The 57,671-nt window shown below is 43.2% G+C and carries 52 protein-coding genes and 5 pseudogenes (1 of these 57 running past the window's edge); 38 read left to right on the top strand and 19 right to left on the bottom strand.

The features are described from left to right. Positions 1–91, top strand: the 3' portion of a protein-coding gene (locus N667_RS19310; RefSeq protein ID WP_084278896.1) for a DUF3986 family protein. It extends 71 nt beyond the left edge of the window; the window shows 91 of its 162 coding nt (coding positions 72–162); its start codon lies off the left edge, out of view; it ends in the stop codon at positions 89–91. A 293-nt stretch (positions 92–384) separates the two neighbouring features. Here the strand turns inward: N667_RS19310 and N667_RS0104590 are convergent, their stop codons facing one another. After that, the gene (locus N667_RS0104590) at positions 385–672 is read right to left on the bottom strand and encodes a hypothetical protein (RefSeq protein WP_027408483.1); all 288 of its coding nucleotides are present in this window, start codon (positions 670–672) and stop codon (positions 385–387) included. 69 nt (positions 673–741) lie between these two features. Then, positions 742–1,032, bottom strand: a complete 291-nt coding sequence (locus N667_RS0104585) for a hypothetical protein (RefSeq protein ID WP_027408482.1) — start codon at positions 1,030–1,032, stop codon at positions 742–744. Between the two features lie 224 nt (positions 1,033–1,256). Here N667_RS0104585 and N667_RS18295 point away from each other — a divergent pair, with 224 nt between their 5' ends. Then, the gene (locus N667_RS18295) at positions 1,257–1,709 is read left to right on the top strand and encodes a hypothetical protein (RefSeq protein ID WP_051529962.1); all 453 of its coding nucleotides are present in this window, start codon (positions 1,257–1,259) and stop codon (positions 1,707–1,709) included. A 382-nt stretch (positions 1,710–2,091) separates the two neighbouring features. Here the strand turns inward: N667_RS18295 and N667_RS18290 are convergent, their stop codons facing one another. Next, positions 2,092–3,624, bottom strand: coding sequence for a flavin monoamine oxidase family protein (locus N667_RS18290; RefSeq protein WP_051529961.1), 1,533 nt, complete (start codon positions 3,622–3,624; stop codon positions 2,092–2,094). Positions 3,625–3,760: 136 nt separating this feature from the next. Then, positions 3,761–4,279, bottom strand: coding sequence for a CBO0543 family protein (locus N667_RS19065; protein WP_051529960.1), 519 nt, complete (start codon positions 4,277–4,279; stop codon positions 3,761–3,763). Positions 4,280–4,660: 381 nt separating this feature from the next. Here N667_RS19065 and N667_RS18280 point away from each other — a divergent pair, with 381 nt between their 5' ends. Together N667_RS18280 and N667_RS0104555 are read left to right on the top strand one after the other, a co-directional pair. Next, entirely contained in the window at positions 4,661–5,296 is a 636-nt protein-coding gene (locus N667_RS18280; RefSeq protein WP_051529959.1) for a diguanylate cyclase, read from the top strand. A gap of 625 nt (positions 5,297–5,921) precedes the next feature. Beyond that, complete coding sequence (locus N667_RS0104555) at positions 5,922–6,425, top strand: hypothetical protein (protein ID WP_027408481.1); 504 nt, start codon at positions 5,922–5,924, stop codon at positions 6,423–6,425. Positions 6,426–6,539: 114 nt separating this feature from the next. On the opposite strand, the gene N667_RS0104550 is transcribed toward N667_RS0104555, so the two are convergent. Further along, entirely contained in the window at positions 6,540–7,175 is a 636-nt protein-coding gene (locus N667_RS0104550) for a YczE/YyaS/YitT family protein (RefSeq protein WP_027408480.1), read from the bottom strand. Between the two features lie 114 nt (positions 7,176–7,289). On the opposite strand from N667_RS0104550, the gene N667_RS0104545 reads away from it, so the two are divergent. The 4 genes and pseudogenes from N667_RS0104545 to N667_RS19730 all read left to right on the top strand — a co-directional run. After that, complete coding sequence (locus tag N667_RS0104545) at positions 7,290–7,742, top strand: MarR family winged helix-turn-helix transcriptional regulator (protein WP_027408479.1); 453 nt, start codon at positions 7,290–7,292, stop codon at positions 7,740–7,742. A gap of 18 nt (positions 7,743–7,760) precedes the next feature. Continuing rightward, a pseudogene (locus N667_RS0104540) lies at positions 7,761–7,898 on the top strand (GNAT family N-acetyltransferase); the annotation flags it as partial. Positions 7,899–8,030: 132 nt separating this feature from the next. Further along, positions 8,031–9,203, top strand: coding sequence for an RNA-guided endonuclease InsQ/TnpB family protein (locus tag N667_RS0104535; protein WP_027408477.1), 1,173 nt, complete (start codon positions 8,031–8,033; stop codon positions 9,201–9,203). A gap of 183 nt (positions 9,204–9,386) precedes the next feature. Further along, a pseudogene (locus tag N667_RS19730) lies at positions 9,387–9,548 on the top strand (FMN-binding negative transcriptional regulator); the annotation flags it as partial. Between the two features lie 276 nt (positions 9,549–9,824). Here the strand turns inward: N667_RS19730 and N667_RS0104525 are convergent. Then, entirely contained in the window at positions 9,825–11,063 is a 1,239-nt protein-coding gene (locus tag N667_RS0104525; protein ID WP_027408476.1) for an aminopeptidase, read from the bottom strand. A 48-nt stretch (positions 11,064–11,111) separates the two neighbouring features. Then, entirely contained in the window at positions 11,112–11,384 is a 273-nt protein-coding gene (locus tag N667_RS0104520) for a winged helix-turn-helix transcriptional regulator (protein ID WP_051529970.1), read from the bottom strand. A 428-nt stretch (positions 11,385–11,812) separates the two neighbouring features. Here N667_RS0104520 and N667_RS0104515 point away from each other — a divergent pair, with 428 nt between their 5' ends. Genes N667_RS0104515 through N667_RS0104500 form a run of 4 tightly spaced genes read left to right on the top strand, consistent with a single transcriptional unit; the run spans position 11,813 to position 13,905 of the window. After that, entirely contained in the window at positions 11,813–12,091 is a 279-nt protein-coding gene (locus N667_RS0104515; RefSeq protein WP_027408474.1) for an autorepressor SdpR family transcription factor, read from the top strand. Continuing rightward, a complete protein-coding gene (locus N667_RS0104510) occupies positions 12,088–12,732 on the top strand; it encodes an SdpI family protein (protein ID WP_027408473.1) in 645 nt (214 codons plus the stop codon). Before N667_RS0104515 ends, N667_RS0104510 begins: the two co-directional genes overlap by 4 nt. 22 nt (positions 12,733–12,754) lie before the next feature. Then, complete coding sequence (locus tag N667_RS0104505; protein WP_027408472.1) at positions 12,755–13,537, top strand: YhfC family intramembrane metalloprotease; 783 nt, start codon at positions 12,755–12,757, stop codon at positions 13,535–13,537. Next, positions 13,534–13,905, top strand: a complete 372-nt coding sequence (locus tag N667_RS0104500) for a VOC family protein (protein WP_027408471.1) — start codon at positions 13,534–13,536, stop codon at positions 13,903–13,905. Before N667_RS0104505 ends, N667_RS0104500 begins: the two co-directional genes overlap by 4 nt. A 75-nt stretch (positions 13,906–13,980) precedes the next feature. Here the strand turns inward: N667_RS0104500 and N667_RS0104495 are convergent, their stop codons facing one another. Together N667_RS0104495 and tnpB are read right to left on the bottom strand one after the other, a co-directional pair. Continuing rightward, positions 13,981–14,760: a GNAT family N-acetyltransferase gene (locus N667_RS0104495; protein WP_027408470.1), complete on the bottom strand. Its 780-nt coding sequence runs from the start codon at positions 14,758–14,760 to the stop codon at positions 13,981–13,983. 180 nt (positions 14,761–14,940) lie between these two features. Next, on the bottom strand, positions 14,941–16,044 hold the full coding sequence (gene tnpB, locus N667_RS0104490) for an IS200/IS605 family element RNA-guided endonuclease TnpB (protein ID WP_027408469.1): 1,104 nt from the start codon (positions 16,042–16,044) through the stop codon (positions 14,941–14,943). A 217-nt stretch (positions 16,045–16,261) separates the two neighbouring features. On the opposite strand from tnpB, the gene N667_RS19060 reads away from it, so the two are divergent. Further along, positions 16,262–17,320 (top strand): DnaD domain-containing protein, encoded by a 1,059-nt coding sequence (locus tag N667_RS19060; RefSeq protein ID WP_027408468.1) that lies wholly within the window; start codon positions 16,262–16,264, stop codon positions 17,318–17,320. Between the two features lie 248 nt (positions 17,321–17,568). Here the strand turns inward: N667_RS19060 and N667_RS0104470 are convergent, their stop codons facing one another. Then, complete coding sequence (locus N667_RS0104470; protein WP_027408467.1) at positions 17,569–18,042, bottom strand: CBO0543 family protein; 474 nt, start codon at positions 18,040–18,042, stop codon at positions 17,569–17,571. 158 nt (positions 18,043–18,200) lie between these two features. After that, entirely contained in the window at positions 18,201–18,485 is a 285-nt protein-coding gene (locus tag N667_RS0104465; protein WP_027408466.1) for a DUF2642 domain-containing protein, read from the bottom strand. A gap of 167 nt (positions 18,486–18,652) precedes the next feature. Here N667_RS0104465 and bioF point away from each other — a divergent pair, with 167 nt between their 5' ends. The 4 genes from bioF (at position 18,653) to N667_RS0104445 (ending at position 22,319) form a co-directional block, all read left to right on the top strand. Beyond that, positions 18,653–19,822, top strand: coding sequence for an 8-amino-7-oxononanoate synthase (gene bioF, locus N667_RS0104460; protein ID WP_156936083.1), 1,170 nt, complete (start codon positions 18,653–18,655; stop codon positions 19,820–19,822). Then, entirely contained in the window at positions 19,819–20,511 is a 693-nt protein-coding gene (locus N667_RS0104455) for an alpha/beta fold hydrolase (RefSeq protein WP_027408464.1), read from the top strand. The genes bioF and N667_RS0104455 overlap by 4 nt, the downstream gene beginning before the upstream one ends. Next, positions 20,504–21,289, top strand: coding sequence for a malonyl-ACP O-methyltransferase BioC (gene bioC, locus N667_RS0104450; RefSeq protein ID WP_027408463.1), 786 nt, complete (start codon positions 20,504–20,506; stop codon positions 21,287–21,289). The genes N667_RS0104455 and bioC overlap by 8 nt, the downstream gene beginning before the upstream one ends. A gap of 289 nt (positions 21,290–21,578) precedes the next feature. Further along, a complete protein-coding gene (locus tag N667_RS0104445; protein WP_027408462.1) occupies positions 21,579–22,319 on the top strand; it encodes an MBL fold metallo-hydrolase in 741 nt (246 codons plus the stop codon). A 146-nt stretch (positions 22,320–22,465) separates the two neighbouring features. On the opposite strand, the gene N667_RS0104440 is transcribed toward N667_RS0104445, so the two are convergent. After that, positions 22,466–23,101, bottom strand: a complete 636-nt coding sequence (locus tag N667_RS0104440) for an FMN-dependent NADH-azoreductase (protein WP_027408461.1) — start codon at positions 23,099–23,101, stop codon at positions 22,466–22,468. 378 nt (positions 23,102–23,479) lie between these two features. Here N667_RS0104440 and N667_RS0104435 point away from each other — a divergent pair, with 378 nt between their 5' ends. Continuing rightward, entirely contained in the window at positions 23,480–24,313 is an 834-nt protein-coding gene (locus tag N667_RS0104435; RefSeq protein WP_027408460.1) for a pirin family protein, read from the top strand. A gap of 313 nt (positions 24,314–24,626) precedes the next feature. Here the strand turns inward: N667_RS0104435 and N667_RS0104430 are convergent, their stop codons facing one another. Beyond that, positions 24,627–24,833: a heavy-metal-associated domain-containing protein gene (locus N667_RS0104430; protein ID WP_027408459.1), complete on the bottom strand. Its 207-nt coding sequence runs from the start codon at positions 24,831–24,833 to the stop codon at positions 24,627–24,629. 167 nt (positions 24,834–25,000) lie between these two features. On the opposite strand from N667_RS0104430, the gene N667_RS0104425 reads away from it, so the two are divergent. From N667_RS0104425 to N667_RS0104410, 4 genes are all read left to right on the top strand, one after another. After that, entirely contained in the window at positions 25,001–25,912 is a 912-nt protein-coding gene (locus N667_RS0104425; protein WP_027408458.1) for a YIEGIA family protein, read from the top strand. Next, on the top strand, positions 25,913–26,119 hold the full coding sequence (locus N667_RS0104420; protein ID WP_027408457.1) for a capping complex subunit for YIEGIA: 207 nt from the start codon (positions 25,913–25,915) through the stop codon (positions 26,117–26,119). It abuts the gene before it with no gap. Between the two features lie 297 nt (positions 26,120–26,416). Then, entirely contained in the window at positions 26,417–28,264 is a 1,848-nt protein-coding gene (locus N667_RS0104415) for a monovalent cation:proton antiporter family protein (protein WP_027408456.1), read from the top strand. A gap of 202 nt (positions 28,265–28,466) precedes the next feature. Next, positions 28,467–28,862: a hypothetical protein gene (locus N667_RS0104410; protein ID WP_027408455.1), complete on the top strand. Its 396-nt coding sequence runs from the start codon at positions 28,467–28,469 to the stop codon at positions 28,860–28,862. Positions 28,863–28,970: 108 nt separating this feature from the next. On the opposite strand, the gene N667_RS0104400 is transcribed toward N667_RS0104410, so the two are convergent. Beyond that, positions 28,971–30,338, bottom strand: a complete 1,368-nt coding sequence (locus tag N667_RS0104400; protein WP_027408454.1) for a S8 family peptidase — start codon at positions 30,336–30,338, stop codon at positions 28,971–28,973. A 333-nt stretch (positions 30,339–30,671) separates the two neighbouring features. On the opposite strand from N667_RS0104400, the gene N667_RS0104395 reads away from it, so the two are divergent. Beyond that, on the top strand, positions 30,672–31,337 hold the full coding sequence (locus tag N667_RS0104395) for a DUF975 family protein (protein WP_027408453.1): 666 nt from the start codon (positions 30,672–30,674) through the stop codon (positions 31,335–31,337). Positions 31,338–31,488: 151 nt separating this feature from the next. Here the strand turns inward: N667_RS0104395 and N667_RS0104390 are convergent, their stop codons facing one another. The 3 genes from N667_RS0104390 to N667_RS0104380 all read right to left on the bottom strand — a co-directional run bounded on the left by N667_RS0104390 (position 31,489) and on the right by N667_RS0104380 (position 34,996). After that, on the bottom strand, positions 31,489–32,679 hold the full coding sequence (locus N667_RS0104390) for an MFS transporter (RefSeq protein WP_027408452.1): 1,191 nt from the start codon (positions 32,677–32,679) through the stop codon (positions 31,489–31,491). Positions 32,680–32,848: 169 nt separating this feature from the next. Continuing rightward, positions 32,849–33,238 carry a zinc ribbon domain-containing protein gene (locus N667_RS0104385; protein ID WP_027408451.1) on the bottom strand — a complete coding sequence of 130 codons (390 nt, stop codon included), beginning with the start codon at positions 33,236–33,238 and terminating at the stop codon, positions 32,849–32,851. Between the two features lie 288 nt (positions 33,239–33,526). After that, the gene (locus N667_RS0104380; protein ID WP_027408450.1) at positions 33,527–34,996 is read right to left on the bottom strand and encodes a S8 family serine peptidase; all 1,470 of its coding nucleotides are present in this window, start codon (positions 34,994–34,996) and stop codon (positions 33,527–33,529) included. Between the two features lie 352 nt (positions 34,997–35,348). On the opposite strand from N667_RS0104380, the gene N667_RS0104375 reads away from it, so the two are divergent. Further along, on the top strand, positions 35,349–35,675 hold the full coding sequence (locus N667_RS0104375) for a nucleoside triphosphate pyrophosphohydrolase (protein ID WP_027408449.1): 327 nt from the start codon (positions 35,349–35,351) through the stop codon (positions 35,673–35,675). Next, positions 35,668–38,106: a DEAD/DEAH box helicase family protein gene (locus tag N667_RS0104370; RefSeq protein ID WP_027408448.1), complete on the top strand. Its 2,439-nt coding sequence runs from the start codon at positions 35,668–35,670 to the stop codon at positions 38,104–38,106. Before N667_RS0104375 ends, N667_RS0104370 begins: the two co-directional genes overlap by 8 nt. Before the next feature lie 192 nt (positions 38,107–38,298). Here N667_RS0104370 and N667_RS18270 read toward each other — a convergent pair. Continuing rightward, a pseudogene (locus N667_RS18270) lies at positions 38,299–38,800 on the bottom strand (transposase); the annotation flags it as partial. A gap of 910 nt (positions 38,801–39,710) precedes the next feature. Between N667_RS18270 and N667_RS18265 the strand changes: the two are divergent. Next, positions 39,711–40,319, top strand: coding sequence for a hypothetical protein (locus N667_RS18265; protein ID WP_051529958.1), 609 nt, complete (start codon positions 39,711–39,713; stop codon positions 40,317–40,319). A gap of 13 nt (positions 40,320–40,332) precedes the next feature. Beyond that, positions 40,333–40,755, top strand: coding sequence for a hypothetical protein (locus N667_RS0104350; protein WP_027408445.1), 423 nt, complete (start codon positions 40,333–40,335; stop codon positions 40,753–40,755). Positions 40,756–41,044: 289 nt separating this feature from the next. On the opposite strand, the pseudogene N667_RS20125 reads toward N667_RS0104350, so the two are convergent. Next, a pseudogene (locus N667_RS20125) lies at positions 41,045–41,669 on the bottom strand (transposase); the annotation flags it as partial. 145 nt (positions 41,670–41,814) lie between these two features. Between N667_RS20125 and N667_RS0104330 the strand changes: the two are divergent. From N667_RS0104330 to N667_RS19295, 11 genes and pseudogenes are all read left to right on the top strand, one after another. Continuing rightward, positions 41,815–43,755, top strand: a complete 1,941-nt coding sequence (locus N667_RS0104330) for a hypothetical protein (RefSeq protein ID WP_051529957.1) — start codon at positions 41,815–41,817, stop codon at positions 43,753–43,755. Next, the gene (locus N667_RS0104325; protein ID WP_027408442.1) at positions 43,745–44,590 is read left to right on the top strand and encodes a hypothetical protein; all 846 of its coding nucleotides are present in this window, start codon (positions 43,745–43,747) and stop codon (positions 44,588–44,590) included. Before N667_RS0104330 ends, N667_RS0104325 begins: the two co-directional genes overlap by 11 nt. 1 nt (position 44,591) lies before the next feature. Then, entirely contained in the window at positions 44,592–45,371 is a 780-nt protein-coding gene (locus N667_RS20120; RefSeq protein ID WP_232223880.1) for a DUF6339 family protein, read from the top strand. A 153-nt stretch (positions 45,372–45,524) separates the two neighbouring features. Continuing rightward, entirely contained in the window at positions 45,525–46,382 is an 858-nt protein-coding gene (locus tag N667_RS0104310) for a hypothetical protein (protein ID WP_027408441.1), read from the top strand. 246 nt (positions 46,383–46,628) lie between these two features. Next, entirely contained in the window at positions 46,629–47,588 is a 960-nt protein-coding gene (locus N667_RS0104305; RefSeq protein WP_027408440.1) for a winged helix-turn-helix domain-containing protein, read from the top strand. A gap of 72 nt (positions 47,589–47,660) precedes the next feature. Then, positions 47,661–48,470, top strand: a complete 810-nt coding sequence (locus N667_RS0104300) for a hypothetical protein (protein ID WP_051529956.1) — start codon at positions 47,661–47,663, stop codon at positions 48,468–48,470. Positions 48,471–48,743: 273 nt separating this feature from the next. After that, positions 48,744–50,612 (top strand): N-6 DNA methylase, encoded by a 1,869-nt coding sequence (locus tag N667_RS0104295; protein ID WP_035098057.1) that lies wholly within the window; start codon positions 48,744–48,746, stop codon positions 50,610–50,612. Between the two features lie 53 nt (positions 50,613–50,665). Next, on the top strand, positions 50,666–50,884 hold the full coding sequence (locus tag N667_RS19300; protein WP_084278890.1) for a hypothetical protein: 219 nt from the start codon (positions 50,666–50,668) through the stop codon (positions 50,882–50,884). Positions 50,885–51,349: 465 nt separating this feature from the next. Next, positions 51,350–54,535, top strand: a complete 3,186-nt coding sequence (locus N667_RS0104290) for a helicase-related protein (protein WP_027408437.1) — start codon at positions 51,350–51,352, stop codon at positions 54,533–54,535. Beyond that, positions 54,532–57,369: an Eco57I restriction-modification methylase domain-containing protein gene (locus N667_RS18250; protein ID WP_051529955.1), complete on the top strand. Its 2,838-nt coding sequence runs from the start codon at positions 54,532–54,534 to the stop codon at positions 57,367–57,369. Before N667_RS0104290 ends, N667_RS18250 begins: the two co-directional genes overlap by 4 nt. A gap of 111 nt (positions 57,370–57,480) precedes the next feature. Then, positions 57,481–57,671 (top strand): annotated as a pseudogene (locus N667_RS19295) (IS701 family transposase); the annotation flags it as partial.

Genomic DNA, 57,671 nt, shown 5'->3' with positions numbered 1-57,671 from the left:
AAGGCTCGATGACGGTACTTGGGACGTGTATTTTGAAGCTATCAATGCGAACGAATATGAAGCACTGTTTCGCTTCTCGACCGCCTATTGAGATGATAAGTTCGGGGTGTTTCTTTTCAACACAACGGAGGAAGAAGTAGAAGCCAAGTTTACAAGATGGGTTTTAGACGTATTACTGCCTGTGAGAACGAACGTTAAATGTGTTTAAAGTGAGCTTTGAGAAGGTTGGGGCCTTGTTTTATTTTGAGGCGTTTTTAAATTTTTATGATACGGTAGGCCCCATCCTTATTAAACTAACACGCTCGTTAACTTAGCAAGTAATACAATGTTTTATAGGTTGCGCACGATGCAGCATTACAGTTAGTTAGGCATTATGCTTTATTACTAATTCATAACTTTTCCCTCTGCATTTTTCACATACACTTTATAGGATAGGGGGGCTGAAGCATCTTTAGATCTTATTAATTCTTTCACTTTTTCTTCGATTTCTTTTGCTCTCTCATGCCCATTCTTATTAAAGCCTTTTATTTTTGTCTCAATAGTAATTGATTTCTGATCGTCGACTTTTATATCTTTTACTTCATTGTAACTTTTCAGACCTTCCATTAAAGTAGAGGTTAAGTGTAAAAGTTCCTTGTTTCTATTTTTGTCTTCTTCAGAAACGGAAGACATATCCATTCTCTCGACAACAACCGTATATTCTTTCAATGGGGATGATTTAATGGCGTTTGTTGCAATGGACTATATGTCATTTTTCACAGAATTAAAATAATCTTGGTCTCCTTTAACCTGTATAACTAATTCCTTCTCTGAATTCATGCTTACAACAACAGACTGATATTTCTTGTGAATCTTTGCAGCTACCCTTTCTAAAGTATTTATCATTTGTTCTTTTTCTTTCGTAACTACACGTTTTTGTTCCTTTTGATTTTCAACAGCAGTATCGGCTTTTGACGGTTTATTGATAAGACTATATGAGGATGTTCCTAAAATGATAAGTATTCCAGCGCTGATTAATATCTTTTTGAACATATAATCCCTCCCATTAGGAAGGTATGTTCCACAATCATCAGTTATTCCTGTAATCAACGGGGATAAAATGGTTCTTATGTGCTTTTGGTCAATGATTGCCTATCATTTTAGCCAAAGACAATTTGCAATAACTTTATTGGCTCACATGCAACACAATGACATAAACAACAACATTCCTTCATTATCGTAAGGGCTGTTTAATTTAGTAGGAGGGGGGAATTGAGTTGAAGTTATTTTCTAAACGATTGATCATATCATTTTTAGTTTGTTTATTCATGGTATATCTAACAGAACTGTTTACTATGGAGCCTAATGTAATTTCAGGAAATGGCAACCTGGGGATTGTGTTTGTTATATTATCTATACTTTCGTTTTTTTTCTTTGGAAGGGAAGTATGGAAAGCCCTTGCTAACACGGGTTGTTCAAAGAGAAAATGGTTGCTTATGATTATCAGTTCATTATTTATTTTAGGCTTGTCTGCTTTTTTGGAAGTTACATATGTTATGAACGTAATCAAACAACTAGGAGGTCCTCCGTCGAATATAAATTCTAAAATCTATCGTTATAATTGGTTGAATCAATATACAAACGCTTTGTACGTTAATACTTATACGTTTTTTATCTTGATCTCAAGTATTATTTTTGCTTACTCTATAAAACAGTTTATACAAAAATAGAATGATAATATGTAAAATTTTCTATGCTTGAACATAAGAATTTAAGCGGATAAGGATAGAAAAAGCCATCCGCATGAATTGCCGATGGCTCTTTTTTTCCTAACAATCATAGCATCTGAAAACAGCGAACGCCAACAATTTGACCGTCGGCATTTCGTACCGCGGAAGCAGTAGATGTATCCGGCGTCATCACATCGTCTCGATGGATTTCGGAATCTTTTAAAAGAACGAGTGTGGCTACGACAGTATTCTTAACAGGATCAGGCAGCCTTTCGATATTCGTTTCTGTTTTTTAAATAAGTTCCATGAATCTCTCCCGTCTACACTCCGTTTCAAGACGGGAAACTTCTCGGCGGAAATGTTAAATAAAGAGTTCCCTTTCTCATCTCCCCACATTATTTATAGCCGGATCGGGAGGATCGTTTGTTTCTGATTCAAAATACGTTTTCGGCAGATCGTTCACCTCATAGGCGGTGCTTATTCCCGATTCGATGGCGCCTTGAATCCAGCCGTGGGTTGTCGAGGCGTGCTCGCCCGCAAAATATACTCTTCCTTCCGGTTTTGCAATATATTCTGAGAGTTCTGTGATTTGTTCCGGCTTAAACATCGTAAACGCGCCGCCGGAGTACGGATAGCGCACCCAGCTGTGGCTTAACCCTGTTGCAAATTCGCGGTACACTTGCCGTCCGAAAATGACTGCAAGATTTCTTAACGTATACTCCAACCGATCCTCATCCCTCAAGCTGTCCCACGGAATCGTATCGTCTTCCCATGTGTAGCTTGCCAAAATAACACCCGGGCCGGATGTGCCGAATCCGTGACTTGGGAATTGTGAATATTTGATCGGCAAGTCGGTCACCATTTGGCCGCCAAACAGCCCTTCTTTTTCCCAAAATCTGTTTTTGAACTGAATCCCGGTTTTCGTCGATCCGACGTAGTGAAGTTCGCGGATCGCTTTCCATTTATTTTGCGAAAACGAATCGCGCGGCTCAATCTCGACAAATTGCAAGATAGAAAAAGGAATGGTAACGATGACGAGATCGCCGGTAATTTGAAATGGCTCTAAAATTTTTGTATGCACTGAATGAACCGTCACTTGATTGTTATGTTGCTGGATTTTGCGCACCTTTTGCCCATATAAAATATTATCTTTTAATTGGTTTACAAACGCTTTTGGAAGCTGGTCGTTCCCTCCGGTAATTTCGTAAAACTTGATGTTGGGGGTGAATAAAATCGTCAGCTCGCGAAACATTTCAAGAAAAGAAAGCTCCGGGAACCCCTCTAAAGAAAGCACCGACTTAATCATATCAATGGCGCCTCGGGACAATCTAATGCCGAACGGGTTATAGCGCAAATAAGTGTCTAACGAGTATTTATCGAGTTCTCGAATGACGATCGGCCAGTGCTGAACGGGGTTTTGTCGGATGAAGTCGCTCACCGGCTTAATGGCCATTTGCAGCAATTCTGATGCCGTTTTTCCCCGTTCATGCGGGGCGACTGGGAAACCAAAGATGCCTGGATTTTTTTCGTACTCTTTAGAACGGGCTTTAACTCCGCGAAGGTAAATAATATCATTGGGGCTGCTGTTAATAAACGGATTAGTAGGAAGTTTAAATTTCTTAATATACTCAAGCGTTAAATAGTGGGTATGCGGAATGCGCATGGCACCTGCTTCAAGATACTGATCCTCGCGAAAATTGGATCGCAGCGTATATACCCGTCCGCCGACTCTCTCGGAAGCTTCCAGAATGGTCACTTCATGTCCCGCCTGTTTCAATAAAGAGCCGGCAACAAGACCGGCCATGCCTGCGCCGACAATAATGATTTTTTTCGGAACAGATGTTTTTTTCAAGCCATTTTGGATAATCGAAATCATTTGTTGGGAGGATAACTTAGGGAACACATAGCTGTACATACTTTTCCCCCTCTACGGCACTCTTCACGCTATCGGTGAAGAGAGGTTTTATTTTCATCTTATTCGAGGGGGATATATGTATATGATAAAAATATGTATTTCAAGCCTTTTAACACAAGGTAGGATCAGGAGGCGGCTATGGCAATTGGTGGATCGGAACGCGGAAGATGATACATAGCATAATGGTAATTAAAAACGAAAGAAGCAGCGTAAGAAGCGGCATGCTTTGGTATAAGCGAATAAAAGGATACATAATGCAGTTGAATACAACCGACGTCCACATGGTCCAACCGTTATGAAATGTTTGCCGTCCTTTCCACGTCATCAATGCTTCAATGCCGGAAAGAATAGTGATAAATAACGCAGTCCAAGCAACACCGTTCCAAAATTTTTTTGGAAATCTGCCCAAATACACTAAAATAACACTTGGAAACACAATAAACCCGAAGGCGATGCTTACAAGACTGTGGTTGAATAGAAAGGGAAGAGACGGATCTTTTTCAAATTTCCACATCGGGTAATCCGCACAGAGGATTGTATAGATGAGGCTGAAGACAATTGTATAGTAAATCGCTCCCTCATATTTTCGCCAATTGCGCCAATCTCCCCACTTCCAAGCTGCAAGAATGAGCAAAATCCACACAGTTAATCTCATCGAAAATCCCCTTACACTTTTTTCTATATATGATTTTCCATTTCATGCAAAATATACTTAACATCGGAAACAATATGATTTTTAGTAACCAAGCAGGGAATCGCTATGAATATACTTGTGGCTAAGGTCGATTGTAATCATTTTTGTTGTCTGTTTCGCGACGGGCGAATTGATGTTAGGAGGGCAATGGATTCAGCGACTATTATTTACCATTCAAACAACAACGTAATGAATCCGACATAAAAAATAGAGGCGCATTATTATAACGAAAAAAGCAATGAAAAATGACAATCGAAAGGGGGCCCTAGCGAACAAGTCCGCCATATCAATTTAAAGATGAAATGATGGGTTCGGGCTTCGGGAATGGCTAGGATTTTTATGATGGGATATCAAGGCAGGATTGTTTCATTTTTAGCAAGTCTTTCCTTGTTTTGTTTATACATGGTCATGCATCGCCTTCAGTCGGAATGGCCGATGCTTTTTCTCTCCGCTTTTTACGTCATGTTGAGCGTCTGGCTTGGGGGACGGTATGACGCGATGAAATATAAGGCGGAGCGCGATGTGTTGACGAAGCTGTACAATCGCTCATTCGTCTACGACCGGTTGCCGAATTTGCTGAAAAAGCACCATTCTTTGTCGGTGTTTATCATCGATGTCGATGACTTTAAACGAATTAATGATACTTATGGCCACGATACGGGGGATCAGGTGCTTGCGAGAATCGCCTCCGTTTTGCAACGGCAAACGCGAAAAACGGATATCGTCGTGCGCTGGGGCGGAGACGAGTTTCTGCTCATTATGCCGGATGCGCCTTCAGCATTTGCCGCATCGCTGCGCGGGGGAATTAATATCGCAATGCGGGAACTTGTTCACGAATTCGGCTTTGAAGTGAAAGTCAGCGTAGGAAGCTGCAACGCCAACAACGCGATGCAAATCGAGCAAATGATCAAAGAAGCGGATGAAAATATGTACTGCGAGAAACAAGCGAAATGGTTCAACCGCCCGCAAGTGGAATAGAGAACGATACACCCTCTTATCGACTAAAAAAGCGGTAAGGGGGTTTTTTATATATATCCCCAGCCCCGGCAGGAACGGTATAATATTATATAGCTCCATCAACCAAATATATAACGGCGTTAGTAGTTTGAGAGATTTTTCTTTCTAGTAATCGGGAACGGTCAATGGGGGATAAGAGTTTTATAGAATCCAGCAAAGCACTTCGAAGTTTGTTCTCGCAAAGGAATGACATATGGTAAGGAGGGGACAAAATGATAAAGGAACAGATCAAGCAATACATAACATCGCAGGATCGAGCCCTTTTAGAGCAGGTTGTTTTTGAGCTTGCGTTTGATGAGGGGAGCATAAGCGCTTACGCATTTGTTTGTGATCTACTTCGGCATTGCAGTGAATGGGAATCGGAATGGTCCCTGAAAATATAACAGCATCTGTGGCAAGGGCGGATAGGAGCAAAAATGCAGTGATCGAAATAGTCGCCGTTAACAAGTGATAGAGTTCTCATTTTGGGGCATGGCTGTTCAAGGATGTATCAACTAACGGATGCGTTTCTGTAACAAAGCAGTAAGCTCTTTCAATTATGAAATAACTAAAATAAATAATTAATAAAGTTAAAGGCGGGGTAAACTTGAAAAACATTTTAGCTGCATTACTGGTTTTATTTGCGGTTTCTGGATGTTCTGAATCTAATAATGATGAATTGAGATATATAAAATGGTTCAAAACTGAACAAGAAGCTATCGATTACGGCATTAAGGAAGAATGGATCAAAAGAGAAGATATTCTGGGTAAGATCGAACAAAACCACGAAACATTTGTGTTCTTCAAAGAAGAAGAAAAAGAGGGGACAGCCATTAGTTTGGCCAACATCATCAAGCAAGATAAACAATATGCTTGGGATAGAATTAAAATCTCCTGGCTGATAAAGCCTCATAATGACAACCATTCTCACGAAGTTAGCTGGGAGTTTGAAACGCAATCAAAGAAAAAATTCATCGTATATACCGGTACAACAGAAAAGCAAAGCATTTCTATAAAAACAAAAAACGGAGCTACAGTCAAACCTAAAGTCGATACAGATTCGGGGATTTACTATTATATTCGGGGATTTACTATTATATCGAATCTGTAAACTGAAAAATAAATAGAATAAAAGTTTAATATATCTATAGGGACATCGCCCATCTGTTAACGGAGTGTAAGTGGGAGGGGGCATCTATATCCAATAAGGACAATAAAAAGCATTCTATATTGAATGCTTTTTATCTTTGCTATAATTTGGCGATGTTGTTAATACGCAGTCTATTACTTTTCCAGCAAAAGGCATACAGCCATTCAGTATGAGCCCCCCTAAACAAACGGTTAATAAAGTTCCGACGCCAATCGGTCCATTCAAAACCATCGCCATTACCAAGAATACGAGGTAAATGAGTGTTCTCGAAAAAAATAGATTGGTTCTAGTTAATTCTTGCAGGATTAATGTTAATCGGTCAATGGGCATCGGGGCAACATTTGTGTGCAAATATATTGCGGTTCCTAATCCGATCACAACTAAGCCGATGCCAAAGCAAACGGCTTTGCTGTACCATAGTTCAGGTGTGATCCAATGGTGCAACAACAAAAGCCACATATCAATCCCAACACCCGTTATAAACGCCGTTAATAACCCCAAAACTTCTGGCCGCTCTCTTCGTAAAAATGCATTACAGCCTATTAATATTGCAGCTATTATGATTTCCCAACTTCCCACAGTCAGCCCCACACTTGCAGACAGTCCTACCAAAAGCGCATCAAAAGGTGAAGTTCCAAGGTTTGATTGTATAGTGAGAGAAATGCCAAAGGTTAATATCAAAATTCCTAATACATATAAGACGTATTTCACATTACCCGCCCTCTTTATCATATTTTTTGTTGCAAATGCAACAAATTTAGGTTAAATTTAATATATATCAATTTTATTGCATTTGCAACAAAATCCGCACCAAGGAGGTCATTCATGACGGAAATTCTTCGTGAAATCGGAATGATAGCAAGGGCGTTAGATTCGATAAGCAATATCGAATTCAAAGAGTATGACCTGACAAAAGGGCAGTATTTGTATCTTGTGCGAATATGTGAAAATCCAGGAATCATTCAAGAAAAGCTCGCTGAGATGATAAAAGTCGATCGGACCACAGCAGCCCGGGCGATCCAAAAGCTTGAGATGAACGGCTTTATTGAAAAGAAAGAAGATGAACATAACAAAAAAATTAAAAAACTGTTTCCGACAGAAAAAGGGAAACAGGTCTTTCCTATTATCAAAAGAGAGCACGAGCATTCGAATCGCGTCGCATTATCCGGATTTTCCGAAAAAGAAGCCGAAATGCTGCTTCATCTTCTGCAACGAGTGAGAAAAAATGTAGAAATTGACTGGGAATTTGTTAAAAAGGGAAACAAAAGAATTTATTAATAGGAGTTGAGTGGGAAAATGACTGTACAAATCAAAAAATGTCACCTTGAAGATTTACAATTGCTCCAAGAAATCAGCATTGAAACATTTTACGACACATTTAAAGATCAAAACTCACCTGAAAATATGAAAGCGTATTTGGAAAGGGCATTTAACACATTCACCGAGAAGTCTCCCACCTCTAAATGGAATGTAGGTGGGAGATGAATCGGGCGTTTTGGCTTTTCTAAACAGAACGTATGTGCTATAATGGTCTTAGCCAAAATGCAGAGAAAGGGAGGAATGACGATGCTCCGCGGTCAAAAAGTCGCCTTTCGTGCCTCCAAGAGGGATCTCGAACGGCTATGGGCCTGCAACCGAGAGTCGGCTCGCGTTTGGAATGAGTGCCTCCGGCTCGCCAAAGACTATTTCCTTCAATACGGCCGCCGCATCTCAAAAAGCGAACTGCAAAAGCAAACGAAAGGCCGCTTCCATCTTCACAGCCAGTCGATCCAAGCGGTTTGCCACAAATACCTCTTCGCACGACAATCAGCACAAGCCGCCATTCAAAAAGGACTTCACCATGCTCGCTACCCGTACAAACAAAAGAAACTCTTCAACACGAAATGGGCGAAAGATGGGTTTAAAGTGTACGAAAATGGAACCATTGCGTTATCGATGGGTATCCATGATGGAACAAGAGAAGAACCGATCCTCGTCCATGTCTCCCACTTGCCGAAAGGAACGATCAAGGAAATCGAATGTTGTTATAACCACAGTTGGTATTTGGCCATCACCTACGACGACGGTCGGGAAGCGAAAGCGTATCAACCGGGTCGTTCCGTCGGTGTCGATCTCGGTGAAATTCATACGATCGGTGCCTTTTGTGAAAACGGGCAAGCGCTCTTGATTACAGGGAGAAAGGTGCGCTCGCTTCATCGGCTGCGAAACAAGAAGCTCGCTGACATTCAACGACGACAATCCAAATGCCAAAAAGGCTCCCGAAGGTGGAAAAAGTACGAACGAGCCAAACGATACCTCTTATCCAAATCCGAACGACAACTGCGGGATGCGCTTCATAAAACGACGAAGCAATTCGTCGATTGGTGCCTTGCGCAATCCGTTTCCGACGTATACATGGGAAATGTGGAGGGAATCCAACGAAACACGAAAAAGAAAGTTCATCGGAAGCAGGCGCAAAAACTCTCCAACTGGTCATTCGGAAAAGTGAAGCAATATTTGGCTTACAAACTAGCCCAACAAGGCATTCGTCTGAAAGAAATTGATGAATCGTATACAAGTCAGACATGTCCTGTCTGCCAAAAGAGAAGAAAAAGTTCCACCCGAATCTTTGCCTGTTCTTGCGGATATCAAGAACATCGGGACATCCACGGCGCCCGCAACATTTTGAGCAAGGCGCTCTATCAAGAGATGGTTCCTTGGGATATGCCAACGATGCTCACGTATCTACGGATTGCCTAAGCAAGAAGTAGTAGACGGGTCGGACCGCCCCATCGGTGACCTACCGATGTTGCTTACCAAATCGGTCGGGAAGACTTCCGATACTCCTATCGAGCCGAAGAAGACCGCCTTCTTCTGCGTTGAAGCTTCTTCGATCGAGTGGTAAGAAACTCCCACCTCTAAATGAAATGTAGGAGGGGGAGGTTCATGATTAAGGTGGAAGAAATCGAGGCGGCCTATAAATTAAGACAAAACCGGAACGAAACGGATTATAGGAACATCATCAATCAATTAAAAAAGGAAGGGGATGCCAATTCGAAACAAATCGCGGAGCTGATGGAAAAAAGATTAAAAAACAACATATAATCCCGCTTTTATTCAACACTCATATGTAAGAAATGAATCTCTCCTATCTCCACTACGTTAAGAGATGGGAGACTTCTCGATAAGTATGTTAAAAATCAAATAAGTGAACAGAATTTCGTCCATTCCGATCGCCAGTCAATGTCTAGTGAAAAATCAACCGCAAGCACTATAGCGCCTTCAATAAAAACAGCCGCGCCCTTCCAATTATATGGAAAGGGGCGGCTGTTTTATTCGGTTTCTATCATTTGCGGGTGATGATGGTTTTGACTTGCATGCTTACCATTCAATCGCCCAGTTGCCGTTGCGGAAAATCGGTTCGCGCTTGCCGTCGTTGGTGACGCCGTCGATGTTCAGTTCGGCGGAACCGATCATGAAATCTTCGTGGACGAGGCTATCGTTGACGCCGCGCGCGTCTAATTCTTCTTTCGCAAGCGCCGCCCCGTCTTGGATGTTTGTCGGATACGCCTTGCCAAGCGCGAGATGGCACGCCGCGTTTTCGTCAAACAGCGTGTTGTAGAAAATCAAATTTGACTCCGAAATCGGCGAGCGGTGCGGCACGAGCGCGACTTCGCCGAGGCGGCGCGCTCCTTCATCTGTCTCAAGCAAGTGTTTGAGCGTGTCGTAGCCTTGCTCAGCCGTGAAATCGACGACTTTGCCATCTTTGAATGTGAGCGTGAAGCCGTCGATCAAGTTACCGCCGTAATTCAGCGGCTTCGTGTTGCGGACCGTGCCGTTGACGCCGTCTTTATGCGGCATTGTGAACACTTCTTCCGTCGGGATGTTCGGGTTGAAGCGCACGCCGTCTTCGCTCACCGCCGCTCCGCCGTGCCACACATGGTTTTCGACGAGATCGATCGTCAAATTCGTGCCCGGTGCTTCATAAATAAGCTGTTTATATTGCTTATTGTTTAAATAGTCGACGATGTGCGCCAGTTTTTCGTTATGCTCGTTCCATGCTTGAACCGGATCTTCCGTAGAAACGCGCGTCACGTCAAAAATGACATCCCACAGCTTGTCGATGGCTTCTTGTTCCGGCAAGTCAGGAAAGACTTTTTTCGCCCATGCCGGCGTTGGCGTAGAAATGAGCGACCAACAGTTTCGATCGGCCATCAAGGCGCTGCGGTAATTTCTTAACGCTTCAGAAGATGTTTTCATAAATGTCGCGATCCGTTTCGGATCGACATCTTTCAACAAATCCGGATTTGGGGCGTAAATGGAGAGGAATGCCGCGCCTTCTTGCGCCATTTGTTCCATTCCTTGCGCCCGCCACATCGGGTATTCGGAAAACGCTTCCTCAGGCGCATGTTTGTACTTGATGTATGTAAGCTCTTCGTCGTTCCATTCGACATATACGTGCTTGGCTCCTGCTTCATACGCTTTTTGAGCGATTTTGCGCACGAGCGGCGCAGCCTCAAGCGGCGCGTTGACAACGAGCGTCTGCCCTTGTTGAATGTTAACGCCCGTACGGACGGCCAGCATCGCATAGTTGTCCAGCTTTTTTTCGAAATTGTTCATTGAAACATCCCCTTTTGATGATAATTTTTTATGATTGCGGCACAAACGTCAGCGCTCCGCCCATAGTTCTGCCCATTGTTCAATCGCCTCGATGACGGGTTGCAGCGCACGACCTTTGTCCGTCAATACGTACTCAATGCGTACAGGCGTTTCCGGATAGACGTTTCGTTCGACAATGCCTGCTTCCTCAAGCTCTTTAAGTCGCTCGGACAATAGCTTTCCACTAATCGGCATCGCCGATTCAATTTCGGAAAACCTCGTTTTGCCTTCTAGCAATTGGCTAATAATCAATCCGACCCATCGTTTGCTTAACAATGTCATGGCTGCTTCAAATTTCGGACAAAGACTTGATGGATTGCAAGAGATCGATTTTTTTCTTTGCCCATCCAATTCTTTCACCTTCTATCCGCTCAAATGTTCTACCTTATTTTCTCATAAATACGGCGCCGCATCAATAGAGGGAAAGGAAAGAAATGGACAGTCTTTACGGAAACAGAGAGTATATTGCCCGCTACTCTGTCAATCAGCATTCCATAGGCGGCTATTCTTCGTTACGGAAGGCGGCCCATTTGTAATAAAGGTCATTGACAATCAGATGGAAATGGAATATTCTTTAATTAGAAAGATGTCTAAATATCTAATTTTTTTACCTGGTATTTAGATGATTTTCTAAATATCTAAATTTTTGTCCGATATTTAGAAGGTTTTCTAAATATCTAACTACAATAAGCTGCGAGGTGGGATCATCATTGTCATTTAACGAAGCGTTTAAAGCGATTGCCGATCCGACGCGCAGAAAAATCCTTTCCTTGTTGCGAAAAGGGGATTTGACGGCTGGGGAAATTGCCTCGCATTTTGATATGCAAAAGCCGAGCGTGTCGCATCATTTAAAAATTTTGAAGCAAGCGGATTTAGTGCAAGACCGGCGTGACGGACAGCATATTTACTACTCGCTAAATACGACAGTGTTTCAAGATTTGTTGAGCTGGTTTTACGATTTTGTCGAGAAGGAAGGAAAGAAACAATGAAAATCAATCGACTCGCGATTATGTTTACAGTTTTTGCATATATTTTAAGTTTGATCGCCATTCCATACTTGCCGGAACAAGTGGCGATCCATTGGAACGCATCAGGCGTGGCGGACGGCTTTGCGGGCAAATGGTTTGGCGCATTCCTTCTACCTTTATTGATGACGTTCATCGTCGTTCTTATGAGCGTGCTGCCTAAGTTTGATCCGAAAAAAGCAAACTACGGCAGCTTTCAGAAAAGTTACAGCATCTCGACAGTGGCGCTTTCGCTCTTTTTCTTCGCGATCCATATCGTGATGCTTGCGTTCAATCTTGGTTTTCCGGTCGATGTCGGCTTGGTCGTGCTTGTTGGCATCGGCGCGTTGTTTATCGTGCTTGGCAACTATATGCCGAAAATCAAGCACAATTATTTTGTCGGCATTCGCACGCCGTGGACGCTTGCGAGCGAAACGGTTTGGAACAAGACGCACCGTCTCGGCGGCAAAGTGTTTGTCGCTATGGGGATTTTATCGATGTTGACGGCGCTTTGGCACGGGGAAATGCAGTTTGTCTTGTTTATCATCATTATCGTGATCGGCAATTTATATTTACTAATTCAATCGTATCTTTATTTTCAGCAAGAACAGCGCAAGCGTCTATAAAGGATAGAAAGGGGAGGATCACATGAACATGGCGGGCCCCGTCGTCCAGCTTCTGATTTCTTTGTTTGTTCCTGTTGGGCTTGTGTGGTACGGAAGGAAAAAAGGATGGCTTTCATGGAAGCCGCTCGGTGTTGGCGTTGTCGTGTTTCTTGTTTTTTCGCAAGTGTTGGAAAAAGCGTTGCATGTGGCGGTCATCGATTCAAGCGGCACCGCGCTGAAATGGACGAACAGCACCGCGCTCTTTGTCACCTATGCGGCGCTGGCAGCGGGCGTATTTGAGGAAATTGGGCGCTACGTCGGTTTTCGCTGGCTTCTAAAAAAGCATCTCGGTTACGGAGACGGTCTGTCGTTTGGGATCGGCCACGGCGGCATCGAGGCGATTTTGCTTGGAGTGTTTGGCGCCATCACTTCGATTGTGTTGATGAACCTCATTCAATCCGGAGCGTTCGATCATACCATCGCTTCGTCGCTGCCGGCAGATCAAGCGGCGCAGTTAAAAGAGCGCATAAAAGAGACGACGTTTGCCATGTATGTGCTTGGGGGACTGGAGCGCGTGTTTGCGATTGCCTTTCATATCGTCATGTCGCTTCTCGTCTTGCTTGGCGTGCGCAAGCGGCAGTTTCGCTACGTCATCTATGCGATTTGTGCGCATGCGCTTTTAGACGTGGCGCCGGCGTTGTATCAAGCGGGAGTTGTGACCAACATTTGGGCGATTGAAGCGATTTTATTCCTAGCGGCCGCAGCCTCGTTTGTTTGGGTGCGCCGTGTAAAAGTACAATTTGAAAGCGAGGGGGAATCGCGATGAACATTGTTGTCAAACGGCTCGACCATGTGCAAATTTGCATTCCAGTCGGCGCGGAAGACGAAGCGCGCGCCTTTTATACCGATGTGCTCGGCTTTGTCGAAATTGAAAAGCCGGAAGCGCTGAAAGCAAGCGGCGGGCTTTGGTACAAAGTCGGCGACATTGAACTGCATATCGGCGTTGAAAACCGCGAAGGCTACCGAAGCAAAAGCCATCCGGCCTTTGAAGTCGAAAACATCGAAGCGGTGCGCCGCTATTTGGAAGAAAAGGGCATCGCGACACAAGACGAAAAACCGATTCCCGGCGTCGTTCGCTTCTCCTGCCGCGACCCGTTTCACAACCGAATTGAATTTTTAGCGAAACAACAATAAGCGAGGAACATCGTCCTCGCTTTTTTGTTGGCTACATGGTCGTCTGCTTCGGCTTTGTTGCAAAGGGCATATGCGCTAAAGTTCAATCGGGGGCGATACGCATGGATACGAATAGCCGAGGCAGGTGAATCCTTTTTTCTCTAAAATCGGGCGGCTCATCGGGCTGGCATCGACGGTCAAAAAGCGATAGCCCCTGTTCCAAGCATCTTGCGCCCGCGCGGCAATGAGCGAGGTATACAATCCTTTTTGCCGGTAATCCGGCAAGGTCGAACCGCCCCAGAGGCTGGCGAAGGACGTACCTTTATGCAAGTACATCCAAGCGGCGCTGACCGCTTTTTTGCCCTCGTACACCGCGTATAAATAGAGATGGTCAGGATCGTTTTTTAAATCGCGCTTCAACCGTTCGCCAAGGCTTCCGTGCGGTTCCCCCCACACTGCTTCTTCTAGTGCGATAATATCGTCGATGCCGGCTTCGCTGTCAATGCGGTGCACGTAATCGGGGAGTGAAGCGGCAAGAAGCGGGTGCTCTTTGGCAAGTTCCATTACCATCAGCGCTTCCGGTTCACCGACCGAAAAGCCGAATGATTGAAGCCTCTCCTTCAAATCCGCCGGTTGGTCATAATCGTATACTTTCCACTCAAAGCGTTGGCCGAGCTGTTGAAAATAGTCGAGTTGTGTGCGAATCGCTTCATCCGCCATTTCGTCTTCGAGGCGGGAGTAGCTGATAAACCCGTCTTCTTCGGTCAGCGACACATGCCGGATAACGGTCCCGTCCATCTCGCGCCGAAACCCGGGAAAATCGATCTCGATTCGCTGCTGTTGATTAAACTGTTGAATCAGTGCTTCTCGATTCACGCAAGCACCTCCTTACTTCTTCAAATACGTATTCTCCTTTTCCGTCTCGTCTCCTTTTTTGTTCGGACATTGAACTACTCCCACTTTCATTTTGTTTCAAAGTGGGAGATTCCTACGAACACCGAAGCCTCCTTCGGTTCTCTAAGTAGGCGATCCCCGTCGTCCCAACGGTTCCGTTGTCTAACACGACAACAAGCGCAGTCCTTCTTTTAGAATATTGATACTTGCATTCTGATCCCGATCGTGATAGGTTCCGCAAGATGGACATCTCCATTCACGAAGGCGGAGATTTTTCACGTCTTTGTGTTGGTAGCCACAGCACGAACAGAGTTGGGAAGAGGCAAAGGTCTTCGATACAACGACCACTTGTTTCTCGTACCATTTCGCTTTGTACTCCAACATGGTGCGAAACTGTGACCAAGACACTTCATGAATCGCTTTGGCTAATTTGCGGTTCTTCATCATGTTCGACACTTGCAACTCTTCCAACGCAATGATGTCGTGGTTTTTGACGATCTGCGTTGAAATCTTTTGCAAGTAATCGATTCTTGTGTTGGTGATTTTTTCGTGAATGCGAGCCACTTTGATGCGCTGTCGATGCCAATTCGAAGAACCTTTGATCCGCCTCGATAGAATACGCTGGGCCCGAATGAGTTTTGGTTCCATGTTGCGTAGCCATTTTGGGTTTTCCAATCGTTCGCCGGTTGAAAGAATCGCCAACTCTTTCAATCCTAAGTCGATGCCCACCGCCGAACCCGTTTGGGGAAGAGGATTCACGTCCGTTTCTACTAAAAGAGAGACGAAGTATGTTCCACTTGGATTCCGGCGAACGGTCGCACTTAAAATCCGACCTTCGACTCCCCTTGATTTGGCAAAACGAACGAACCCTAGTTTGGGAAGTTTGATGTAGTTTCCTTCGATCGCCATATTTCTGTTTGTTTGTTTCGTGGTATACGATTGAACCTTGTTTTTCTTACTCTTGAAGCGCGGTGGATCGTTTTGCTTCTTAAAAAAGCGAGAAAAAGCATCCGCGAGGTGTTTTAGGGAAGATGGAAGGGCCGTGCTGTCCACCTCTTTTAACCAGACCCCTTCTTTTTTTAGTTGAGTGAGTTGGGAGGAGCAAGTGTGGTACGACCATCCTTTGCCAGTTTCCTTATAGGTGCGATCCCATTTTTCTAGAAAATAGTTATACACAAACCGGCAACAACCAAACGTCTTTTTGATGAGCTCTTCTTGTTTTTGGTTGGGATAGATACGAAATTTGTAGGATTTGTGAATCCTCATGAGGTTCACCTCCCTTTATGGTATACCTATTATACCATGACTGCATGGATCTTTATATCCTTTTAGAGCCTTGTCCGAAGGCGATTCCTCTCCCATCTACTCACGTTCGTTCCTTGAGGTGGGAGTCTTCTCGCCTAAAATGATAAATTTTTCAAGAACGTATCTATCTTTTTTGACTCACTGGAGCGATCAATAAAGTAGAAAAGGAGGGTGGCACATGATGCGTATCTCGCCGCAGCTTGCTTGTCAAATCGGGCTCAATGAAAGCATCGTATTAAGCGAAATCCATCGGCTTTTACAAGAGGCGCGCACCGATTGGGTCATGCTGACATATGAAGAGTGGCAGCGCATTGTTCCGTTTTGGTCGACGAGCACGATCCGCCGCGTAATCAAGAAGCTTGAACGGCTTGGCTACCTTGAGTCGGCGAACTTGAATAAAAACAAAATTGACCAAACGAAATCGTATCGCATCAATTATGAAGAGCTGCGCAAACAAAATATTGTTCTAAATGACCAAACTGAACATTTCGAACAAATCGGTCGATCAACGGACCATGCCGAACAGGCGAATGGTCAAAATGACTATCGAGCGCAGCAAATGGACCAGCCAGCAAACGATCGGAACACCGCGCAAGTCCGAATCACCCAGTGCGAGCAAGGATTGCTTGGGCATGATCCGGCCACAAGAGCTACAGACGAGCTCGGGCGATGCGCTTCGGCCGTTAACGAGCATCTAGACTATCTTACTGCTAGAGAGAAATATTTTCCTCGTAAATCGAACATTGTTCTAAATGCACAATTAACAAATGAACAGACGGAACAGCAAGAGAACGGTTCAAATCACTCAATGGATTATACATATATAAATCAAAAAGAAATGGAAAAGAAGACTGTATTTGATTTTTATCAGCAATATCATTTTTATCCGTATAACGAGTATATTCAACAACAAATGAACAAATGGATCGATGAAATGAATGGACCGCTTGTTCTTGAAGCGTTGAAAACGGCTCTGGAATACGGGAGTACATCATGGAAGTATGTAGAAAAAGTGCTGTTGGATTGGCGGGCAAAACGCTATCAAACGGTTGAAGATGTTAAGCATGCGAAACGAAGAAAACAGCGCCGCTTTGTTTCAGTAAAGCGCGCGCCCGTTCGTACTGAGCTTGTTCCGGATTGGCTTAAAGAATATCAAAAACAGTGGGAAGCTCCTTCGCCGCCTGAGCCGCCAGTCGATGTCGAAGCGCTGCGCGAGCGGCTAAAAAAATACCGATAGCACCTTCCTTACAACTTTTGATGGAGATGTTGTTCGGTTCAAAGACGAATAAAAAGTTCCATCCGCGCTCCGATGTTGGGATTTCATTTCTTTTTTACAATGAAATTGTCAAAACAACAAACGGAGCGTGAGGAAGATGATGATTCACGATGTTATTCATAAATTCATATACGATTTGGAACAAAAAAAGACCGTCAGCAGCAAGGTGCGAAAAAACGCCGGCAATGGATGATAGGTTGGCGTTCGAATTATTTGCGTAACGGTTGCTTTTTGTTAATCCATACCATCATCATTCGAACGGAAAAAGACAACACAAACATGGTCAAAAAGGAATACCACCATTTCCATGTATTGTAGTGAATTAAGCTTGTGTATTTTTCAAACAGCACTTCAATCGCTGTCAGCACAGAGATATACAGCGTACATTGCCCCACAATTCCTAAAAAAGACGAACGAAGCGTCGTTTGATAAAAAAAGACACAGACGACGGGATACAACAAATATTCGAACAAAATGCTCGTATCAAAATATTGAGACAAAATTCTAACAGGATAGTCGAGCATATGCATCTCAACCACGATAACGCCGAAAAAAGTGGAAAAGTACGCTTTCAATAAAAACGCCAGCATCGAATCTTTTATAATTTCCGGCTTTCTTAACAAGCCAAAAAGCAGCAAACCGATCCCTAAAACAAACAACATCCATAACATCATTTCATCCATGGCTGACTCGTCTCCCGCCTGTTCATTCGATTATCGGTTAGTATGTCCTATTAACAAGGAAATATGAAAAGCCCGGCAAAACGGCCGGGTTTTTCGGACATTTAACATAATCCACCGAGAAATCCCTTGCCTCTAGGCGGCGTGTAGGCAGGAGAAGTTCATTCATCATCCGCTTCAAGCAAATACTGTTCGAGAAGATCATCGTCATCCATAGATGCAGTATGCGAAGATTCGTCTTCTAAAGAAGTTGGTTCTTCGGAGCGCGACAAAGCAATAATGGACTCCAGCCGGATGAGAAGGCGTTGTTCATTCCGATTGTGCCGCACTCTTATAACAAGAAAATCGCTGCCGACGGATAATAATGTTCCGGTGAAAGTATCATGCGCGGTCATGACCTTTACATGGTGCCCGATGGACTGGCGGGCCTGGTGAATAAAATTCATCGCTCTTTTCCTCCCTTCAACTTAGTAAATGTGAAAACGACTGTCGAGGACATGGACAGTGTTACCATTTTTTATTTATACCTTCTTGTTGTTGCCAAACGTTTCCTATGATACGATAAATGTAAACCTTTTATTTTATTAAGTTTACAAAAAGGGGAGAGGCACATTTGTGGCATGAGTTGTGCAGACAGCTGCAAGCATTAGAAGAGAAAACGCAAAAAAGGAAGCTCGTAAGGACGGAATCCGCTGGAGCCTGGGCAACGATCAATGGAACTACGATGTTGAATTTGGCGTCGAACAACTATTTAGGGCTTGCGAACGATAAGAGGATTATTGAAGCAGGCGTCCAAGCAGCGCGAACGTATGGAGCGGGGGCCACGGCATCGAGGCTGATCGTCGGCAACTGCCCGCTTTACGAAGAGGTCGAAACAGCGGTGGCGAAATGGAAAGGAAGCGAAGCCGCGCTTGTGATTAACAGCGGCTATAACGCCAATGTCGGCATTATTTCGGCGCTCGCCGGGCGCGATGGCGTTGTTTTCAGCGACAAACTGAACCACGCCAGCATCATCGACGGCGCCATTTTAAGCCGCGCTGAAGTCAAAAGGTATCGTCATAACGATATCGACCATTTAGAAGAGCTTTTGCGGAAAACAGACGAACGGAAACGGAAAATCATCGTCACCGACACGGTGTTCAGCATGGATGGGGATGTCGCTCCCTTGCGTGCGCTCGTTGAACTGAAAAAGAAGTACAATGCCTGGCTAATGATCGATGAAGCGCATGCAAGCGGCGTTTACGGAGAAAAAGGGGAAGGATTGGCGCATCATGTAGGCGTCAGCGAGCATGTGGACATCCATATCGGAACGTTCAGCAAGGCGCTTGGCGTGTTCGGGGCGTATGTGGCGGGAAGCAGGACGCTGATTGACTATCTTGTCAATCATATGCGCCCGCTCATTTTTACGACCGCGCTGCCGCCGGCGGTGCTTGGCTCGATCCAAGCCGCTGTTGCCATCGTACAAGAAGAAAAAGAGCGGCGCGCCCAGCTCCGTGAGTTAAGCGCCTATTTTCGCAACACCTTAAAGGAATTGGGCTTTAATATCGGCGCGAGCGAAACGCACATCGTTCCGATCATCATCGGGGATAACGAGCGGGCCGTGCGCTTCAGCGAACAATTGCAAGCATCCGGCATTGCCGCTGTCGCCATTCGTCCGCCGACCGTCCCGGAAGGTTCCGCCCGCATTCGTTTTTCGCTCATGGCGACGATGACGAAGCAGCAGCTGGACTGGGCGCTTGAGAGCATTGTCCGCGCTGGCCGGGCGATGGGGGTGATCGGATGAACATCGTTTGCATTCCGGGATGGGGCATGAAAGGGAGCATTTTTGCGCCGCTTTTGGCACAACTCGCGCCGGCGAAAGACGTTTCACTTGTCGAGTGGATCGACATTGACACGGTCCGCTGTTTTCGCAAACGTGCAGAACAAGCGCTTTGTGCGCCATCGCTTGTCATTGGCTGGTCGCTTGGCTCGCTTGTTGCTCTTGAATTGGCGGGCGCTTATCCAGAACGGGTGAAGCGCCTCGTTCTAATCGGCGGGACGAGCCGTTTTATGACCGATGATACATATGAAGCAGGGTGGCATCGGCGCATCGTCGAACGAATGAAAAAGCAGCTATACAAGCGCCCTGATGAAACGATCGCCGCATTTTTGGCATCGTTATGGGCGAAAGGGGAAGAGGCGGACATTTCTGCATTTGTTCATCATGAGCGCATCAATGAACTTGCCATTGGGCTTGATTATTTGCTGGAGGCGGATGCGCGGCCGTTTTTGCCGGAACTTGATATGCCGCTCCTTCTAATCCATGGCGTTAGTGATACGATTTGTCCGCCGGAGGCCGCGCGTTACATAGCTGAACAGGCGCGCAATGCGAGATTCGCTTTGCTTCCAGATGCGGGGCACGTCCCGTTTGTGACAAACGCGGCCGAATGCGCCCGGATCATTCAAACATGGGCAGGTGGAAGCGATGATTGACAAACAATTAGTGCGGAAACGATTTAGCGAACGAGCAGCGACGTACGACCGATTTGCAAACGTGCAAAAAAAGATGGCGGATGCCCTTGTTATTCGAATAGCCGTGCGTCCAACGCGCATTCTTGAGGTCGGGTGCGGCACCGGCTATTTAACGGAACAGTTAATTCGCACGTTTCCAGACGCACATCTGACCGCTGTCGACATCGCTCCGGGAATGATTGCCGCCGCGCAACAGCGTCTTGATAACCGCATTACGTGGCGGTGCGCTGATATTGAAGAAATGGCCATCGATGAACGGTATGACCTGATCATTTCTAACGCGACGTTCCAATGGCTGAATGCCCCGGAACGGACGATCAATCGGCTAGCGCGCGCTTTAAATCCCGGCGGACAGCTTCTTTTCTCGACGTTTGGCGCGGACACGTTTCAAGAGTTGCACGCATCGTTTCTAGCCGCGCTCAAGCAACACGGCATCGCTGAGCGGTTTTCGATCGGCCCATCCTTTCCGGGGCTGTCCGATTGGCTGAAGCGGTGCGAGCATGCTTTTCCAAAAGCGGCGGTGGCGGCGGAAGAAACGTGGGAAACGGAGTACTTTCCAACGGTCCGCGACTTTTTCTTATCGCTACGCCAGATCGGTGCGACTAACAGCACAGATGGGCGCCATTGCCAGCGACCGTCCGTGTTCAAAACGATGATGGACGAGTACGAGCGGCGCTTTTCGAAAAATGGCCAAATTCCAGCGACGTATCATTGTTTATTGCTTGATGTTCTTGTCTGACCATGATGCGTGGATGCAGCTAAATAGAGGCGGGCACAGGAGTTCTGTTTGCCGCCTCTTCGTTTTTATGTCCATCAGAACGGTTTCTATAGCTGTGGAAATCAAGCAATCAATTCGCTGGAGTTCGGTCTTACCAAAACATAAAGCAACGAGTTTTTCATAAGAAAATAACAAAACTATTTACAAATTAAATATTTTATGATATAATAAAAATTTATATTTACAAAATTAAAGATGTGTGGTAAAAAATATATGTAAGGTTTAGCAGAAGTGCAAAGGAGGCTAGCAAATGAAAGTGGCTCATGGAGTGGAAGTGCTAGAACTACAAGTCGAGGCTTTCGGTCAACGGATGGTGTTCAATCCGACGCTGATTTGGGATGAAGAAGGAGCGGTGTTGATCGATACTGGGGTGCCTGGACAGCTCGAAGCGATTCGCCGGGCGATGAACCAAGCGGGTGTTTCTTTTGAGCAATTGAAGGCAGTCATTATCACTCATCAAGATATTGATCACATCGGCAGTCTTCCCGCTATTCTTCAAGAATGCGGCGAGCGCGTCAAAGTGTATGCGCATGCGCTTGAAAAGCCTCATATTGAAGGGGAGCGTCCTTTATTCAAGCTCGATCCGAACCGGATGCCGAAAGAAAGATGGGAATCGCTTCCGCCAGCCATGCGGGCTTTAGCGGAAAACCCGCCGCGGGCGAAAGTCGATGAGGTGTTAGCAGACCATCAAGAGCTTCCGTATGGCGGAGGGATTCAAGTCATTTTTACGCCGGGGCATACGCCAGGTCATATTAGCCTCTACTTAAAGAAACATAAGCTGCTTGTCGCTGGGGACGCGATTGCGTGTTTAAATGGTGAATTATTAGGGCCTATGCCAGAGACGACCTTGGATATGGCGGAAGCGGTGCGTTCGCTTGAAAAGCTTGCTGATTTAGATGTCGACTCCGTGATTTGTTATCACGGCGGTTTGTGCCATCACAATGTCAAAGAGCAGCTGCGTCGTCTTGTCGAGCAAACCAAAAGCGAGTAAGTTGCCTTGTTGGCCGGCCTAAAAAGCGGAAAAACGGATGAAAAGAGTCCGTTGTCCTGCTTGAGCGAAAAATACAGGGAGAACGTTTAGAAAAGCAACAGCCTGAACCCTTATAAATAGGATTCAGGCTGTTTTGCTGTGTTGAATTAGAAAGTTTGAGCTAAATCTTTGGCGCGCGCGATCGCCTTTTCTTTAATTTCCCCAGCTTTGTCAGGCATGGCGTTATGTCCTTCAACAAACAATCCTTCAAAAGAAGGCACGCCGAAGAACTGCATGATGGCGCTTAAGTAGCGATGTCCCATTTCCATTGCAGCTGCTGGACCTTCGGAATAAATGCCGCCGCTTGCTTGAATATGGAGAGCTTTTTTGTCTGTTAATAAGCCAACTGGACCTTGTTCGGTATATTTAAACGTTTTGCCCGCAACAGCCACAGCATCAATATATGCTTTCATCACTGGCGGGAATGAGAAATTCCACATCGGTGTCACAAACACATATTTGTCAGCAGAAATAAATTGGTCGCATAATTCCGATAGGCGTCCCACTTTTGCTTTTTCTTCCGCGGAAAGCTCTTCAAACCCTTTGCCAGTTCGAAGTTTTCCCCAACCGCTAAATACATCGGCATCAATTTGCGGAATGTCTTCTTTGTAGAGATCGATATGTACAATCTCATGATTTGGATTAACTTCCTTGTAAGCATCGATAAATGCTTTTCCTACCGCCATGCTGTAGGATTGAGTGTGATCGTGTGGATGAGCTGTGATGTAAAGTACTTTTGCCATTTTGCATCTTTCCTTTCGTGTAGTTTTGCTGTTGTAGTTTGTGTAATAAACTAAAAGAAATACAAATGTCTCAATTTGGGATATTTTTAATTCAAAATAATTCTACTAAACTCTATCATATATTGCAAGCAAATAGCCTCGTGAATGGGCCTCTCCCAGCTACATTCCGTTAAGAGGCGCGAGACTTCTCGGCAGTTATGTTAAAAATATACATGCAAGCAATGTTCCGATATGTTTTTATATTTACTAATACTAAATAATGCTATTCCAATCGCAAGCTGTATAGTTAGGAAAAATGGTTGTCTAAAACATTTGCCTTTCATTTATCCAATAAGGTACGATACAAGCGAAAGTTTTGCATAAAAAGGAGGGGATCGTATGGCCGTACAGCGCAGCATTCGCTATGTGCGAACCGTACAAATGCAAATGAACAGTCCGATCCATCAAAGCGGTCCTGTATTGGAGCCAGGCAATTGGCAAGAATATGACCCGTTTTTATTTTTGATGGAAGATATTTTTCAAAAAGGAACGTTTGATTTTCATCCGCACCGCGGCATTGAAACAGTTACCTACGTGATCGACGGACAGTTAGAGCACTACGACAATAAAGCTGGTCATGGAACGCTTGGTGCGGGGGATGTACAATGGATGACGGCAGGAAGAGGCGTCATTCATAAAGAAGATCCAGCGCCGGGTTCGACGGTTCATAGCCTGCAGCTATGGGTGAACTTGCCGAGCGCGAAAAAAATGACCGAGCCGCGTTATCAAAATTTGCGGGCGGAAGATATGCCGGTCCGACAAGAAGAAGGGGCGCTCATTCGCGTCTTTTCTGGATCGTCGAAAGGAGTGACAGCGCCGGCGCTCAATCATGTTCCGGTGACGATGGTGGAAATGATTTTGGAACCGGGAGCGAGCATCGTGCAAGATTTGCCGGGCCGCTATAACGGTTTTCTTTACATACTCGAAGGACGCGGAACATTTGGAGCGGAGGCGACCGAAGGAACCGCAAGGCAGGCGCTCTTTTTAAGCCGGCATGACGATAGCGAAGAAAGCGAGCTGACCGTGACAGCGATCGAGAAGCTGCGCGTGCTCCTTTATGCCGGCGAGCCAGTCATTGAGCCGGTGGTCGCTTACGGGCCGTTTGTCATGAATACGCGCGAGGAAATTGTTCAAGCCATTCGTGATTATCAGGAAGGAAAATTTGCCGAATAAAATCGAGGGTGTCGCAAACGAGACACCCTTTTTCTTATCCAAATGCAGGTGTGTTGATGATCTAATAAAAACCAATTGGCATTGCTTGATTCCTAGCTTTTCTGCCGTAGTCAACTGAACATGCCTATAGAATGCCCTCCTCGAACAACGAACGCTTTGCGGGCAAATGCATTTGCAGGCTAGCGTTCTTGTTCGAGGGAAGAGGCAGAAAAGCTTGTGTCTAGCTATATCATTCCATATTTTTAGTAAAATAATGGATCATCAACACTTGTGATCCGAATGTTCCCTTTTTGCGTGTACAGCCTCTCAGTCATTAGTGCACGCGAAAGTTATGCTGCTGCAAGGTGATGATAATGCGTTCTTTCGAGATTTTCCTCTCGTCAAACTCGATCTTCACTTCGCCGTCAGCGGTGTCGATTAGAACCCGCTGTACGCCGTCAAGCCCGTTTAGCAGATGTTCGATTTGCTGAATCGGCTGTTGCGATGCCGCTTCAGCGACAAAAATCGTCGTTTCAGCCATAGACCATGCTCCTTTTCCGAATTGTTCGTTCTGTATTGTACCCAATATCACGCTATTTTTATCGGCACGAACCAAACAAAAAGGTATTTTTCGCTTTCAGCGGGAATAATTGCGTTGAAGTTTTAAAAAAATAATCCAGATATCGATGTTTCGGGAGGCTCTTTTTCATGAGAAGCGATATGATTTCGTCGGAGCATTTGGCGACTATGGTCACGGCGTTAATTGTCGGCTTTTTCGCCCGGCTTGTTACGATTAAAGAAGATTACCGGCAATATCCGAGCTATCCGAACGGTTATTTGATTCATTTAGTGACGGGATTTGTGGCCGCGGCGCTCGGAGCGGTGGCCATTCCAGCGATCATGACAAAGAATTTTGTCGCGGTCACGTTTTTGACGCTGGCGATCCAGCAATTCCGCGATGTGCGGAGAGCGGAGCGCGATAGTTTAAAGGATTTGGAGAACACGGAGTTCACGCCGAGGGGAGATGCATATATCGACGGCATCGCCAAGACGTTTGAGGCCCGGAATTATTTCGCGCTTGTCGTCGCTTTAGTGACAGGAGTGGCAATGCAGCTTTCGTCCCATCTCGCGCAATGGGCGAGCGTTTCTATCGGCGCTGTGGTCGGACTCATCGTTTTATTCATATTAAAGCGTTTTTCGAAAGGAAAAACGGTCGGCGATATTGCCGATGTGAAGCTCGGGAAGGTGGAAGTCAAAGATTCCGAGCTGTTTGTCGACGGCATGTTTGTGACAAACCAGCTCGGCACGGACCGCGCGAGAGAACTGTTCGAAAAAGAAGGCATCGCTGCGGTGATTGTGCCGCGCGAAGAGCATTTCCGCATCACATTGGACCACTTCGGCCAGCGGCAAGCCATCCTATTTGAAGCGACGAGAGCCGTCGGGGTGAAGCGGTACAACTTTACGCGCAAAGACTATGAACAAGGACGCGTCATCGTGACGCTCGTGCCGATCGTCCGCAGCGAAAAAGCGTTCATTGAAGCGATCAAAAGAACGCCGCTTCTTGAAAGCACGAAAAAGAGCCATTCGGTGATGAAAACAAATTTTTGGGGGGAAGAGTAAATGGGTAAAGAAGCGACGACGAAACCGCCTTATCAAATTCTTGCGTACGTTACACTCAACCGCGAGCGCGTGCTTGGCGGCAACGTGTTGGCCCTACTTGCGGCTAATGAAGAAGAGCAGAAGCAAATCACGCAAGATATCGCCAAAAGCTTAAAAGCCGAGGTGACGCAGCTAAAATGCGGCGATTATCTTGTGTATAGGATATAAGACGCGTTAACAGTCGAAAGGGGGAACCTTTCTTCTAGAGAGGTAGAAGGCGAGCGCCATCAAATTGGCAATGGTTATAATAAATAGAAGATAGATTCCCCGTTCTAATAAGCGGGCGGCGCTTCATTATCGCCTGCAACCCATACATCAAAAATGAGATGTCTTCCTATGCGTTTTGGCATAGGATTTTTTTACAATAATTTACGGTGCAGGGACATTTGTTGTTCAAATGGAAAAATTGTAAAACGGCATAGAACCTTATATAATAGTGGAAACGAACGAAAGGGGGGAACGATGATGGAACAGCACTCCTCCATCACATCGTTGCTCATCGTCATCGTCGCCGCATTTTTCACTCCGCTTCTCCTGCATCGTTTTCGCCTTCAAGTCATTCCAGTTGTCGTGGCTGAAATTGTAATTGGCATCATCATCGGCAAAACGGGGTTGAACGTTGTGAAGCACGACACGTGGCTAGACACGCTATCGACGCTCGGTTTTCTTTTCCTTATGTTTTTAAGCGGTCTAGAAATCGATTTTTCCGCCTTTGCCCGCAAGGCAAAAGGGAAGGAAGCGAAAGAACCGAACACGTTTGCCCTCGCATCGATCGTGTTTGTTGCCATTTTTGCCGTATCGCTTGGGTTGTCCTATGTGTTTGTGTGGGCTGGTTATGTTGACAACCCGTTTTTGATGACGCTTATTATTTCGACGATTTCTCTTGGTGTTGTTGTGCCGACATTGAAAGATGCGCAGCTGATGAAAACGTCGATCGGCCAGACGATTTTGCTGATCGCAGTCATTGCCGATTTAGTAACAATGATTTTGCTCGCGGTGTTCGTCTCAACTAGTGGCCAAGGACAAGGAAATACATGGCTGCTTCTTGTATTGTTTGGCGCGGGAGTTGTGTTTTACTTTGCCGGGAAATATTTCAAGCGCCGTTCGTTTGTCGATACGATGGCGAAAGGGACGATTCAAATCGGCACGCGCGCTGTTTTTGCGCTCATTATCGTACTTGTGGCGCTGTCGGAAACGCTAGGGGCGGAAAAGATTTTAGGGGCGTTTTTGGCTGGCGTTCTCGTCTCGCTATTGGCGCCGAACCAAGATTTTATGCATAAGCTCGATTCGTTCGGCTACGGCTTTTTCATTCCGATTTTCTTTGTGATGGTCGGGGTGAACTTAGATTTGCGGCCGCTGTTTGCCGAACCAAAAATTTTATTGTTAATTCCGCTGCTATTTATCGCGCTTGTCATTTCCAAGGTGGCGCCTGTCTATTTGCTTCGCATCTGGTACGATGGAAAAACAACCCTCGCTTCCGGGTTTTTGCTTGTCTCGACGCTCTCGCTCGTCATCGCGGCGGCCACGATTGCTGAGCGGATGAAAATGATCGACGAAAACATGAAGGGGGCGCTCATTTTAGTGGCGGTGTTAACGAGCGTCGTTTCGCCGATTATGTTTAGAAAGCTGTATGACAAAAAAGAAGAACCAGCTAGGAAAATAACGGTCAAGCTGATCGGGACGAACCAATTTACGCTTGCAGCCGCCCGCGATTTAAATGCCCAGCTGTATGAGACAACGCTATATCATATTAAAGAAGAAAAGTTGGAATTGTTAACGCTTGATCACGTTTTTCCGATCGTCGATATCGAGGATTATTCGTTCGACACATTGCGCGACCACGGGGCGTTTGCCGCTGATACCGTTGTTGTGTTGACGGGCAATGAAGAGACGAATATGCAAGTGGCGACATGGGCGAAAGAACAAGGTGTGGTGCGCGTTATCGCCTTTGTCGATTCACCCGCCACCGTCCATGAACTGCAAGCAATAGGCATTGAAACAGCTTCGATTTCTCTTTCGGCGGCCGCGGTATTGCGGTCATTCATTGAATCGCCGCATATTGTTCATATGTTGACGGATAAAGATGTCGCCCTGCATGAAATTGAGATGAACCATTCTGCTTACCACGGTGTGCTGCTTCGCCAGTTTCCGTTTTTAGGCGACTGCATTATTGTCCGTATTTTCCGCGGCGACAAGTCGCTCATTCCGCACGGGGATACGGAATTGCGCATCGGCGACCGGCTCATCGTCACCGGTTCCGAAGAGTATGTATGGGAGCTAAAGGAGCTTTTGGAATACGGAAAATCGGTGTGAAGCAACGAAGGGATTGTGGATGTAGCTAAAGGAAAGGATGAACCTTTCGCACTTACACTCCGTTTCAAGGCGGGGGGTTTATGGGTGAATCAAAATTACGGAAAAACGTTGGCAAATTGAATGTTTCTATAAATGGCAAAAAAAGTAAATATTAATAAGTTAATTATCATACGATGGCAAAGCGGTCGGGGGAGGGATTGGAATGAAGTTTTATCAATCTGCTTATTTTTTAGGAAGCGGTTTGGGGATTTTGTTGTTGCTTCTATTTTTGTTGGCAAGATTAGTGTTCAGTTTATGGATTGCTTTTTTTCTTTCTCTCATTGTCCCGATCGGCATTTTTGTGTATTTGATAAAAAAGAACCGAATCAAGAAGGCTGGTTTTATAAAAGCATCTTTCAGTGGAGGAATCGCTTTTATCATCATTGCATGGATTGGCATCAAAATTTTTCCGCCCTCTGTCATTAGAGATGTGTGGGATATTTTGATGCCGTATATTAGAGCCGGATATATGGGTGTGATATTTTCTGCAATATTGAACTTGATCGGGTTTGTTTTTGTAAAGCAGCTCGATAACAAGAACGAAGATGCCCGCTTATAACTAAATGCGATTGGATAGGATATGAAAAAACTCGGCCATTGCCGAGTTTTTCTGCTGTTCGTTCTGAATGTCATTTCCGATTTTCCGCCGCAAAAGCGAACGCATGATTCAAGAGGCTCTTTTTTGGATCGTTTGATTCGCCATTTGCATCGCCTTATATATATTAATTAAGCCGTTGCCAAACAGGGCATCTTTCCCAGGAGGGCCTAGGTCGATCGTCGACTTTCGGATAATATGAATAACCTGTTTGTTCGTGAGCTGTGGATTCAGCGAACGAATGAGCCCTGCCAATGCCGTCACGTGCGGTGCTGCCATCGATGTTCCTGAAAGAGCAGCGTATTGGTTGTGAATAAACGTGCTGGCGATGTTTGTTCCGGGCGCTACTACGTCTAAATAATCGCCGTAATTCGAGTATTCCGCTTGCGAACCGTCGGGATTGACAGCGCCGACGCTCAGCACTTCGGGATATGCGGCTGGAAAACTAGGCTGTGCGGAATGGTCGTTTCCGGAAGCGGCAATGAGCACGACATCCCGGTCATAGGCGTAGCGAACCGCTTCCTCTAACAGTTCGGACGGTTGATAATTCCCAAGGCTTAAGTTAATGACGCGAGCGCCGTGGTCGACCGCCCAAATAATTCCTTTCGCCACATCGAACGAAGAACCGTGTCCGTCCGAATTCAACGCTTTAATCGGCATAATCCGATTAAACCAAGTAATGCCGGCAACCCCTTGCCGATTGTTGGCTTCAGAGGCGATAATGCCGGCCACGTGCGTTCCGTGCCCGTTGTCATCTTGCGGCAAACCATGATCTTCGATGGCGTTATATCCCGGGACTAAGCGATGAACGAGGTCTGGATGATTTAAATCGACGCCGCTGTCAACTACCGCAATCGTCACATGTTTATTTCCCCGGGAAAACCTCCAGCCTTCCTCTGTTTGAATCGCGGGCAAGTTCCATTGGTACGTTAAATACAATGAGTCGTTCGGCACTTCATTTTGCAAATAAATGTAGTTCGGTTCGGCATAGTCCACATCGGCCCGATCGGCAAAATAGTCCTCAAGCCGCTCAAATGTATGCATATTGGACTCAAATACAAAAATATGGTTCATCCGGCGGACGATTTTTCCGTCGATGGCTTTTTCGATTTGCCTTAATTCAGGCGCCGCGGGCACATGTTTGAACCGGACGGTAATTTGGTTTTTGTAATAATGGCTTTCGTCTTGTTCGTTATGTTGAATAATTTTTACCGCGGAACTGCTGTTTAGCTTCATTTTCAATTGATGATTCGCCATTAGGTTATCATGCGTAATCATTATATGTCCTGCGCGGTTTGGCGTGGGCTGCGGCGCGGTCGTTAACCGCTGTACATGATTTGGCTGTCCTATGTTCCGGCTTTCATGGAAAGGAAGAAAAAACGCCGCAACTAGAAGGAGAACCGCGATTCCTCCCCATACGGGAATCCACTTTTTGTTCATTGATTTTCACCTCTCTCCATAGAGTGCGAAAACCGAAAATAAATAAAACAATCGCTGAAGAGGAAATATAAAGAAAAATGTGTTTTGAATCGGGCTAACATCGGCATTTCTTATAAATGGTTGATGCTCAAACGCTCGGCTTACTGTTCGGCCTCCTTGTCACTGCGATCGCATTTATCGTTTGTTTCATTGTGAAGGGATTCATAAAAGAATAAACAATGTATGTAATGATTGGAAAAAAGTGATAGAGATTTTGAGAAATATATGATAAATTGGAAAAGGGCATCGTATATTTGGATTGTAGACATTATTTGCTGACAAGGAGGAAACATCATGACATTATCAGCATTGAAGCGCCAAGCGAGGCAATCGTTAAAAGGGAAATGGGGCGCAGCGGTTTTATTGATGATTGTTTATTTTCTTATGAATACGATCGTTCCGATTGTTGTGGAGGTTATTATCAGCGGCGGCTGGAGCGCATGGAGTGCGCAGGAAAATCCGCCGGCAGCGGCTGAAATATTTAATTTATTGTATTCATTGGCGTTGATTCCATTAGGTGTGGCTATTTACTGGGTGTTTTTAGACGCATATAGAGGGGAAGCTATTGACATCGCCGATATATTTACGGTGTATGGGGAAGGAAAGATGTGGCTCAAACTGATCGGCACATCGATTTTGTATGGGATCTTCGTCGTTCTTTGGAGTCTATTGCTTGTCATCCCTGGAATCATCAAAGCGCTATCATACTCGCAAGCATTCTTTTTATTTAGAGATCATCCAGAATACGGTGCGCTTGAGGCAATTCGAGAAAGCAAAAAGCGGATGAAAGGGTATAAATGGAAGCTATTTTTATTGTATCTTAGCTTTATAGGTTGGGGGATTCTTAGCATCCTCACTCTCGGCATTGGACTTTTATGGCTGATTCCTTACGTTTATACTTCGTTAGCGGCATTTTACGAAGAGTTCATCCGCACGCAAGAAGAAGAAATCGTTGAATGATAAAAAACGAACAGCGCTTGCGGTTGCTTCCGTGATTCATAAGCCATTCAAGCATGGAGGGAACAACTAGACGCGCTAGACCTAAAAAACCCTATTCCCAACGGTCGGGAATAGGGTTTTTCCGTTCATGCAAAGCGACGTTATGCGCATATTAGCTCGCTTTCTGGACGGTTGTTTCGGATGTGGCGCCGCTTCGCTGGTCGAGCCAATAGTACAGCCCGATGCCGGCAAGGATGAGAAACGTGCTGCCAAAATATAAGACGCTGTAGCCCGTCTGCGCGGCAGCCAAACCGAATAAAAAGGAACCGCCTCCAAATCCGAAGTCGAAAATCGATAGAAACGTCGCCGTCGCCAATCCCCGGTTGGGCGGCGGGGCGACTTGAATCGCGATCGTTTGCAAACTCGGAAACATCGTGCCCCAGCCGAGTCCAATGAGCCCCGCGGACGCAAGAAAAAGCAGCGCACTTGACGCCGTGCTAAGCAAGTAAGTGCCGAGCGCAAAGCAGCCGATCGCCGGATACATGATCACCTTCGCCCCGTAGCGGTCAAACCACTTTCCGGTAAACGGTCTAGAAATCAAAAGAACCGCGGCGTAGATGATAAAAAAGTAGCTGGCTGCCCTCGGGAATCCCGCTTCTTTCGCATAAATCGAAACAAAAGAAATGATTCCGGAATACGTTAGTCCAAAAAAGGCGGCTAAAAGCGAAACGGGAATGGCGGAACGTTCCCAAAGTTTTGTCGCCGCATTCCGCGCTTTGGCAGAACGGCTGGCCATCTTTTGTTTCGGCAGGCGGACGAACAGCCCGATGGCGATCGCTACGAACGCGCATAGAGCGTTAATGGCAAACATCGTTGTCGCCCCGTGCCGCATCGCCGTTAAGCCAAGAAACGGACCGACGACCATCGCGAGATTGAGCGTTAGGCCGAAATAGCCCATCCCTTCGCCTTTGCGCGAATCGGGAATTAAATCCGCCACCATCGCGCCGTTAGCGGTTGTCGCCATGCCGAATCCGAGGCCGTGGAAAAAGCGAAGCGCAAGCAAGCCCACAAGCGAATGCGGGAAAAAATATAGAAGCGAGGCGGCGTCAATGACGGCAAGCGCACCTAAAAAGACGATATACTTTCCGTATTTGCCCATCCATTTTCCGGCAAACGGCCGCACGATAATGGCTGCGATGAGAAAGACGGTCGTAATTAAGCCGATGGATGACGGGCTGCTGCGCAGTTCTTGGACGGCATACACCGGCAGCGTCACAAGCAAATAATAAAAAATCAGGAATGTAAAAAAGTTCGCTAGAGCGACGAGAATGAAATTTTTCGTCCATAACCGTTCTTGTTGCATCTCTCTCCCCATCCTGTTTAACCTTCGTAGTCTTCCTTTTCTAGCATATCATATCTATCACGATAGATGAATCTCTCGTGCTTGCATGTTATTGAGGGATGGAAGAGGTGATGAACGGCGCGCGGCAAGCTGAAGTTGATGGGCGGTGAAAAAATCAATCCCCCAAGACTTATGTCGAGGGGGATAAAGCTTTCCCGCATTTCGGGCAAAACTGAAAATCGCGTTGCACGCGCTCTCCGCAATATGGGCAATATTTGCTTTCTCGCTGTTCGCTGTCAAAGCGGACGTTCAGTGGATCGGGTTCTTCGCTGCTGTCGACAATATCGAGCACGGACATGCGGTTTTTTCCCGTCGCGTTTTTATAATGATAGACCGCTTGGAACACACCGATCGCTGTAGTAACGAGGCCGAAGAACGGAAAAATGCGAGCGGCGAGAAACGGTGAATCTTGCGTAATATTGAACATCATAATCATCCAAAAAATACCAAAAAGAATAAAGGCGATGCCTATAATCAGCCCTTGCAGCGAAGGGCCCCGGCCGGGTTTGATGCTTTTCATGCCAATACCTCCTGATTTATCCATATAGATGATTATAAGGGGATATTTGGGATATGTCATTTTCTATTAATATAAAAAATGAACCCTACACTCCGTTTCAAGGTGGGAGGCTTCTCGGGTAGATTATGTTAAATTTTGAACTTAAGAATCGGCTGTTTTTAGGAAGGGGTGAGAAGGAGGAATCGGCGACCCTTAACGTTTAAACATCCGACAGTACCGAATCTCACTAAAAAGCGAAAAGCAGCGGGCAGAAACCCGCTGCTTTTTACATTGCAACTAACTATGAAACTATTTTTCGGTTAAAGCATTGTAAATATTCGCTTCTCCAGAACCGTACAAGGCGTCGTGGCCAGGTTTGCCGTAATCAACGGCGGTTTGTTCGATGAGCGTTGCGACTTGGGCTGGCGTGTAGTTAGGATGGGCCGCCTTAATCACGCCTGCGATGCCGGCAACTTTTGGTGCGGCCATCGACGTTCCGTGAAGCAACGCATAGCTGTGTAAGTTCGAGGTGAAATATGGCTCCATGTATGTCGGCCAAGTGCTTAACGTTCTGTAATGAAAGTCGCGTTTATTTAGATCCCCAGTTGCATCGTAAACAGGGCCGTTATCTCCGCCCGGTGCTGCAACATCAATCGAGCGTGTGCCGTAATTTGAATAAAAGGCGATTTTTTCTGTCGACCATTGATTGGATGAGGAAACGGTGATGACGCCAGGAATTTGCCCCGGCACTTCCATCGCCGCGCCTTTAAACTGCAACCCAAGGTAGCCGTACTCGGCATTCATGTAATCGGTGATGGCAGTCGGATTGTTGAGATTCAAAGATTCATTGCCAGCAGCTACGACAACGGTTACATTTTTGTTCACGGCGTACTGGATGGCGCGCTTCCATACAAGCATATCAGCGATATCACTATAAGAGCCGCTGTTTTGGTACGTGTAGCGAGATAACGCGTCAAAGCCGCCGATCGACATATTGATGACATCGACACCGTCATCAGCTGCTTGAATGATCGCAGCGGCAATCCAAGACGTCGCCGCGCCGTCGTTGGCCGGGAAGACGCGGTAAGCGCGAATGCCAAGTTCTGGACCAACGCCTTTCACTTTTCCGTTGGCAGCGATCGAACCAGCCACATGCGTTCCATGACCGTTGCGGTCTTTAAAGTCACGAGGGTCTCCCGTTTCAGTTGGGTCATCGCCATAAGCGCCCGCAGGAACAAAGTTTTGCCCGCCTAAAAGATTTGCTTTTAAATCCGGATGATTTGGGTCAATTCCAGTATCAATAATGCCGACTATCGCGCCTTTTCCTTTGTTAATCGCATAGGATGACCCGTTGTTCGTAACTTTTTGAATATCCCATTGATAATTCCAATAGCTATCGATATTCTCCGGCTGAGGAATATCGGTGACAGGCTGGCCATCCGCCGCCGCAGGATCGTTTTCCATATCATCGAGCCGATGGATCATCTCGCGATTGGCCGCCTGCACATCGGAAATAGATTTTAAATTCGCAAGAAAATTATCTTTTGCTGCCTCGACCTCCACACTGCCGATTTTAGGCAAGGTGCGCACTACTTTACCGCCAGCGTTTGAAATCATGTCAGCATAATTTTTCGGCAAGGTATTGCCTTTAAAAACGACTAAATACGTTTGACCGACCGGATTCGTATCTTCGGTTTTCGCCTTCGCTCCCCCCGCACCGACCATCAAGCCGCACGCTAGCGTCATCGCCGCAACAGACGAAAAAACCTTCCGCTTCATTTTACCCCTCCATTCCTAAAATTTATTTACACCTAATCATATTTTCACGAAGGCAAGTTATTCCTTAGGGATATGGGAAGTAAGGGAAAAATTTTAACATGTGGGATGTACGATTCTCTTTTGTCTGAATAAGGTAACAAGGCGGATAGGGGAAGAAAAAACGAGCACGTATAAGAGAATGCCAAGCTATCATTGCCGGGGATCGAAATGGGGAAGGAGTGTCGCAACAGATTCGTATAAGAAGTTTGGCATTTTTAAATTCGGCCGGCCACCTTTCATTTTGTTCGTTCCAAACAAGCTGCAAATCTTGTAAAATATGTGAAGGAATATTGAAAGAATAGGAGAGGATTTCATGCCAGTCTATAACAAGCTAGTACGCGACAAAATTCCGCAAATCATCGAAGCGGCAGGAAAGACGTTCACAACAAGAACGCTCGATGAAGAGGAATACCGCCGCGAGCTGCGGCAAAAAGCGTTCGAGGAGTTGGACGAATACATGAACGCGAAAGACGATGCCGCGGCGCTCGAGGAGTTGGCGGATTTATTGGAAATCGTCCACGCGCTTGCCGAGTGCCACGGAGCAAGCATCGAAAAAGTCGAAGCAATCCGCGCCGAGAAAGCGGAGAAGCGGGGAGGGTTTCGAGAGAAGATTTTCTTAATCGAGGTACACGATGAGTAAAGTGGAGTTTATTAAAAGCGGTCTAATAAAAAAATTGCAAGAGCATATTGAAACGTCAGCGACGATTTACATTTTGACTTCGTTCGTCATGAAATCGGGAGTGGAGTTTTTAAAAGAACCGCTGAAACGGGCAGCCGATCGCGGGGCGGATATTAAAATTTGCGCTGGCGATTATTTATACGTGACCCAGCCGGAGGCGCTGCGGCAATTGGCGGCGATCCATCCGAACATCGAAGTCCGCTTATGGAAAAGCGATGGCGTTTCGTTCCATCCGAAAGCGTATTTGTTTGAAGATCGAGAGGAAGGATATTTTATCATCGGTTCATCCAATTTGTCCCGTTCTGCCTTGACGAGCGGCATTGAATGGAACATCGGGATGCGCAAGTGCGTCGAGGAGAACGTGTTCGCTGACGTGATGAACGAATTTTTAGCGCTGTTTTATGCGCAACAAACGGTGCAAGTAAACGAGGAAACTTTGAAAGAATACGAAAAACAATATGGAGAGTACCATCAGCGCCATGTGAACTTAGTGCGGCAATGGGCGGAGCTTGAGGAAGTCGAGCTGATGCTTCCGGTTGAACAGACCGAACGTGCGGAAGAAGTGGAAGTCATTCACGATCCGAGTGCACCATACGAGGCAATCCAGCCGCGGTTTGCGCAAATCGAGGCGCTCGCCCAATTAGAAGCGACATATGAAGAAGGATACGAGCGGGCGATGGTGGTGATGGCGACAGGGCTCGGCAAAACGTATTTGGCCGCTTTTTTTGCCCGCCATTTCGGCAAAGTGCTGTTCATCGCCCATCGCGAAGAAATTTTGCATCAGGCGAAGCAGTCGTTTGCGCGCGTCATGCCGGGAAAAACGTTCGGCATTTACGACGGCAAAATAAAAGAAGGACAAGCCGATGTCGTATTTGCATCGATTTTTACGTTAAGCATGAAAAAGCATCTGCAGGCGTTCGCCCAGGACGAATTTGACCTGATCGTCGTCGACGAATTTCATCACGCGGCGGCGAAATCGTACGAGCGGGTGCTCGATTATTTCAAACCGAAATTTTTGCTTGGCATTACTGCAACGCCCGACCGCAACGATCATAAAGACGTGTATGCGATTTGCGATGGCAACGTGGCGTACCGCATCGATTTTATCGAAGCCGTCCAGCGCGGCTGGCTTGCGCCGTTTCGCTACTATGGCGTATACGACGAAACCGACTATACGAAAATCACTTGGCGCGGCAACCGCTACGACGAAGCGGAGTTATTGCAAGCGCAGCTGCGTGTGGAGATGGCGGAACATATTTTGCGGGCATGGGAGACGCATAAACAAACGAAAACGCTCGTGTTTTGTTCTTCCATTCAACAAGCCGATTTTCTATCAAACTATTTTAATGGAAAAAACTATCGCACAGTGAGCTTGCACTCGAAGCAAGTACAGATCACCCGCGCAAAAGCGATCGAGATGCTCGAGCAGGGCGAACTCGACGCGATTTTTACCGTCGATTTGTTTAACGAAGGGGTCGACATTCCCGCTGTCGACACGCTGTTGTTCGTCCGTCCGACAGAATCGCTGACGATCTTTACCCAGCAAGTCGGCCGCGGCCTTCGCTTGCATGACGGAAAAGACCATTGCGTCATTATCGACTTAATCGGCAACTACCGCAACGCCGACGTGAAGCTGCAGCTGTTTGACGCAAGACGCGGAGAGAAGAAAAAAGGGAAAGAACCGACGATCCCAACGGTGCCCGACCATTGCTTCATTGATCTCGATGTGCGTGTCGTGAACTTGCTCGAGGAAATGCGGCGGAAGCGCCAGCCGCGCCGCGAGAAGCTGCTAGCTGATTACCTTGAAGTGAAGCAACAACTCGGCCGCCGTCCGACGTATTTGGAGCTTCACTTGCACGGCAGAAGCGAAGCGACTGAATATAAATCAGAGTTTAAATCATATGTCGGCTTCCTTTATTGGGCAGGGGAACTGTCGGAACGAGAAGAGAGGTTGTTTTTACAATACGAACCGTGGCTTGTCGAGGTTGAGCGGACGACGATGACAAAAAGTTATAAAATGGTCGTCTTGCAAGCGATGCTCAACCGCGGCCCGGCGCGCTGGCATGAGCCGATCACGCCGATTGAAGCCGCGCCGTTTTTCCATCAATATTTTATGGAGAAAGAATACCGGAAGCGCATCGACTTCTCCGACGGCGAAACGAAGCGACTTTGGCAATACGACGAACAGAAGGTAGCCAAACTCATCGCCAAAATGCCGATGACAAAATGGAGCGGCAGCTCGCAAGGAATCGTATCTTTTGAAAACAATGCGTTCTCCCTCAACTTCCGGGTCGCGCCAGGCGATGAAGACACTCTCTACAACTGGACGCAACAAATTTGCGAATACCGCCTGCACGCATATTTTGAGAGAAAGGGCGGATCGGTTCACTAGAAATATCGTCCTTTCCAAACGAAGATGGGGACGTTTGGGGAGGGCGTGTTTCTATCTGTAACTGCTGACATAATGACTTCAGATAATCAAGCGCTTTCATGGAGTAGGTAGTTACGGAAAACTATAATTCTAAGTAGTTTGAAAAAACCCTTAGTAAATGTTTAAAGATTTGGAGGATATCAAGGTTGTTGATTATCCAAAATTAGGAATACCCCTCCCATAGATTCGAGTAAACTCAAATAAGACAACTCCCATCTCGGATTTCCATTCCAGAGGAATTTGCCCAGATAAAAGACGACGAACGAAAGAAATGAAGGGAAGGTGTGATGTTGCCTGTTTTTTGGTTCGATTGTATAGCCATCTCAATAACACATAGGCGATAAATGCCGCAAAGAGCTGGTTGTATACCGTGCGCTCGGTGGTGCCAAACAAAGCCGGAACGTTTAAGTATTGCCTCACCCAACGGAAAAACACTTCGACCGTCCAACGTTCTTGATACATGTCGGCCATCTTTTCTGCGGATGTGTGGACCACACGGAGAGCATCCTTAAAGATAGCGACACGGTGGCGTTTTTTCGAACGGCACTGCTTCGTTCCAAGCTGACAAAGTGAAATCCGCCACAACTGAGGACGACGGCAAAGAAAGATGCTTGAGGCTTTCCTTTTGATGAATCTCCACGTTGTCTTTCTTTTTATCGGTTTACTGGATAATCAACACGCGTGATGCACGTACCGTTGAAACGTGGCCCCAATATGTGCGATCAGCTATGCGTTTATATACATCATGGTGTACAATGGAAAAAGGCGTATGGGAGCTATAACTCAGATGAAGCGGTGAATCATTCCCACCTACACTCCGTTAAGAGGTGGGAGACTTCTCGGTGGGTGTGTTAAACTATTAAAAGCAAACATACGGTCCTTTCTCTTTGTTGCAGGCCAAGTCACAAATTCCGCTTGAGGGCAACGAAATAAAACATCTACTCCGTTTACACTCCACAAAATCCCTTGCTGTTCGAGCACCTCTCCTACAACTATAGACAACTCTGTAGCATAAGTATTTTCCAGCTTGTTTTCCCTTGTCTTCTACGCTCCTGCGCAAACTGCTCTCTTGTCATAAAGCCAACTCTCAAAGCTAGTTCATCCAACTCTTCGCCTTCAGTATGACACCATCCGTGTTTATAACGCTTGCCCGGTTGTGTACATCGTTGATCATGATCATATCCGTAAAATCCTGAAACGCCATTGGATACGCTTGAAAAACTCAAATATCTAACGATCACGGTTTTCATGCGTCCCATCACCCTACTGGACTTTTTCAACAACAACAAACAAACTTCTCTCATGCGAATGAAAAATACCAAGCCGAACATTGACTCTCTGTCTCTACAAACTTCACCAGTCTTTGTGGTGTGGTGTAAAACAAAAAACGGAGAGCCAAAATGATCCTCTATTTTATAAAAATTTTCGAAAATGAAAAGCACGAACTTAAGAAGAGGTCGCGGCTTAATACACTTTTTTTAGGATATTTACATTTGACATTTACAATAAACAGAATTACAATTAAAATAAACGTTAAGGTCCGTAACGTATAAGGAGGGTGTAGAATGAATTTATTTCAAATGAAAACGAAACCCCATGGAATTGAACGAGGTGCCGAATTCTTACGTGAAAATTACATCTGTATTGGCTGGCCAGGCATTGGAGATTTAACACATGCTACGAAAGACATCATTCGTAAACAACTAGCAAAAGTGTATAAGTACGAAGGTCAACAACTATCCACCTATTTAGGATTCGTAAACACTTTTGTTCGGACTATGCAGGAAGGCGATTATGTTCTTATCTCTGAGAACGAGTATGTTCACCTAGGAATCATCGGACCTTACAAATATGTCGAGGAGTTTGACAATGATATTGACGGCAAATGTCATCAAAGAGAGGTAAAGTGGTTGGTGACCGTGCAAAAAAGCGATTTAAACGCTGAGGTTCAAGAGCTATTAAGAAACCGTGGAACGGTTACCCAGTTCAAGCATCCTATTGCTAAAGCCGAACTTGATTGCTTGTTAAACAAAAGTAATCAAATTCAAAGCAGAGTTTCCATTCCGAACGAACAAATTTCAAAAGCATTAGAGATTGTATATAAAGCGATGGAATCCGAGCGTGAGGAACTACGGCTCAAAGCGGCTGCTATATTATTAAACTATATAAAGTGAGGAGAGAATATACATGGCGAACTACTGGGTTATGAAAACATTTAAGGATTGGGCTGACTCATTTATTCATAACAGTGAGATTGGCATGGATGAAGAAGGAGTAAACCAAAATTATAATCAGTATCCTCACAACCAGTTACCGCTTAACAATGAACGTATATTGCGTCGGTTTAATCAGTTTTGCAAATGGGTGCAACAAGGAGACTATGTAATAGTGGGAGTGGGACAAACCACTGCCTTCAAAATGAAATTAATTGCTCGCATAACTGGAGATTACTATTTTGATCCGAATCATCGTCCTTATAGACATATTCGTAAAGTAGAAATAATGAAAGTCTTCGATGAACCAATTAATGTAGAAAAGTGGTCACAGACACAAAGAATCGAATTAATAGATGACAATGATTTTATTGATACTTTTGTAAGAGTATTGTAAATTATTTGTTCTGCAAATTGGCTAATTATTTCAGACTGAAATATAATTGCAAAATTAGATGCGCGGTCTTTACATGAAGTGACGGACATGTTAGGCTCGTTGCCTAGCGAAATAAGGGCTCCTGCGCGCCCCTTTCCCTAAAAAACAGGTCCGCAGAGGCTCCATGTCAAGCCGCCAAACGGTTTTTCTGTAAAAAGAAGGGTGGAATGTTGCACAATCCCGCAGATTTTTGCTGGATGAACGTGCAAAAAAACCAGCCATTTTATTCTGAAATAACGTGATGATTTACAGAAAGGCGCTTGAGACTTTTCTTCTGATGAATCTCCACGTTGTCTTTCAAGCGAATGACAAAGAGTTGTTTTTGTTCTGCAAATTTGTCGTTGCGTTCGATTTTGAAATAAGCTCGATCTTCGACAGGGATGTGTTGAACATTCATATAAGTGGTTCTCCAACAGGTTCACGTGACGCGGCCCTGTCGTTTCCACGAAGCGCATGGGCATTTATTGCTCCGATAAGTACACCATGTGCACTTTCACCCTGGAACGTTCCCCATGGTAAAGAGCCCACCGAAGACAGTTTTTCTGACCGTGACCGTCGTCGAATCACCACACGCAACGCTTTGGGAAACTGAAGCGAACGGCGCGTTTGGGCAGTTACACTTCGAGACGATCAAAGCCAATAAGCGTTTCATGATGTTGTACGAGATTTCTTTGGCTTTCTTCGATACTGTGGAGTCATGAAATCGCAGCAATCCATGCATGGTGGCCACATTGGCGGAAGGTTTTTCATTCATGAATCGGAGCGAGGAGAACAAAATGTGATCAAGATGCGCAACGTAAAGGTTCGCGAGGAGTTGCGATACCCAACGGCTTCGGTGATCGACTGAACCGTTTCCTCCAAAACTATTTTTTCATCAAATGTGGGAGTGTGGGATGCTTGCATGTAGAGAGTACCCCTGGGGCTGCGGGTTAAGTTACTTACATTTCTACAGAAAGGGCGCTCTTTTTTCTATATTTTTATGGGTTTTACTAGATCATCAACACGTGTGGGAGGATATATATGAATACATTTTGGCATTTTCCTGCGGCAACGGGTGGATTGATTAATTCCATTAATCACGCCGGACTGGAAACTTTTAGAGGAAACGCTCTAGAGTCATTAACAAGAGAAATCTGTCAAAATTCTTTAGATGCTGTAAAAAATGAACAAAATCCTGTTATTGTAGAGTTCAGTAGTTTTACAACGTATATGAATCAAGTACCTGGCATCAACGAGTTAAAAGATGTGTTTCTGAAATGCCAAGAAACGTGGAAGGGAAAAAACCAACAATGTGAGTATTTTTTAGAAAACGCATTACAGATCGTTCAACAACCTACTATACAAATTTTGCGAATCAGCGATTTTAATACAAAGGGGCTTGAAGGAGCGAAAGAAGGGGAACTAGGATCTCCATGGAGCTCATTAGTAAAGGAAGCAGGGTCATCGAATAAGCATGAAAGCTCCGGTGGCAGTTTTGGCATTGGGAAATCGGCTCCTTTCTTGAACTCTAAATTGCGGACATTGTTTTATTCTTCTCTTGATATCACGGGCTATGAATCATTTATCGGCGTAGCCAATATTATGTCTTTCAAAAAGAATCCAAATGAGATCACGTTAGGGAATGGTTATTACACGCATAACGAAAATTCCAATGCAATTCCTCAGCAATTATTTTTAGAGCCCGGTTTTGTCAGAAAAGATACCGGAACGGATATATATGTAACGGCATTTGAGCCTGGCGAAGATTGGGAACAAGAAATCATTAAATCGGTGTTGCATAACTTCTTTATCACGATTTATAAGAAAAAATTGGTGGTTCGAATCAATGATTTTGAAATTAGTGACAAGAATATTGCACAATTAATTAGCGATTTAGAGGATACGGAAGAAAATCGACATTTACAGCATTACTTCCATCTACTTACTTCCGATCAAACAATCAAAGTCGCTTATCCAGCCCAAAGGTATAAGCAAGGAATCTCTTTTGCCGAAGGGGAAGCCACGTTATATTTGATGAACGGTGAAGATTTAAATAGACGCGTGCTGATGACGCGAACGACTGGTATGCGTCTTTTTGAACAAAAAAATATTAGCGGCAGTATCTCTTTTACTGGAATATTGATGATTACAGGAAAAAACATGAATACGATTTTTAAGCAAATGGAAAATCCCGCTCATAATGAATGGTCGCCTGAGCGCTATGAAAAAGACCCTAAATTAGCGAAAAAAGTTTATGCGGATTTAAGGTCTTTTATTAGAAACGCGGTAAAAGAACATTTTCAAGAAAAAATTACAGACAGCATGGATGCGATCGGCTTAAGCGATTTTCTCCCTAACAAAAAGCTTGTCAACATGCAGGGAGTTAATAAAACAGAATCTCTCCATTCAAGCATTAAACAGATTTTGAAAAAAGAAATCAAGGAAGAGAGTAGGAAAGCCACAAGGCAAAGAGGTCTCACCACTGAAGATGTTGAGGCCCAATTAGCCGGAGAATACGGGATTACCCCGACTGGAGAGGAAGGAGGAAACGGATCGGGAAAACATAGTGGCGGGGGAAACAGTGGAGGCGGAGTTCAAAATCCTAGCGGTCAAAATCAATTGGATAAAGGCATGACTGGCGGCTTGGATCGACAAAGGCAGCAGAAACCAAGTAGTGAACCGATTCAAATTGCGCAAAGATATGTTTGTATTGACAAAGAACGAGGAAAGTATTGTTTTGTCATTACGGCGAAAAAAGCGATTGAAAAGGGCCGGCTCATCTTTAAAGTGATCGGGGAACAGAACGACTTTGATTTACCGATTCAAAACGCGACAACCGACGATCCAAATGTGACGGTGGAAAAATGCGGCGCCAATAAAATTGACCTTCACTCAATTCCGGCCAAAAAGCCTTTTATTATCAATGTGGAAATCGCATATCCGAATTATTGCGTCATGGAGGTGGAGCTGTATGAAAATTAACGTCTCATATCCATACCCAGTATTGTATATGAACAACGATGATTACAAACAAACGAGTTTCTCCACCAAAATAGATGTCAAAGAAGAATTCGGCGAAGTAAAAATCGAGGCGCATTTTTATTTGGATAATCTGGAGATTAAAAGATTGATAGAGAACCGTTCCTGCGTCTACTTAATTCACGTCGAATGTTCGCAAACGAGCTATCGGAAAGCGTTCGAAACGCATCAGGAACGTCTGGAAATTTCAATCCCGACCTACCAATTAAGAGGAAAGATTGTGCTTCATTCGTTTGTCATCGCAAAAGAAGCGATTCACAATTATACGAATGAATATTTAAATGATTGGTATAAAGGCATTCCATTGACGTTTGAAAAAGGAAATATACTCGCAATCGGAGAGGCGATCGAAACAACGCTCATTGATGATCATACCGAGTTTTTGAATTTGCCTTCTATTGTGACGGTCACAAAATCTCTTAAAAATGATTATATGGATGTTGATATCCATTCGAATAATATTACGATTTATTTACCGGAGTACGAGTATCACCAATATGCCATGAGCGCCCATTCGCCACTGAAAAATACGATATTGGCGGCAGTCATCGTTCCGGCTTTAGTCTATGTTTTCTCTAAAATTAGCGAAGCGAACGGGGATTTGGAGGAATATACGTGGTATCAAGTGTTGGATAAAATTTTCCAAGAAAATAATTATCGATTAGAAGACGTGGGAACGGACGTGTTATCCCCGCTAAAAGCGGCACAGCTCGTTTTAAGAAAACCTCTGAAAGCGAGTTTTGAAGAAATCGAAAAGCTTCATAGAACGGAGGATTAACTTGAAGTTAAAATTCATCTCGGATGAAACATTAATGGATTTAAGGGGCAATTACGATTCTTATAAGGAACATTACTACAATGAAGATCATGAATGGTTTGACAACTATTTGAAAGAAGAGGGAAAGGTGCTTGAATCTAACATCTCGTTTGAAATGCCTGCGTTGAATATGGAAGCGGACTATGCCGCGAGCGACAAAGAAAACGTCAAAGCGATCTATGAGGCGTTAAAACACTTGACGGTGAATCAAGCGACGCAAGAGAGGCTTTGGGCCGGGCTCGCACACTTGCAGCTGAGGGAATTTACTTTTTATCGATTAAAGAAAGATCTGGAAAATAAAAACGACAAACGCATAAATACAGCTTTATTTTTCAAAAACGGAAATAAGCGTTCATTATTTGTGCACATTTTAGCCCGGCTTTGGTGGGTCGGCTATATGACATATGATGAATCGAACAAACAAGATCCTTATTGGTTAACGAACTTCTTTTGCAGCAAAGATTTTTCAGCAAGAAGCGTTATATTCTTTTCCAGCAACTTTACTTCCAATCGTACGATTACAAAAGGGATCCTGAAGTGCCTCGTCGGACTTGAGGAAAATGGCATTGAAATTAAGCGGGACCATTTTGTTCAGGCGAATAAATACTTAAATATCGTTGGTGGGGCGATGATTTTAGATATGCTCACAGAGGAAGAAGTGGAGGATATGGTGAAGAAGTATTTGCTGAAATACTTTGGGTATCAGTTAGATGGCGACAAAGTGCATTTTGTGAATCACTAAAAAACATAAAGGGGCTGCCCGGGAATCACATTCAGGAACAGACAAGAGGAATTTTACCGCGGGCCGTCCCTTTTCCAATTTATTGTGGGTGCGGTTTTTAGGTTGAACGCATCATAGTGCGGCCAATGGGCTTGTATAGGAGGGAAGCGGCATATGGAAAGAAATTTGATTCATTGCGGTGATTGGGTTCTTATAGCTTATTTGCGTGAAGAAAACGGGAAACTGTATATAGAAGCGGATGATTGGGAAGGGGAACGGATTCAGTTTGTGGGCGATTCACGACGGGCGTTGCGCAAACAGATGTATGAATGGCTCAAGGAGCATGAACAACGTGGTGAAGTTCCGGCACTCGTTAGAAAAGGATTCGACATTTCCTACAAAGGAGAAGAGATTTTGCTGAATGTACGGGAAGCGATGGTCACTTACCATGTAACTTCATCTGAGCACCGAAGCTCCGTTTTAGAAAAGGGACTGATTCCTAGTTTCGCACAAAGTGTGGATGTATTTCATGCGAGCGTCCTCTTAGATCAATTAAAACCAAACTGGATTCCCGGCTGGGTTCGCCGTTCTGAGGCTCTTTATCTGTTTCCCGTGATGTCAATCGACGAATTATTGATTTTAGGGTATAGAGAGCAACAAGACTTATTTGCCGTCAATCTTCCCGATACAAAGGGATGGATGGGGAGTCAAATGTACGGAGGCTATTGCATGTCGGAAGAACCAATTACCGACAACGAACGCTTACAGTTCATCGAAGAGGAAATCGCGAAAATGTACTGGGGTTGTTCTTGTTCGCTTGAGGACTATATTCGGTATGACCGGAAGACGATGAAAAAAGATCGCCGCGTCGACGGGCTTGACGAGATTTTGTTTTTTGGCTCCATTCCTCCGGAAAATATAGAGTTGATTGGCACCTATTATGGCGAGGAATTTGTTCCGAGCTCCGCGTTTGAGAAATATGTAAAAGAGGAATACAAGCAAACATGGAGACACATCATCGGAGTAAAATAATTGTAAAAGATTTTAAGAGAGGTTTTTGTTGAAAAGTTAATCAGCAAAAAGGTGATATTTTATAACCTTATGGAATCTTAATGATCAATACAACTTATGAAACAATTGTGATTCATCCGCAATCGCTATACGATATTGGGCGTCTTGAATACAAAATCCATTAATCATAAGGCTAGGAGTCATATTATAAAATATAGAGGTTTCAATAAAATTAAGCGCAGCACTTTTGGCGGGAGGGGCAAATTAATGAAGCGACTGACAAAGGAAGAGCTATTAGATTGGGAGGATCATTGGCTCGATCGGGAATGTCTCGATGAAGGCGATGAGCGCAATGCATGGCTAGAAGAAGGGATCAGTCTTTACAAGCAGTTTATTCAGCTCGATCCAAAAGAACCCCGCTATGCGATTATGCTTGCAGATTTATATTTACAGTGGGGACGAGATGAAAAAATTCGCAGAGGGAACTATCACAATGCATATAAAATATTGCGCAAGGCGACGATTTATGCACCAACAAAGCCCGATGCATTCTATCATTTATCTTTCATTTTTGCCAACGAAGAGCGCAAGTGGGAGACGGTTCTTTTTTATGGAAAAGAAGCGCTTGAAAAAGGGATCGACGGCAGCAAACGCATCAAACTGCTTTGTAATATTGCGTTAGGATATGCAAGGCTTGGTTATATTCAGAAAGCAACAGAGCACATAAAGGAAGCATACGAGTTGGATAAAATGGGCGAACACGGCTGGTTTATCGAATTGTACATAGACAGGATGAAAAAGAAGGGAACAGAACCAATTTTACTGAAGGAGCGAAAAGAGAAGCGACAGACGGTTTCAAGACGCGATGCAAATCAGGTCAAAGAAGATGCAATGGAAGGAAAATGTGTCGTTCTCGATTTAGCCCAAGATGAAAAATATTTCTATGGATATAAGGATGCTGTCCGGCTCGAGAGGAAGGAAGCGGAAATCCTCGGTTACTTGATGGATCACGAGATGACATCGTGTTCGAAGTATAGCATCGAACAGGCCGTTTGGTATGATCGGCCAGTGAGTAATTCTGCAGTCAAGCGATATATCGCTAGTCTGAGAAGAAAGCTCGCCCAAGCAATGGGGCGTGATGATATTGCTGAAAACATTTTAGTCACCACATCTGAAGGATACGCATGGAAAGCAGACATTCCATCGATCGTCCTTCGTAACGGATAACAATCCGGTTACGATTTCGTAACCGGGCTTTTTGTATACTTAGGGTACAAATTGGTTAGGAGGATGATCACAATGAATCTAATGAATTTAGAAATGATGGATGCAACTGCTCGCATCGCCGAGGCACTACAGGTGAGAGGAGTATTTGTAAAAGTAAAAGATGATTTTATTATCTTAACAGACGAAAACACAAAAGCAGATATTAGCAAAGTTCGCGAGTTGCTGCACAATTTAGGAATTCCAACCTTTTGGCAAGAAAATAAATTTCAAGTATTGGTTACCCGTGTGCCAATTTCTATGATGAAACGCATCATGAATACACCGGGACGGGAGTTTCCAATTTTCATAGAAAGTTATCACTACAAATGGAAGCCGTTTGTCCAAAGACGATTTGGTATCAAGGTGAATGCGTTGGATTTAGATGCAAACATGGCGATGTTGGTGAAATCATTGAACCTTGCGGGTATCACGGCTCTTACAGGTTGCAACGGCCATCACCGTTATAACCCAAATGTCCAGCTTTCAGGGGGATTCCACGGCGCTTGGTTTGAGGTCATTCAGGAAAAATATTTGAGCACCTGTTCTCTCCACTACAAATGGAAGGTTTATTACGGAAACGAATCCGGCTCCTGCATTATCGCCGATAAAGGTAAAGGTGAAGCTGAACGTTGGAATATGAATTTAATTTATCAAGATACCGTGCAGATGGCGCAAATCATCCAAAAGCATGCAGCGGAAATCCGTGAGCTAAAGCGAGCGGCTTTTAAGAGAAAGGGCGAGATGAAAGAACAGGCGAAGCGGTTTGTTGAAAAGAGGGAGTTTGCGCAGCTTGTGGAGTGGATGAAAGATAAGATGGGTAAATGCATTCAAGAAGATAAATAGTATGGAATATAACAAACTTAACTGATATACTTTAGGACCCCATTTGAGAATCGTACTATAAGCTAGGGGACAATAAGGATGTGACTAAGAGTTTAAAGTTTAATGGCAGTTTTCGCTCTTTATTTAGTAATGTAAATACTAAATTCTGTGTTGACATATTACTCCTGTTGAATATAATGAGAAATAGAGGCTCAATTCGTATTTTTATAGCGTTATTAACTTAGTAATGTATTTACTCAGTTTGAGGTAATAAGTGTATTTAGAGGTGATCATGTGTCAGGAGAAAAATTGCTGTGGTCGTTTTTAGATGATTTAAGTGGGCAAGTAACGAACAGTGAAGCGAGAAAAGTAAGTGCCTGGTTTCTCGTTCTAAAATACGTGGATGAACAAAAGGAAAAGTTTGGTTTACCCCATTCATGTACGATTTCTTACATTTTAAGAAGTCAGGGGCATGTAAATGAAGCATTGATTCAAGCGTTTCAAACCATCGAAGAACATATTGAGCTTTTGCAGGGGGTTTTTGCACCGCTTGACGTGCTTATGAGAATCAACGGTAATACATTGCTTAAATTCCTTTGGTCATTAGAAAGTGTCGATGTTGCAGATTTGGATTGGTCTTTAGTCATGGAACGTTTGCAATGGGTTGGAGAAGAACATGAAACTCCGAGCACCATTAACAATCTTGCAATAGAACTTTTAAATCTAGATAACGGGAGTCTCTATAATGGCTGTTTGGGCATCGGTAGCTCTTTTGTTGCAGCAGCTGATTATGCTCGAAGACAAGGAATTCACCTTGAACTATTCGGTCAAGAAATGAATCGCGAAGCATGGGCTTTCGCAAAAATCAATCTCTTCTTACATGGAATTCACAACGCCCATATTGAATTAGGGGACTCGTTGCTCGACCCGAAGTTTTTGGCTGGAAATGAAATCATGAAGTTTGACTATGTATATATGAATGTTCCTTTTGGCATGAACATCAATCGACACGAGTTGCTGCAGTACGATCCGTTTAACCGATTTGTTTATGCACCTGTTTCCAAGAGTAGTAGTGATTCCGCCTTCATACAGCACGCACTAGCCTCCTTAAATGAAAACGGTCGGGCGGTTTTAATTGTTACGAACGGAGTGCTGTTTAGAGCGACGGAACAAATCATGCGTAAAAATTTGCTTTCTGCTGATTTGATCGAAGCCGTCATTGCCTTGCCAGAGAATTTATTTGGCTATACGGCCATCCAAACGAATGTATTGATTGTAAACAAGAATAAGCCGCAAGAACGTAAGCAGAAGGTATTGTTTATCAACGCAGTCAACGAATACGGAGAAGTGAGAAGAAAGCGTCTATTAACAGAAGAAAACATCGAAAAAATTAGAGATGTGTATTTAAATGGTGCAGAAATAGAAAAGTTTAGCAAGTTTGTTGAGATAGCCGATATTGAAGATGGAAATTTACTTTGCAGTAAATACCTCGAAGATCATGAAGTGGAAACTTATGAGTTTGGTGTTGTGAAAATTTCCAGCAAGCACTTAGAGAACCTTAGCAACCAAAAAACGTTAGGAGAGATATCTAAAATTTACAGAGGAATCAACGTATCCCCTAGTCAGTTGGAAGAAGGGAAAGGGGAGTTTAAACTGATCAAATTAAGTGATGTGGAAAATGGAGAAGTTCTTGTGGACGAAATGACTCCTGCAAACATTCGAATCCAAAAAAGCCTTGATGCTTATGTAGTGAAAGAAGGCGACATTCTCATTTCCAGCCGTGGTACAAATATAAAGATTGCCATTGTACCGCCTCATAAAGGAACGTTAATCTTGTCACAAAATTTCCATGGCATCCGGTTGCATAAGGAGATGGATCCGTATTTTGTGAAGGCGTATTTAGAGAGTCCAGTAGGACAATATTTACTTGCAAGAATTCAAACGGGAACAAGTATTAAAAACATCAACACGAAAGATTTGCAAGAAATTCCAATTCCCGTGCCAAGTATCGAAGAACAAAAAGCCATTGGCGAAAAGTATCGCCATACGTATGATCGATACCAACAAGCCCTTCAAAAGGTGGAAGAAGACAAAAAACAATCGTTATTAGAACTTTATAAGCAAATCGGGATTTATGAATCAATGGAAATCAAACGACAATAAGCGTGTTTCAAAAAGGCTTTTCAAAATCTGAATGAGAAGGAACTGAAGCTAAAGTGTCCAGTGTTTTTGGAAAAATTCGCTGTCCAATTTGTTCGATGAAGATTAAGCGACAAGATCGAGTGGTTCTTGATGTCATCCATACGGTCATGCATCAAGAGTGCTACAACCAGGAATATATGGTAGGAAAGTCATTGCTTCCAATAAAGGATGCAGGTTCGTTTCGGAAAATTATGTATATATATGAATTTTTTCGTGAGGGACCGCAGACATAAAGGAGATATTGAAATCTGACCTTTTACGGGAAAATAGGTAAGAGAAGCTGATTTCATGAAGTACACATTGTCCTGTCGAATCTTTGATGCGTTAAAGTCACCGACTCTCTGTGGTCAAAAGTACAGAGGAAGTTAACTGATTTTTTCGATACAACAAATGAAAAGAGCAAGGCACATACTTCTTGTGACTGCATAGAGTTTTATAGTGATCTTAAAATATTGAATGGTTTGAACAAGGAAACTTTTACATGAAACTATTCTGAAGGTTGACAACAACATTTGGTATCTCATTTTGGCTCGTTTTAGTAAAATTACAAATCAGAAGCTACAATCGGTCTCACCAACGACCACATAATCACTCTTCTTTTTCTTTATATCATCTAAAAATTAATGTAAAATTTGAAATATGGTATCATTTTACTATAGTTTTTTATAACCAACTAAAATCCAGTGAGGAGGTCAGAAATGCATAATGATTTAACTTTTTTTACAAATGAACCTGAAAGAACTTTATATGACAGGTTTAATAAGATTTTAAAAAGTAATACACAATTTTTTGATATTTTAGTTGGTTATTTTAGAACAAGCGGATTTTACTTGATGTATCCGGCACTTGAGGATATTGAAAAAATTAGAATTTTAGTAGGGTTAAATGTTGACAATCGTACAGTACAAATTATTCAAAAGTCAAATGAAGAACAAATGTCTTTTGAAATGTCTCATAAAGAAGTAAAAGAAGAATATAAAAACGAATTAATTCGTGAAATGAATAAATCGGAGGATAGCTACAGGGTAGAAGAGGGAATTAGAACATTTATTAAGTGGTTGCAAAGCGGAAAAATTGAAATCCGAATTTACCCTAATGCTCCTATCCATGCGAAAGTATACATTATGAGAAAAGACTTATCGAAAGTTCCTGATCAATTTGGGACGGTTATAACTGGATCCAGTAATTTTTCACAGGCAGGGTTAATTAATAACCTTGAGTTTAATGTGGAGCTGAAGGATAGTCGTGATGTACAATTTGCACTTGAAAAATTTGAGGAACTTTGGGAACAAAGTATCGATATTTCGGACGAATACATCGAGACAATTTTTGAGAATACTTGGATTCGCGATGACATTACACCATATGAGTTATTTTTAAAAACTTTATATGAATATTTTAAAGAAGAAATTAATGAGGATAAAAATAATAGATGGGAGGAAATGCTCCCTGACGGTTTTATGAAGTTACAGTATCAAATGGATGCTGTTGTCCAAGCTAAAAAGACTTTAGAAGCCTATGGCGGGGTTTTTATATCTGATGTGGTTGGACTTGGAAAAACATATATTTGTGCTATGTTAGCGCAAAATTTAAAAGGGAAAAAGTTGTTTATTTGTCCTCCGGTGTTAAAAGATTATTGGGAAGAAGTCTTATTTAATTTTGAAGTTCAAGGCTATAAAGTTGAGTCGCTTGGCAAGTTAGACAGTCTTCTTGAGATGGGAGTAGATCAGTTTAAATATGTATTTATTGATGAAGCTCATCGATTTAGAAACCAAAACACAGAAAATTTCCAAAAGCTTCACCAAATTTGTTATAACAAGAAAGTTATTTTGATTACTGCTACTCCACAAAATAACTATTCAACTGATATAGCTAATCAAATATACTTATTCCAACCAAAAAATAACAGTACTATTATTCCTAATAATAAAAATTTAGAACGTTTCTTTCAAAACCTAGAGGTAGAACTAAAGAAACATGAAAAAGGAACACCGGAATACATGGAAACATTACGGAGAAATTCAGAAGTTATTCGTGACAAAGTTTTAAGAAATATAATGATCCGACGAACAAGAAATGAAATAAAGGAATTTTATGCAGAGGATTTAAAAAAACAAGGATTAGAGTTCCCGCATTTAGGTTCACCTGAAAAAATTGTATACACGTATAACAATGAAATAGAGAGAGTATTTAATGAAACGATTAAAGTAATTCAACGTTTAGATTACGCTCGGTACAAACCATTGACATATTTAAAAAATATTGATAAGCAACTTGCTACAATGATGGTATCACAACGAAACATGAGCGGCTTTATGAAATCTATTCTTGTAAAACGCTTGGAAAGTAGTTTCGAAGCGTTTAAAAAGACGTTGAATCGTTTCATCAAATCCTATGTGAAGTTTATTGATATGTGTGAAAAAGGTAAAGTCTATATTAGTAAAAAAGTAGATGTATACGATTTATTAGATAGTGGCGATGATGAAAAGTTAATGGCGCTTGTGGAAGAAGAAAAGGTGCAATATTACTCAATCGAAGAGTTTAATGAAGGATTTTTACCTTCCCTTAGACGGGACTTAATGTTACTAAGAAGACTGGAAGAAGAATGGGAATTGATAACCGAGGATCCGAAAAAGGATCAGTTCTTATATGAATTGGAGAATAACGAATTATTGAAAGGTAAAAAAATGATTATTTTTACTGAATCAAAAGAAACCGCTGAATATGTTGGTGCTTATTTAGAGCAACGTTATCCTGAACAAGTGATTGTATTTAGCGGACAAGGCTCCAGAAAGTTGAGATTAGAAATTGAAGCAAATTATAATCCAAACTTCACGGGGACAAAAAGAGATGATATTAGATTCTTAGTCACAACAGATGTATTAGCGGAAGGGATTAACTTACATCGTTCGAACGTTCTTATCAATTATGATTTACCTTGGAACCCTACAAAAGTAATGCAGCGTGTAGGGCGTATTAACCGTGTAGGTACAGAACATAAAACTATTTACGTATTTAACTTTTTTCCAACTGCACAAGCAAATGCACATTTGCCTTTAGAAGAAAATATTATCTCTAAAATACAGGCTTTTCATGATACATTGGGTGAAGATTTCAAATATTTATCTGAAGATGAAGAGGTAACTTCACATCAGCTTTATCAAAAGTTAAATAGTAAAGATAGCTTAGAGGCAGAATATGACGAGGGAGAATCAGAATTAGCATATTTAAATATTATTCGCCACATTCGTGACCATGAACCTGATTTATTTGAAAAAATTAAAAGACTTCCTCAAAAAGCTAAAAGCGGTCGGATGTGTAAAGATGTTTTATCTAACTCAACGATTAGCTTTTTGAGAAAAGGGGCTTTAAAGAAGTTTTTTATTACGGATGGAAAAGAAACGAGAGAACAGACATTTTTAGAAGCCATGAAATATCTCAAGGTGGAAAGAAACGAAAAGAAAATAAAACCTTTAAAAGACTATTTCAATCATCTAGAAGCAAACAAGGAACAATTTGAATTGTGCTTTGTAGAAGAGGATTCTTTAGTAACCGAAAAAACAATGAAGAGTGGAAATGATGCAAAGGTCATTAAGTTACTTAAAGCAATTTCTAAATTTAAAACATTTACGGATGAACAAGAAAAAATGATCCCACGATTAATAAAGCTGTGGGAAGAAGGAAATATCCCTGCAAGTATCACGAAAGAAATTGTTAAAGCAACGAAAGGTATGAATGATCCAATAAAAATCTATTATGAAATTGTCCATCTTGTTCCAGACAAATATTTAGATGTAGAAAGAAATGTAAAAAAATACAATGCTACAGCCGGAGAAACAGAAGTAATCTTATCATCTTACTTGCGAAAGGAAGAGGGTAATTGAGTACAGCAAAGTTAAAAATCTTGCAAGAAACGTTCGAAAATAGCTTTGACATCGATAAATTTAGAACTTTCACAAGGGAATTTTTTAATGGACCGGAAATGTTTCCATATAAAAAAAGAGTAGGTATCTGGAAGGAATATGCTGATCATATTGCCTCTTATGTAGAGATTGCAAAATATACTGACCGTGAAGGAAATAACTTAATCGTTTTGGCTGTTGAAATTAAAAAGGAAAAAAGTGTTGAGCGGGCGAGAAGCTTGCAACGTAACTTTATTTCTAAGCTTTTAGAAATGAATAATTATGAAGCGGCTATTGTCGCCTTTTATTCACCTAATGAAGATAACTGGAGACTTTCTTTTGTACGACTTGATTATACATTTAATGAAAAGGGCTTAGCTTTAGATTTAACTCCCGCTAAAAGATATTCTTATTTAGTCGGGAAAGGCGAACCGAATCATACTGCCCAATTACAGCTTTTACCGATTTTCGAAGATGATAAGCATAACCCAACACTAGATGAGATAGAGACAGCTTTTAGTGTTGAAAAAGTAACTAAGGATTTCTTTGAACAGTATAAAGAAAAGTATATTCAATTAAAAGAATATCTTGAACAAGATCAAGCTTTTGTAAAAGAAGCAGAGAAACTAGGGCTACAAGTTCATCAATTCTCTGAACAATTTGCAAAAAAATTAATGGGACAACTAGCATTCCTATATTTTTTACAGAAAAAAGGCTGGCTTGGCGTTCGGATTATGCCGGAAGATCGGACATTAACGGAAGCAGAATTTATTGAAATCTATCAAAGACAAGATGAGCCTCACAGAGCGGTACTTGAAAAAGTTTTTATTAAAACATCCGATGGAAGAAGAAAGCTTTCTTCTAGAGAGATGTTTAATATTTCGGATCAAGAAGCAGAGCTTTTATCTGATTGTTTTATTGGCACAAAGTACGATATGCTTTGGGGTAGCGGAAACAAACAATTTATTAGGACGATTTTTAACTTTTGTATGGAAAATACAAATAAAAATTTCTTTGTTCATTTCTTACAACCGTTATTTTACGAGGCATTAAACAAAAAACGTAAAAATCATTACTTCAAACAATTTAACTGTAAAATTCCTTTTTTGAACGGTGGCCTTTTTGAACCATTGGAAGGTTATCATTGGAAAGAAGTTGAATTTAATATTCCTAATGAAATTTTCTCTAATGTTAAACAAAAGAATAGAGAAGCGGACGGTATTTTAGATATTTTTGATCGATACAATTTTACAATTAATGAAGATGAGCCATTAGAGAAAGAAGTTGCTGTTGACCCTGAGATGTTAGGGAAAATTTTTGAAAATTTATTAGATGTCAAAGATAGAAAGTCAAAAGGGGCTTTCTATACTCCGCGTGAAATTGTTCATTATATGTGTCAAGAGAGTCTCACGAATTACCTTGTTAACGAAGTTGGCGTTCCACATGAAGACATGAAGGAGTTTATCTTATATGGTGAATTAATAAGAGATGCCGATAAGAGACGGGATGTTGGGTATGGAAAAGATTTTACTATTAAACAAACTATTTTTGATAACATTGTAAAAATTGACCAATCTTTAAAAAACATAAAGATTGCTGATCCTGCCGTTGGATCCGGAGCGTTTCCTCTAGGCATGTTAAGTGAAATCGTCCGTATTAGAAACAACATTACCGAATATTTAGTTTGGAAAGATAAAGAAGGATCATTGGGAAGAAGGTATGGTGAAGAAATTATTCGCAAAAAGCGCTCCCCATATAGATTGAAGTGGGAGACGATTAAAAATAGTATTTTTGCTGTTGATATTGAGCCAAGTGCAGTTGATATTGCAAAACTTCGGCTCTGGTTATCTGTTATTGTTGATCAAGAAATTAATGCTGAAACACCTGAACCCCATCCATTACCGAATCTAGATTGCAACATAATGGTTGGTAATAGCTTGATAGATGAGTATGAAGGAATCAAGTTATTTGATGAAAAAATATTAGAGAAAAAGAAAAATAAAATTAAAGAAAATAGTGAAAATTATAATACAATGATTCAACTTAGCTTGTTAATTGATAATACGGATGAAATGTTAAATGAAATGTTCCAATTACAAGATAGGTATTTTGATGAAGAAGATGAACAACGTAAGAAAGAAATTAAAAATAAGATTGATAGAATTAGGGATGATTTAATCGAATATAAGTTGCAATTGGATGGAAATGAAGAAGGATTAAAGAAATACAAGGAATTGCAAAAGAATAAACAAAGACCATATTTCTTATGGCATTTAGAGTTTGCAAAGGTTTTCCAAGAGAAAAAAGGCTTTGATATAGTTATAGGAAATCCACCATATGTAGATTCAGAAAATATGGTCAAAAATAATGAAGAAGAAAGAAAGTTGATAGGTAAAAAGTTTAAAACAACCAAAGGTAATTGGGATCTCTATATACCATTTTGGGAGCTAAGTAAGGATTTGTTAAATTCTAAAGGTACAGCGGCTTTAATCACACCAAATAAATGGTTATCTATAAAATACGGTGAAGCTTTAAGGGAATACGTTAAAGAAAATATTTACAATATATCAGATTTTTCTAATATTAAAGTTTTTGATTCAGCGAGTGTTTCTCCTGTAGTTGTATTTATCTCAAAAAAAATAAAAGATTTCATTCATACAAAAAAATATAATGAAAATTATGAAGTAGAGTTTGAAAAAATAGTGAATAGTGACTTATTTAAGGAGTTTAACAATTTCAGTATAGCTCTTTCTAAAAATTTAAATATAATTGTGAAAATGAAAGAAGGCAATAAAAAAATTAGTGACTGTAGATGAGCAAATTCACTAACATAAATTGACAACCAAACAAAAAAGGAGACATGAACCGGACTCCTTGGGTAAAATAGATGTGCTCAAAACCCATTCACACAAGGAGGTTCATGTCTCATGAATAGATTAGCACATCACCAAGGAATCTACAAGTTTTTCTTCACGCTGGGGTTGACGCTGCAGCTTTCCAAACCGGTCATCAAGCATCTCATTCATATTGTCGATGCCTTGACCACCAAGGGATTCTCGGGAACATTGACCGATATTCATCACTGGAGCTTTCATCCGAATCATCGAACGACGCTCAG

It is taken from the genome of Anoxybacillus tepidamans PS2 (assembly GCF_000620165.1).
In the GTDB taxonomy this organism is placed as follows: domain Bacteria; phylum Bacillota; class Bacilli; order Bacillales; family Anoxybacillaceae; genus Anoxybacteroides; species Anoxybacteroides tepidamans_A.
The sequence above is the reverse complement of the archived record's forward strand: the minus strand, read 5'-3'. Positions and strand labels throughout refer to the sequence as shown.

Coding starts and splice junctions, on each gene's coding strand:
- N667_RS0104385 (WP_027408451.1), bottom strand. CDS start 33,238: ATGAAAAGCATCAAACCCGGCCGGGGCCCTTCGCTGCAAGGGCTGATT.
- N667_RS0104290 (WP_027408437.1), top strand. CDS start 51,350: ATGCATAATGATTTAACTTTTTTTACAAATGAACCTGAAAGAACTTTA.
- N667_RS0104310 (WP_027408441.1), top strand. CDS start 45,525: ATGGAAAGAAATTTGATTCATTGCGGTGATTGGGTTCTTATAGCTTAT.
- N667_RS18280 (WP_051529959.1), top strand. CDS start 4,661: ATGGGATATCAAGGCAGGATTGTTTCATTTTTAGCAAGTCTTTCCTTG.
- N667_RS0104325 (WP_027408442.1), top strand. CDS start 43,745: ATGAAAATTAACGTCTCATATCCATACCCAGTATTGTATATGAACAAC.
- N667_RS0104425 (WP_027408458.1), top strand. CDS start 25,001: ATGAGAAGCGATATGATTTCGTCGGAGCATTTGGCGACTATGGTCACG.
- N667_RS0104420 (WP_027408457.1), top strand. CDS start 25,913: ATGGGTAAAGAAGCGACGACGAAACCGCCTTATCAAATTCTTGCGTAC.
- N667_RS0104455 (WP_027408464.1), top strand. CDS start 19,819: ATGAACATCGTTTGCATTCCGGGATGGGGCATGAAAGGGAGCATTTTT.
- N667_RS0104470 (WP_027408467.1), bottom strand. CDS start 18,042: ATGGATGAAATGATGTTATGGATGTTGTTTGTTTTAGGGATCGGTTTG.
- N667_RS0104525 (WP_027408476.1), bottom strand. CDS start 11,063: ATGAACAATTTCGAAAAAAAGCTGGACAACTATGCGATGCTGGCCGTC.
- N667_RS18290 (WP_051529961.1), bottom strand. CDS start 3,624: ATGTACAGCTATGTGTTCCCTAAGTTATCCTCCCAACAAATGATTTCG.
- N667_RS0104410 (WP_027408455.1), top strand. CDS start 28,467: ATGAAGTTTTATCAATCTGCTTATTTTTTAGGAAGCGGTTTGGGGATT.
- N667_RS0104505 (WP_027408472.1), top strand. CDS start 12,755: ATGAACATGGCGGGCCCCGTCGTCCAGCTTCTGATTTCTTTGTTTGTT.
- N667_RS0104445 (WP_027408462.1), top strand. CDS start 21,579: ATGAAAGTGGCTCATGGAGTGGAAGTGCTAGAACTACAAGTCGAGGCT.
- N667_RS0104535 (WP_027408477.1), top strand. CDS start 8,031: ATGCTCCGCGGTCAAAAAGTCGCCTTTCGTGCCTCCAAGAGGGATCTC.
- N667_RS0104500 (WP_027408471.1), top strand. CDS start 13,534: ATGAACATTGTTGTCAAACGGCTCGACCATGTGCAAATTTGCATTCCA.
- N667_RS0104380 (WP_027408450.1), bottom strand. CDS start 34,996: ATGAAGCGGAAGGTTTTTTCGTCTGTTGCGGCGATGACGCTAGCGTGC.
- N667_RS0104465 (WP_027408466.1), bottom strand. CDS start 18,485: ATGAATTTTATTCACCAGGCCCGCCAGTCCATCGGGCACCATGTAAAG.
- N667_RS0104440 (WP_027408461.1), bottom strand. CDS start 23,101: ATGGCAAAAGTACTTTACATCACAGCTCATCCACACGATCACACTCAA.
- N667_RS0104300 (WP_051529956.1), top strand. CDS start 47,661: ATGAATCTAATGAATTTAGAAATGATGGATGCAACTGCTCGCATCGCC.
- N667_RS0104545 (WP_027408479.1), top strand. CDS start 7,290: ATGACGGAAATTCTTCGTGAAATCGGAATGATAGCAAGGGCGTTAGAT.
- N667_RS0104510 (WP_027408473.1), top strand. CDS start 12,088: ATGAAAATCAATCGACTCGCGATTATGTTTACAGTTTTTGCATATATT.
- N667_RS0104395 (WP_027408453.1), top strand. CDS start 30,672: ATGACATTATCAGCATTGAAGCGCCAAGCGAGGCAATCGTTAAAAGGG.
- N667_RS0104400 (WP_027408454.1), bottom strand. CDS start 30,338: ATGAACAAAAAGTGGATTCCCGTATGGGGAGGAATCGCGGTTCTCCTT.
- N667_RS0104305 (WP_027408440.1), top strand. CDS start 46,629: ATGAAGCGACTGACAAAGGAAGAGCTATTAGATTGGGAGGATCATTGG.
- N667_RS0104520 (WP_051529970.1), bottom strand. CDS start 11,384: ATGACATTGTTAAGCAAACGATGGGTCGGATTGATTATTAGCCAATTG.
- N667_RS0104435 (WP_027408460.1), top strand. CDS start 23,480: ATGGCCGTACAGCGCAGCATTCGCTATGTGCGAACCGTACAAATGCAA.
- N667_RS0104585 (WP_027408482.1), bottom strand. CDS start 1,032: ATGTTCAAAAAGATATTAATCAGCGCTGGAATACTTATCATTTTAGGA.
- bioC (WP_027408463.1), top strand. CDS start 20,504: ATGATTGACAAACAATTAGTGCGGAAACGATTTAGCGAACGAGCAGCG.
- N667_RS0104415 (WP_027408456.1), top strand. CDS start 26,417: ATGGAACAGCACTCCTCCATCACATCGTTGCTCATCGTCATCGTCGCC.
- N667_RS0104430 (WP_027408459.1), bottom strand. CDS start 24,833: ATGGCTGAAACGACGATTTTTGTCGCTGAAGCGGCATCGCAACAGCCG.
- tnpB (WP_027408469.1), bottom strand. CDS start 16,044: ATGAGGATTCACAAATCCTACAAATTTCGTATCTATCCCAACCAAAAA.
- N667_RS18265 (WP_051529958.1), top strand. CDS start 39,711: ATGAATTTATTTCAAATGAAAACGAAACCCCATGGAATTGAACGAGGT.
- N667_RS19060 (WP_027408468.1), top strand. CDS start 16,262: ATGATGCGTATCTCGCCGCAGCTTGCTTGTCAAATCGGGCTCAATGAA.
- N667_RS0104375 (WP_027408449.1), top strand. CDS start 35,349: ATGCCAGTCTATAACAAGCTAGTACGCGACAAAATTCCGCAAATCATC.
- N667_RS0104390 (WP_027408452.1), bottom strand. CDS start 32,679: ATGCAACAAGAACGGTTATGGACGAAAAATTTCATTCTCGTCGCTCTA.
- N667_RS0104590 (WP_027408483.1), bottom strand. CDS start 672: ATGTCTTCCGTTTCTGAAGAAGACAAAAATAGAAACAAGGAACTTTTA.
- N667_RS0104350 (WP_027408445.1), top strand. CDS start 40,333: ATGGCGAACTACTGGGTTATGAAAACATTTAAGGATTGGGCTGACTCA.
- N667_RS0104370 (WP_027408448.1), top strand. CDS start 35,668: ATGAGTAAAGTGGAGTTTATTAAAAGCGGTCTAATAAAAAAATTGCAA.
- N667_RS19065 (WP_051529960.1), bottom strand. CDS start 4,279: ATGAGATTAACTGTGTGGATTTTGCTCATTCTTGCAGCTTGGAAGTGG.
- N667_RS0104330 (WP_051529957.1), top strand. CDS start 41,815: ATGAATACATTTTGGCATTTTCCTGCGGCAACGGGTGGATTGATTAAT.